The 57,029-nt window shown below is 72.2% G+C and carries 50 protein-coding genes and 4 pseudogenes (1 of these 54 running past the window's edge); 12 read left to right on the top strand and 42 right to left on the bottom strand.

The annotated features are described in order from the left end of the window. From JOC24_RS27290 to JOC24_RS27270, 5 genes and pseudogenes are all read right to left on the bottom strand, one after another. Positions 1–1,299: pseudogene (locus JOC24_RS27290) on the bottom strand (NtaA/DmoA family FMN-dependent monooxygenase); it reaches 30 nt to the left of the window's first position. Next, positions 1,296–2,361 (bottom strand): annotated as a pseudogene (locus JOC24_RS27285) (LLM class flavin-dependent oxidoreductase). The pseudogenes JOC24_RS27290 and JOC24_RS27285 overlap by 4 nt, the downstream one beginning before the upstream one ends. Before the next feature lie 85 nt (positions 2,362–2,446). Beyond that, positions 2,447–4,288, bottom strand: coding sequence for an FAD/NAD(P)-binding protein (locus JOC24_RS27280; protein ID WP_205023062.1), 1,842 nt, complete (start codon positions 4,286–4,288; stop codon positions 2,447–2,449). Then, positions 4,285–5,151, bottom strand: coding sequence for an amino acid ABC transporter permease (locus tag JOC24_RS27275; RefSeq protein ID WP_205023061.1), 867 nt, complete (start codon positions 5,149–5,151; stop codon positions 4,285–4,287). The genes JOC24_RS27280 and JOC24_RS27275 overlap by 4 nt, the downstream gene beginning before the upstream one ends. 781 nt (positions 5,152–5,932) lie before the next feature. Further along, positions 5,933–7,159 (bottom strand): DUF5685 family protein, encoded by a 1,227-nt coding sequence (locus JOC24_RS27270; protein ID WP_205023060.1) that lies wholly within the window; start codon positions 7,157–7,159, stop codon positions 5,933–5,935. Positions 7,160–7,469: 310 nt separating this feature from the next. On the opposite strand from JOC24_RS27270, the gene JOC24_RS27265 reads away from it, so the two are divergent. Further along, positions 7,470–7,910: a cell division protein SepF gene (locus tag JOC24_RS27265; protein ID WP_205023059.1), complete on the top strand. Its 441-nt coding sequence runs from the start codon at positions 7,470–7,472 to the stop codon at positions 7,908–7,910. Positions 7,911–7,931: 21 nt separating this feature from the next. Here the strand turns inward: JOC24_RS27265 and JOC24_RS27260 are convergent, their stop codons facing one another. Continuing rightward, positions 7,932–9,164 (bottom strand): acyl-CoA dehydrogenase family protein, encoded by a 1,233-nt coding sequence (locus tag JOC24_RS27260; RefSeq protein WP_205023058.1) that lies wholly within the window; start codon positions 9,162–9,164, stop codon positions 7,932–7,934. A gap of 89 nt (positions 9,165–9,253) precedes the next feature. Continuing rightward, positions 9,254–10,987: an MFS transporter gene (locus JOC24_RS27255; RefSeq protein WP_205023057.1), complete on the bottom strand. Its 1,734-nt coding sequence runs from the start codon at positions 10,985–10,987 to the stop codon at positions 9,254–9,256. A 492-nt stretch (positions 10,988–11,479) separates the two neighbouring features. Between JOC24_RS27255 and JOC24_RS27250 the strand changes: the two genes are divergently transcribed. Continuing rightward, positions 11,480–12,517: a phosphatase PAP2 family protein gene (locus tag JOC24_RS27250; RefSeq protein WP_205023056.1), complete on the top strand. Its 1,038-nt coding sequence runs from the start codon at positions 11,480–11,482 to the stop codon at positions 12,515–12,517. An 85-nt stretch (positions 12,518–12,602) separates the two neighbouring features. Here the strand turns inward: JOC24_RS27250 and JOC24_RS27245 are convergent, their stop codons facing one another. Continuing rightward, complete coding sequence (locus JOC24_RS27245) at positions 12,603–12,818, bottom strand: I78 family peptidase inhibitor (RefSeq protein WP_205023055.1); 216 nt, start codon at positions 12,816–12,818, stop codon at positions 12,603–12,605. Between the two features lie 429 nt (positions 12,819–13,247). Continuing rightward, positions 13,248–14,528 carry a glycosyltransferase family 4 protein gene (locus JOC24_RS27240; protein ID WP_205023054.1) on the bottom strand — a complete coding sequence of 427 codons (1,281 nt, stop codon included), beginning with the start codon at positions 14,526–14,528 and terminating at the stop codon, positions 13,248–13,250. 300 nt (positions 14,529–14,828) lie between these two features. On the opposite strand from JOC24_RS27240, the gene JOC24_RS27235 reads away from it, so the two are divergent. Both JOC24_RS27235 and JOC24_RS27230 read left to right on the top strand, forming a co-directional pair. After that, positions 14,829–15,611 (top strand): hypothetical protein, encoded by a 783-nt coding sequence (locus JOC24_RS27235; RefSeq protein ID WP_205023053.1) that lies wholly within the window; start codon positions 14,829–14,831, stop codon positions 15,609–15,611. A gap of 137 nt (positions 15,612–15,748) precedes the next feature. Next, positions 15,749–16,054, top strand: a complete 306-nt coding sequence (locus JOC24_RS27230; RefSeq protein ID WP_205023052.1) for a hypothetical protein — start codon at positions 15,749–15,751, stop codon at positions 16,052–16,054. Between the two features lie 67 nt (positions 16,055–16,121). On the opposite strand, the gene der is transcribed toward JOC24_RS27230, so the two are convergent. From der to JOC24_RS27195, 7 genes are all read right to left on the bottom strand, one after another. Further along, positions 16,122–17,591: a ribosome biogenesis GTPase Der gene (der, locus tag JOC24_RS27225; RefSeq protein ID WP_205023051.1), complete on the bottom strand. Its 1,470-nt coding sequence runs from the start codon at positions 17,589–17,591 to the stop codon at positions 16,122–16,124. Positions 17,592–17,654: 63 nt separating this feature from the next. Beyond that, on the bottom strand, positions 17,655–18,314 hold the full coding sequence (locus tag JOC24_RS27220; protein WP_205023050.1) for a lysophospholipid acyltransferase family protein: 660 nt from the start codon (positions 18,312–18,314) through the stop codon (positions 17,655–17,657). Beyond that, entirely contained in the window at positions 18,311–19,027 is a 717-nt protein-coding gene (cmk, locus tag JOC24_RS27215; RefSeq protein WP_205023049.1) for a (d)CMP kinase, read from the bottom strand. The genes JOC24_RS27220 and cmk overlap by 4 nt, the downstream gene beginning before the upstream one ends. A gap of 114 nt (positions 19,028–19,141) precedes the next feature. Continuing rightward, positions 19,142–20,227, bottom strand: coding sequence for a prephenate dehydrogenase (locus tag JOC24_RS27210; protein WP_205023048.1), 1,086 nt, complete (start codon positions 20,225–20,227; stop codon positions 19,142–19,144). Then, the gene (gene aroH, locus JOC24_RS27205; RefSeq protein WP_205023047.1) at positions 20,224–20,586 is read right to left on the bottom strand and encodes a chorismate mutase; all 363 of its coding nucleotides are present in this window, start codon (positions 20,584–20,586) and stop codon (positions 20,224–20,226) included. The genes JOC24_RS27210 and aroH overlap by 4 nt, the downstream gene beginning before the upstream one ends. A 35-nt stretch (positions 20,587–20,621) precedes the next feature. Then, positions 20,622–21,251: a TetR/AcrR family transcriptional regulator gene (locus JOC24_RS27200; RefSeq protein WP_205023046.1), complete on the bottom strand. Its 630-nt coding sequence runs from the start codon at positions 21,249–21,251 to the stop codon at positions 20,622–20,624. A 5-nt stretch (positions 21,252–21,256) separates the two neighbouring features. Continuing rightward, positions 21,257–21,619, bottom strand: coding sequence for a DUF1304 domain-containing protein (locus JOC24_RS27195; RefSeq protein ID WP_205023045.1), 363 nt, complete (start codon positions 21,617–21,619; stop codon positions 21,257–21,259). A 178-nt stretch (positions 21,620–21,797) separates the two neighbouring features. Here JOC24_RS27195 and JOC24_RS27190 point away from each other — a divergent pair, with 178 nt between their 5' ends. Then, positions 21,798–22,208 carry a Rieske (2Fe-2S) protein gene (locus JOC24_RS27190; protein WP_205023044.1) on the top strand — a complete coding sequence of 137 codons (411 nt, stop codon included), beginning with the start codon at positions 21,798–21,800 and terminating at the stop codon, positions 22,206–22,208. Positions 22,209–22,227: 19 nt separating this feature from the next. Further along, on the top strand, positions 22,228–22,932 hold the full coding sequence (locus JOC24_RS27185) for a nucleotidyltransferase domain-containing protein (protein ID WP_205023043.1): 705 nt from the start codon (positions 22,228–22,230) through the stop codon (positions 22,930–22,932). Positions 22,933–22,969: 37 nt separating this feature from the next. On the opposite strand, the gene JOC24_RS27180 is transcribed toward JOC24_RS27185, so the two are convergent. The 16 genes and pseudogenes from JOC24_RS27180 to JOC24_RS27110 form a co-directional block, all read right to left on the bottom strand. Further along, entirely contained in the window at positions 22,970–23,653 is a 684-nt protein-coding gene (locus JOC24_RS27180) for a maltokinase N-terminal cap-like domain-containing protein (protein ID WP_205023042.1), read from the bottom strand. Between the two features lie 13 nt (positions 23,654–23,666). Then, a pseudogene (locus tag JOC24_RS27175) lies at positions 23,667–23,993 on the bottom strand (nucleotidyltransferase domain-containing protein); the annotation flags it as partial. Next, the gene (locus tag JOC24_RS33875) at positions 23,954–24,088 is read right to left on the bottom strand and encodes a hypothetical protein (RefSeq protein WP_275588613.1); all 135 of its coding nucleotides are present in this window, start codon (positions 24,086–24,088) and stop codon (positions 23,954–23,956) included. The gene JOC24_RS33875 and the pseudogene JOC24_RS27175, both read right to left, overlap by 40 nt. Positions 24,089–24,091: 3 nt before the next feature. After that, positions 24,092–25,114 carry an ADP-ribosylglycohydrolase family protein gene (locus tag JOC24_RS27170; RefSeq protein WP_205023041.1) on the bottom strand — a complete coding sequence of 341 codons (1,023 nt, stop codon included), beginning with the start codon at positions 25,112–25,114 and terminating at the stop codon, positions 24,092–24,094. After that, on the bottom strand, positions 25,111–25,854 hold the full coding sequence (locus JOC24_RS27165; protein WP_205023040.1) for an NUDIX hydrolase: 744 nt from the start codon (positions 25,852–25,854) through the stop codon (positions 25,111–25,113). The genes JOC24_RS27170 and JOC24_RS27165 overlap by 4 nt, the downstream gene beginning before the upstream one ends. Further along, positions 25,851–26,930, bottom strand: a complete 1,080-nt coding sequence (locus JOC24_RS27160; RefSeq protein WP_205023039.1) for an AAA family ATPase — start codon at positions 26,928–26,930, stop codon at positions 25,851–25,853. The genes JOC24_RS27165 and JOC24_RS27160 overlap by 4 nt, the downstream gene beginning before the upstream one ends. Then, a complete protein-coding gene (gene pnuC / locus JOC24_RS27155) occupies positions 26,927–27,580 on the bottom strand; it encodes a nicotinamide riboside transporter PnuC (protein ID WP_205023038.1) in 654 nt (217 codons plus the stop codon). The genes JOC24_RS27160 and pnuC overlap by 4 nt, the downstream gene beginning before the upstream one ends. Positions 27,581–27,709: 129 nt before the next feature. Beyond that, positions 27,710–28,888, bottom strand: a complete 1,179-nt coding sequence (locus JOC24_RS27150) for a pseudouridine synthase (protein ID WP_205023037.1) — start codon at positions 28,886–28,888, stop codon at positions 27,710–27,712. After that, a complete protein-coding gene (scpB, locus tag JOC24_RS27145) occupies positions 28,888–29,538 on the bottom strand; it encodes an SMC-Scp complex subunit ScpB (RefSeq protein ID WP_205023036.1) in 651 nt (216 codons plus the stop codon). The genes JOC24_RS27150 and scpB overlap by 1 nt, the downstream gene beginning before the upstream one ends. Beyond that, the gene (locus JOC24_RS27140) at positions 29,535–30,647 is read right to left on the bottom strand and encodes a segregation and condensation protein A (RefSeq protein WP_205023035.1); all 1,113 of its coding nucleotides are present in this window, start codon (positions 30,645–30,647) and stop codon (positions 29,535–29,537) included. Before JOC24_RS27140 ends, scpB begins: the two co-directional genes overlap by 4 nt. Positions 30,648–30,747: 100 nt before the next feature. Further along, positions 30,748–31,347, bottom strand: coding sequence for a hypothetical protein (locus JOC24_RS27135; protein ID WP_307792763.1), 600 nt, complete (start codon positions 31,345–31,347; stop codon positions 30,748–30,750). Then, on the bottom strand, positions 31,332–32,450 hold the full coding sequence (locus JOC24_RS27130) for a ParA family protein (protein ID WP_205023034.1): 1,119 nt from the start codon (positions 32,448–32,450) through the stop codon (positions 31,332–31,334). Before JOC24_RS27130 ends, JOC24_RS27135 begins: the two co-directional genes overlap by 16 nt. A 358-nt stretch (positions 32,451–32,808) precedes the next feature. After that, entirely contained in the window at positions 32,809–33,924 is a 1,116-nt protein-coding gene (ald, locus tag JOC24_RS27125) for an alanine dehydrogenase (protein ID WP_205023156.1), read from the bottom strand. Between the two features lie 163 nt (positions 33,925–34,087). After that, positions 34,088–36,163 carry a tetratricopeptide repeat protein gene (locus JOC24_RS27120; RefSeq protein WP_205023033.1) on the bottom strand — a complete coding sequence of 692 codons (2,076 nt, stop codon included), beginning with the start codon at positions 36,161–36,163 and terminating at the stop codon, positions 34,088–34,090. 216 nt (positions 36,164–36,379) lie between these two features. Next, complete coding sequence (locus JOC24_RS27115) at positions 36,380–37,006, bottom strand: NUDIX domain-containing protein (protein ID WP_205023032.1); 627 nt, start codon at positions 37,004–37,006, stop codon at positions 36,380–36,382. 77 nt (positions 37,007–37,083) lie between these two features. Further along, positions 37,084–38,754, bottom strand: a complete 1,671-nt coding sequence (locus tag JOC24_RS27110) for a CTP synthase (RefSeq protein ID WP_205023031.1) — start codon at positions 38,752–38,754, stop codon at positions 37,084–37,086. 439 nt (positions 38,755–39,193) lie between these two features. On the opposite strand from JOC24_RS27110, the gene JOC24_RS27105 reads away from it, so the two are divergent. The 3 genes from JOC24_RS27105 to JOC24_RS27095 all read left to right on the top strand — a co-directional run bounded on the left by JOC24_RS27105 (position 39,194) and on the right by JOC24_RS27095 (position 44,219). After that, positions 39,194–40,996, top strand: a complete 1,803-nt coding sequence (locus JOC24_RS27105) for a glycoside hydrolase family 15 protein (RefSeq protein ID WP_205023155.1) — start codon at positions 39,194–39,196, stop codon at positions 40,994–40,996. A 96-nt stretch (positions 40,997–41,092) separates the two neighbouring features. Continuing rightward, positions 41,093–42,490, top strand: a complete 1,398-nt coding sequence (locus tag JOC24_RS27100) for an FAD-binding oxidoreductase (protein ID WP_205023030.1) — start codon at positions 41,093–41,095, stop codon at positions 42,488–42,490. 100 nt (positions 42,491–42,590) lie between these two features. Beyond that, complete coding sequence (locus tag JOC24_RS27095; RefSeq protein ID WP_205023029.1) at positions 42,591–44,219, top strand: PucR family transcriptional regulator; 1,629 nt, start codon at positions 42,591–42,593, stop codon at positions 44,217–44,219. A gap of 4 nt (positions 44,220–44,223) precedes the next feature. Here JOC24_RS27095 and JOC24_RS27090 read toward each other — a convergent pair whose 3' ends face one another. From JOC24_RS27090 to JOC24_RS27070, 5 genes are all read right to left on the bottom strand, one after another. Next, positions 44,224–45,303 carry a glycosyltransferase family 4 protein gene (locus tag JOC24_RS27090; protein WP_205023028.1) on the bottom strand — a complete coding sequence of 360 codons (1,080 nt, stop codon included), beginning with the start codon at positions 45,301–45,303 and terminating at the stop codon, positions 44,224–44,226. Positions 45,304–45,477: 174 nt separating this feature from the next. After that, the gene (recN, locus tag JOC24_RS27085) at positions 45,478–47,223 is read right to left on the bottom strand and encodes a DNA repair protein RecN (protein ID WP_205023027.1); all 1,746 of its coding nucleotides are present in this window, start codon (positions 47,221–47,223) and stop codon (positions 45,478–45,480) included. 83 nt (positions 47,224–47,306) lie between these two features. Then, positions 47,307–48,230 carry an NAD kinase gene (locus tag JOC24_RS27080; RefSeq protein WP_205023026.1) on the bottom strand — a complete coding sequence of 308 codons (924 nt, stop codon included), beginning with the start codon at positions 48,228–48,230 and terminating at the stop codon, positions 47,307–47,309. Next, positions 48,227–49,042 (bottom strand): TlyA family RNA methyltransferase, encoded by an 816-nt coding sequence (locus tag JOC24_RS27075; RefSeq protein WP_205023025.1) that lies wholly within the window; start codon positions 49,040–49,042, stop codon positions 48,227–48,229. Before JOC24_RS27075 ends, JOC24_RS27080 begins: the two co-directional genes overlap by 4 nt. Positions 49,043–49,049: 7 nt before the next feature. Then, entirely contained in the window at positions 49,050–49,364 is a 315-nt protein-coding gene (locus tag JOC24_RS27070) for a hypothetical protein (protein WP_205023024.1), read from the bottom strand. A 42-nt stretch (positions 49,365–49,406) separates the two neighbouring features. On the opposite strand from JOC24_RS27070, the gene JOC24_RS27065 reads away from it, so the two are divergent. After that, positions 49,407–49,754, top strand: coding sequence for an SCP2 sterol-binding domain-containing protein (locus tag JOC24_RS27065; protein ID WP_205023023.1), 348 nt, complete (start codon positions 49,407–49,409; stop codon positions 49,752–49,754). On the opposite strand, the gene JOC24_RS27060 is transcribed toward JOC24_RS27065, so the two are convergent. From JOC24_RS27060 to JOC24_RS27045, 4 genes are all read right to left on the bottom strand, one after another. Then, positions 49,738–50,571: an ABC transporter ATP-binding protein gene (locus tag JOC24_RS27060; RefSeq protein WP_205023022.1), complete on the bottom strand. Its 834-nt coding sequence runs from the start codon at positions 50,569–50,571 to the stop codon at positions 49,738–49,740. The two genes, JOC24_RS27065 and JOC24_RS27060, sit on opposite strands and share 17 nt — an antisense overlap. Positions 50,572–50,627: 56 nt before the next feature. Further along, positions 50,628–51,686, bottom strand: coding sequence for a FecCD family ABC transporter permease (locus tag JOC24_RS27055; RefSeq protein WP_205023021.1), 1,059 nt, complete (start codon positions 51,684–51,686; stop codon positions 50,628–50,630). After that, positions 51,683–52,744 carry a FecCD family ABC transporter permease gene (locus JOC24_RS27050; protein WP_374104529.1) on the bottom strand — a complete coding sequence of 354 codons (1,062 nt, stop codon included), beginning with the start codon at positions 52,742–52,744 and terminating at the stop codon, positions 51,683–51,685. Before JOC24_RS27050 ends, JOC24_RS27055 begins: the two co-directional genes overlap by 4 nt. Positions 52,745–52,839: 95 nt before the next feature. After that, the gene (locus JOC24_RS27045) at positions 52,840–53,868 is read right to left on the bottom strand and encodes an HAD hydrolase-like protein (protein WP_205023020.1); all 1,029 of its coding nucleotides are present in this window, start codon (positions 53,866–53,868) and stop codon (positions 52,840–52,842) included. Between the two features lie 72 nt (positions 53,869–53,940). Between JOC24_RS27045 and JOC24_RS27040 the strand changes: the two genes are divergently transcribed. Then, complete coding sequence (locus JOC24_RS27040) at positions 53,941–55,221, top strand: DUF1015 family protein (RefSeq protein ID WP_205023019.1); 1,281 nt, start codon at positions 53,941–53,943, stop codon at positions 55,219–55,221. A gap of 137 nt (positions 55,222–55,358) precedes the next feature. Here the strand turns inward: JOC24_RS27040 and JOC24_RS27035 are convergent, their stop codons facing one another. After that, complete coding sequence (locus JOC24_RS27035; RefSeq protein WP_205023018.1) at positions 55,359–56,120, bottom strand: tetratricopeptide repeat protein; 762 nt, start codon at positions 56,118–56,120, stop codon at positions 55,359–55,361. 30 nt (positions 56,121–56,150) lie between these two features. Here JOC24_RS27035 and JOC24_RS34060 point away from each other — a divergent pair. After that, positions 56,151–57,029, top strand: a pseudogene (locus JOC24_RS34060) (hypothetical protein); the annotation flags it as partial.

Here is a 57,029-nt window from a genome sequence, read left to right as displayed (position 1 = left end):
GAGGTGCGACCTCAGCGTGGAGCCGGTGTATTCCGAGCGGAAGGATCCGCGTTCCTGGAGGAGCGGGACGACCCGGTCGACGAAGTCGTCCAGTCCGCCCGGGGTGAGATGCGGTACGAGGATGAAGCCGTCGGCCGCGTCCTCGGCGACGAACTTCTCCAGTTCCGCGGCGACCGTCCCGGGGGAGCCGATGAAGGACTGCCGTGCCGTCGACTCGATGACCGTCTGGCGGATGGACAGCCCCTTGGCCTCGGAGAGCTCCCGCCACCTCGCGGCCACGGCCAGCGGGTCCGCGACCCGGACCCGGCCCTGCACCAGGCTCGATCCGGGGTCGGGGTCGACGGACGGCAGCGGCCCGTCGGGGTCGTACGAGGAGAGGTCGCGTCCCCAGACCTGTTCGAGGGCGAGGATCGCGTTCTGCGGGGAGACCTGCTGCCGGCGGATCCCGGCGGCGGTCTGCTGTGCCTCCTCGTCCGTCCCGCCCAGGACGACGGTGACCCCGGGCATGATCTTCAGGTCCCCCGGTTGCCTGCCGTACTTCGTGAGGCGCGCCTTGACGTCGGCGTAGAAGGTCCGGCCCGCCTCCAGGGTGCCGTGCCGGGTGAAGATGACGTCGGCGGTGGACGCCGCGAACTCGCGGCCCTCGTCGGCGTCCCCTGCCTGGATGACGACGGGGTGGCCCTGGGGCGAGCGGGGGACGGTGAACTACCCGGAGATCTCGAAGTGCTGCCCGGAGTGCGCGAACGGACGGGAGGTGCCGTCGGGCGTCCAGGAGTCCCACAGCTCACGTGCCGTGGAGACGAACTCGGCGGCGCGGGTGTAGGGGGTTCCCCCGGGTCGAGCGGAGCCGAGAGCTCGGGGGAGGTCGGCACGGTCGAGGTAGCCGCCGCGGCGGAAGTTCTCGCCGGTGAAGGCGTCCGACGAGGTCACCACGTTCCACGCGGCGCGGCCCTCGCTGAGGTGGTCGAGCGTGGCGAGGCGGCGGGCGAGCTCGTACGGCTCGTTGAAGGTCGCGTTGACCGTAGCGGCGAGCCCGAGGCGTTCGGTGACGGCTGCCAGCGCGTTGAGGACGGTGAGGGATTCGGGGCGGCCCACCACGTCGAGGTCGTGGATGCGGCCGTTGTGCTCGCGCAGCCGCAGCCCTTCCGCGAGGAAGAAGAAGTCGAACTTGCCCCGCTCGGCGGTCCTGGCCAGGTGTTCGAAGGAGCTGAAGTCGATCTGGCTCCGCGAGCGGGGATCGGCCCACACGGTGGTGCTGTTGACGCCCGGGAAGTGGGCGGCGAGGTGCATCTGCTTCATGACGTCGCCCCTGAGGTGCCCGCGAGCGTGTAGCGGTTGGCGGGGCGGCCGAGGCCGAGGTGCTCCCGGAGCGTGCCGCCCGGGTGGAAGGTGCGGAACAGACTGCGGTGCTGGAGCAGCGCCACGGTCCCGTTGACGATCCTCTCCAGATCGCGCTCCGGTGTGATGGGGGTGAGGTGGAAACCGTCCACGGCCCCGCCCCGGTGCCACTGTGTGATGACCTCGGCGAGGTCCACCGGGCCGCCCCGGAAGTAGGTCCCCCGCCCGGCGAGTTGCGGGCCGCTCCCGAGTCCGGGTTCCGGGGTGGTCTCGGCGTCCCCGAGGTCGACGGTGAGGGCGGCCAGGACCCGCAGGCCGTCGGGGTCGCGGCCGTGGGCCGCGGCGGAGCGGCGCAGCTCGCCGCGGAGCGCGGCGGCCTGTTCGGGTGACGTGGCCCGTATGTAGGCGACGTCGGCGTGCCGTGCGGCGGGCTCGCGGGCCGGGACGCTCGTGGCGTCGATGACGGTGACGGGCCGGCCCTGCGGCGGCCTCGGCACGATGGCCGGGCCGCGGACGGCCCTCGAAGTCGACGTAGTGGAGCTTGTCGCGGTCGACGAAGCGGCCGGTGGCCACGTCCCGGATCTCCGCGCCGTCCTCCCAGCTGTCCCACAGCCGCGCTCCGACGTCGGCGGCCTCCCCCGCCTCCTGCCACAGCGCGGTGGCGGGGGCGGCGGGGCGTCGGCCGAACAGCCGGGCCTCGGCCTCGGTCGTCGACACGTCGGCCTGCCAGCCGGCCCGGCCCTTGCTGACCCAGTCGAGGGTGGCGACGGCGGAGGAGACGTGGAAGGGCTCGGTGTGGGTGGTGGTGACGGTCGGCACGAGCCCGATCCGGTTGGTGGCGGGGGCGACGCGCGCGAGCACGGCGAGCGCGTCGGGGCCGGGGCGTGCGAAGGAGTCGTTCAGGGTGACGAAGTCGAGCGCTCCTCCTTCGGCGAGCCGGGCCAGCGCGATGTGGGAGGCGGCGTCGTAGCGTGGCGGGCCGCCGATCTCGGCGGCGAGGTGAAGTGGCCTGGTGGCGGACATGCGGGACCTCTCGGGGTCAGTTGGATCGCTGGTCAGCGACACGGTGGAGGTTCCTTCTGCGACAGGGGGCGGACAGGGGCCGTGCTCACGCGGTGAGGCGGTCCCGACAGGAGAGGTCGCGCAGGAAGGCGAGCGCCGTACGGGCGGTGGCGTCGTTCTGCCGGAAGGCCGGACCGCCGGTGCGCGGCCGGGTGAAGGCGCCGCTGGAGCGTGCGGTGGTGTAGGGGCCGAGGGCGAAGCGCCGCGGGTGGGGGCGGCCCTCACGGTCCAGGATCCGGCCGTCGGCGGGATCGACCGAGAGCAGACCCGCGTCGGTGCCGGCCGCACCGTCCTCGTACAGTCCGCTCAGCAGCGGGCTGCGGGACCTGCGCAGTGAGGGGGCGGGCAGCCTGGCCTCGACCAGGACGCGGGCTTCGGTGTACGTGCCGGGCACGGTGGCACTGCGGCCGCGGAAGACGCCCTGCTCCTCGTCGGCCTCGACGGTCATGTCTGCGCCGAGGAAGCGGACGACGCCGGCCTGCGAGAGGGCGAGGAGCTGGCGCAGTCTGGGGCCGGGCGGGCCGGAGGCGAGATGGCTGAAGAAGCCGTGCCACCCCTCGCCGATGTCACCCGAGCCCGTCAACTGTCCGTAGACGGAGAGCAGTCCGAGGAAGACGGCGAGGTCGGGGCTGTGCCGGGGGTCGTGCCGGCGTTCGAGGTCGGCGGTGATGTACGCGCGCAGTCCGTCCTGCAGGGCGTCGTACGAGGCATGGCGCACCCCGTCGAGCGGATGGTCGAGGGCGTCGAGGTCCAGCCGGTCGGCCGGGTCGGGGACCGCCGAGGCGACGAGGGCCGCGAGCTCGGGGCTGCCGGGTTCGGCCGCCGCGTACTTCTCCGCGAAGTCTCCCCGGTCCATGGCGGTGCGCCCGGGATGGGCGGTGAAGAGCCGGTGGTAGTGGGCGTGGCCCAGCTCCTTGGCGACCAGCGGCCACAGGTCGCGCCGGAAGTCCACGGGGCCGGGGATGCCGAGAACGTCGGCCACCTGGTCGGGGCCGAAGTGGTGGGGCAGGGGCGGCCGTTCGCCCTGCCAGGTGTAGCCGATCTTCGAGTGGTACGGGACGCCTCGCCGCGACCCGACGTGCAGGACGGGCTCCTTGCCGGAGGGGACGTAGGCCCCGTTCTCGTAGCGCCCGCCGCGCCCCTCGGTGAGCAGCACCATCAGGTCGATGAAGGCGAGGCCGAAGCCGCGCACGAGGACGGGTTCCCCCGCGGGCAGGACCGTCAGGTCGGTGTCGGCGGTGAAGTCGGGTGGCAGGTGGACCAGTTGGTGGCGCGTGGCGAAGGCGGTCAGCTCCTGCAGTTCCTCGTCCGGCCGGGCGTCGAGGTGGCCGACGGTCAGTACGACGAGATCGGCGACGAGCGGCTCGGGCCGTCCCTGGATCCGGACACGCTGCCGGCCGCCACGGGGTCCGGAGATACGCAGCGCGTAGCCGGTGTGTTCGTGGACGGTGATGCCGGGCGGGAGCGCGGCGAGCGTCTGTTCGTACACCCAGCGCAGATAGGCGCCCTGCAGCCTCCGGCTGGGGAAGTCGTGCTCGCCGAGGCGGTGTATCTCGCCCAGGACCGCGGGGTCGGCGGCGACGGCGGTCCGCCCTTCGCGGACGTCCGCGGCCCAGGTGTGCAGGGCGGGGCCCGGCCGGACCGGGCCGTCCAGCTGGACCGTGTCGTCGGTGAACATGGTGACGTCCTCGGCCATGGAGTTCATCCGGAGCAGCGGGGACTGCTCCTGCCGCCAGATGCGGCCGCCGCCGGGCGGGTACGGGTCGACGAGGTGGATGTCCAGGGGCCGGTCGCCGTACAGCTCGGCGGCGTTGGCGGCTATGCGTTCGACGACTCCGGTGCCGCGCGGTCCGCCTCCGATGACGACGAGCACGGGTGCGCCGGTCACCGTGCGCCCGCCGAGCCGCGTGCGTAGTGGCGTTCGACGTAGTACTGACCGATGGACAGGAGCGAGGTGACGGCCACGTACCAGAGGGTGGCGACCAGCAGCAGCGTGATGACCTCGTAGGTGCGGTGGTAGACGAGCTGCACGGAGTACAACAGGTCCTGCACGGCGATGACGCTGACGATCGAGGTGCCCTTCAGCGTCCCGATCAGCATGTTGCCGGCGGGTGGGACGATGGAACGCATGGCCTGCGGCAGCACGATCCGCCGGAGCCGGCGCCACGGTCCGAGGCCGAGGGACTGCGCTGCCTCCAGCTGTCCGCGCTCGACGGAGAGGATGCCGCCGCGGACCACTTCGGCGGCGTACGCGGCGTCGTGGAGCGTGAGCCCGATGACGGCGACGGCGACCGGACCGAGGAGGTTGACGGTGCTGACGCCGAGGATCTGCGGGTACAGGGCGCCGATGTTGAACCAGAAGAGCAGCTGGACCAGGATCGGTGTCGACCTGAACAGCCAGATGTAGCCCCAGCTCACCGCCTGGAGTACGCGGTTGCCGGAGAGCCTGAACACCGCGAGCAGGGTGCCGAGGGCGAAGCCGAGCACCATGACGAGGCCGGTGAGCCACAGGGTGAGGCCCAGGCCTCGCAGTACCGGGCCGGTCGTGAGGTGGTCACCGACGACGCCCCACTGGAAGGCGCCGTTGCGGACGACGGAGACCAGGGCCCCCGCGAGCAGGAGCAGGACGACAACGGCCGCGGCCCACTGGCCTGTCCGACGTACGGGGACGATGCGCGGGGCGGTGTTCTCGGCGCGTTCGCCCGGTGGGGCGGCAGGTGACGGGGCATGGATTTCTGTCTGCGCGGACATGCGAAGGCTCCGTGGATGCAGAGATCGAACACGGGGCGTGCCTTCGGTGCGTGACACAACGTGGACCGGGCCCCTCAGCGCCGGTCCGCTTCAGAGAAAAGCGCCACCCGACGCTGTTGTCAAGCGCGTCCACAGTGTGAGCCGTACGTCTCGCCTCGGTTGACGCGCAACCGGATGCCTGTTCCACTTGGGCCATGTATTCGCAGCTGTGGCTGGTCACCCGCTCCCACATCGACTTCGGTCGTGTGTGGTCCTGTTCCTGTTGAGCTGACCCCCCTGCGTCCTCGTTCTTCCCGCTCGCGCCCCTGTCGGTGTGCGAGTGGATGCCCTCGCGTCCCTTCGCGCACACAACACCGCTCGGCCCTCCCCTCGTCTCGCTGATCTCCCGCCGCGACGTCCCGTGCTGCCCAGGCACCGGGGTGCGGTCGACGAACCCGGAGAAACTCCGTCATGCCCTTCAAGTAGGGGACCCCGCTGGCGCCTGCCTTCCAGGCCGCGGTCAACAGCCTCGAGGCCGACGGGACATACGACCGCATCCTGAAGAAGTGGGCCCCGGACCCGGCAGACCGCTGCCTTCGCACTCATCACCGCGGCCACCCTCTCGCTCACCGTCTGCGGATCGGGTGACCCCGCACCTCCGAATCGGCGAACCGGACCTCGCAGATCTCCCCGCCGGAGATCAGGTGAGACCCGGGATCAGATGACACCCGGGATCAGGGACCGGTACTGACGTGAGACCCGGGGCCACGTCGGTATCCAGGTGCGACCGGCTGACGTACCTTCAGCAGTCGCAGCCGCAGTCGCAGCCGTCGCAGCAGCTGCAGCAGTTGCCGCAGCAGTTGCAGCCCTCCCCGCAGCCCTCGCACCAGTCGCAGCAGTCGTTCTTGTGGCAGAGCCCTTCGCGCTCCTGACCGCTCCAGGGGTCGTGGAAGCTGTTGGCGCAGCACAGCTGGCAGGTGCAGGCGAGCCCGGCCCAGACCAGACAGCCGGCGATGAGTCCACGCCGGTTGCGGGGCGGCTCGGGCGGAAGGGGCGGGCCCGCAGGGCCGCCGGGGGTCGGGGCGTACGGGTTGCCGGGGGTCGGGGCGTACGGGTTGCCGGGCGGCGGACCGAACGCCCCCGAGGGCTCTCCCTCCGGCTGGTGCGAGCACGCCGCGGAGCCGAAGGCCCGGTCCACGGAACGCCGCAGCTCGTGCACCAGGAGGACATGCGCCAGCGTGCTGTCGGTGAATTCCGCGTCCCGCATTGCGAGACGCACTCCGTGCAGGGCGTCATCGCACAGGCGGCGGGCCTCGACGAGCGGTGTACCGGTCGCGGTGAGCGGGTTCCACGCCCCCGACGCCGCGTCAGTTTCGCGGTCCTCCACGGCGTCCAGCAGATGGGCGAGCCGCCCGAAGAGCCGCCCGGCCTCGGCGAGCGGCGCGGCGTTCTGCGGCTTGCCCGCGAGGACGGCGGTGTGCGCGAAGGCCGCGGCCGTCGCCGTCTCGGTGGGTTCCGTGACCGTCAGCAGCGGGGTGCCGGGCCCCGCGAGGGACTCGATCCCGGTCTGCCGGTCGACGGCGTCGACCAGGAGCGCCGTGTCGAAGCCGAGCTCCGCCCCGGTGCGCGCCCCCGCCCTGTCCCAGCCCGCCGCGACCCGGCGCGCGGCGGCGGCCACCGGACGCCGCTTCAACAGCCCGTCACGGTCGGCCACATGGTCGCGCACCTTCGCGGACGCCAGCACGAGTGATACGGCGGCTGCCAGCCTGGCCCCCTCGCCGCGGGCGACCGGCGCCGTCCGCATCGAGCGCAGCGGGCAGGGCCCCGCGGTACGCCGCTGCTCCGCGGAGCGTTCGGCCTGAGCCTCCGTCAGGACCGAGACGATGAGGCCGTCGTAGTTCGTGACGACGCGTGCGAACTGGCCATGGTCCGCCCGAAGAGCGAGGCACAGCCCGCAGAGATGAGCCATCCACTCCGTCTTGAGCCCTTCGGTGAGCCGATGGGTACATGGCCTCACGATTCCGAACACAACGATCCCCCGGGAGCCGTTCGTCTGACGAGTAGCGCTCATGCGCCTGCGCGGCGTGCATCGTATCGAGCGATCCGTTCACCCGTACGCCCCCCATATCACCCGTACGGGCGGGCAGGATCATATTTTCGTTCCGCAACCCCCTAGATGCGGTAGGTACCCTGACGAATCGCCACATGTTCTGCACCAGTAGCGTTACGAATCGCCTGCGCGGCGGCTATCCCCTTGGCGCTGTATCCGCATCATGGACGACCATGGGGATAGGAAAGAGATACGGAACACCAACGAACCGCGGTGAGAGGAGGCGTCCATGGGATCGGTGCGCAAGGCGAGCGCCTGGCTGGGCCTCGTGGAGGACAACGACGAGCGGTACTACGATGACGAGTACTCCGAGGATGCGGAGACCGGCACGAATCAGCCATGGGTGACCGACCCGCGGGTCCAGGTCGCTTCCGAGAAGGCCGAGGACACGGGCCGCCGGATCGCCAGCGTCACCCCGGACAGCTTCCGGGACGCGCGCGCCATCGGTGAGCTCTTCCGGGACGGTGTGCCGGTGATCGTGAACCTCACCGCCATGGACCCGGGCGACGCCAAGCGCGTCGTGGACTTCGCCGCGGGGCTGATCTTCGGGCTGCACGGCTCGATCGAACGCGTGGCGACCCGGGTCTTCCTGCTGTCCCCGGCCCACACCCAGGTGGTCAACGGCGAAGCCGCCGGCCGGCCGGCCGACGGCTTCTTCAACCAGAGCTGAGCAGGGCGCTCGCCCGGAGGCCTACCGGAAGGCGTCCAGGCCGGTGAGCGCCTTGCCCAGCACCAGCTGGTGCATCTCCACGGTTCCCTCGTAGGTGAGCACCGACTCCAGATTCGTCGCGTGACGCATCACCGGGTATTCCAGCGAGATCCCGTTGGCGCCGAGAATCGTCCGCGAGGTGCGGCAGATCTCGATCGCCTCCCGCACGTTGTTGAGCTTTCCGAAGCTGACCTGTTCCGGGCGGATCGTGCCCGCGTCCATCCGGCGGCCCAGGTGGTGGGCGAGCAGGATGCCCTTGTGCAGCTCGAGCGCCATGTCCGCCAGCTTGGCCTGGGTGAGCTGGAATCCGCCGATGGGCCTGCCGAACTGCTCCCGGGACCTGGCGTAGTCCAGAGCGGCGTCGAAGCTCGCCCGAGCCGCGCCCATGGCCCCCCAGACGATCCCGTAGCGGGCGTGGCTGAGGCAGCTGAGCGGGCCGCGAAGCCCGGTGGCCCCGGGCAGGACCGCGTCGGCGGGCAGCCGTACGCCGTCGAGGACCAGCTCGCTGGTGACGGAGGCGCGCAGCGACCACTTGTGCCTGATCTCGGGTGCGGAGAAGCCAGGACTGTCCGTCGGCACGACGAAGCCGCGGATTCCCGAGCCGCCGCCCTCCTCGTCTGTCTGCGCCCACACGACGGCGACCCCGGCCACCGACCCGTTGGTGATCCACATCTTGCGGCCGGTGAGGATCCAGTCCTCGCCGTCCCTCCTGGCGTGGGTCCGCATCCCCGCCGGGTCGGAGCCGTGATCCGGCTCGGTGAGGCCGAAGCAGCCGATGGTCTCGCCGGCCGCCATGCCGGGCAGCCAACGCTCCTTCTGCTCCTCGGAACCGAAGCGGTGGATCGCGTACATGGCCAGGGAGCCCTGGACCGAGACCAGGGAGCGGATGCCGGAGTCCGCGGCCTCCAGCTCCAGACAGGCCAGGCCGTACTGGACGGCGCTCGCTCCCGCGCAGCCGTATCCCTCCAGGGACATGCCCAGCGCGCCGAGCGAGCCCAGTTCGCGGGCCAGCTCGCGGATGCCGGGCAGCTCGCCGTTCTCGTACCACTCGGCGATGTGCGGCAGGACCCGGTCGGTGGCCCACGTACGGACGGTGTCGCGGATCGCGAGGTCCTCGGGGTCGAGGAGGTCGTCGATGCCGAGGGGGTCACCCGGGTCGAACGGCTGCCGCCTCGACGGCTCCGACGGCCTGGACGGGTTCGCGGTGGTGGACATGGGTGCCTCCGGCGGCTCGCACGGTACAGAAACGCGCCACGGTACTAAAACTAGCAGTGGTAGTTACGGCGCCGTGCCGACGTTACGGCTCAGCGTGCCGCCCGTCCAGAGCCCGTGGCCTCGGCGGGTTCGCGCCGGCCGGGAAGGGAAACCCCGCGTCCCTGGGCGTCCGGCGCCGGGGCCGGGCGGGCCTCCCGGTGGGGCGGGGAGCCGGCGGTTTCGCGCCCCGTGGCCTGTTCCGGCACGGTGGCCGCGGGCTCCCGGCAGGCGTCCTCGACGTCGGGACAGTCCATGACGCGCGGCAGGCGCAGCGCCGCCAGCGCCCCGAGCAGCAGCAGCCCCGCACTGACCAGCAGCGTGATGTGAAGACCGTCGACGAAGGCGTGCCGGGCCGTGTTCCGCAGCAGGTCCCCCATGGGGCCGCCCAGCCGGCCGGCCACCTGGTAGGCCTCGCCCAGCGAACGCGACGCGGCCGATCCCGCGGCGGCGGGCACGCCCTCCTCGTGGAGCCGGGAGAGCCCGGGGGCGTAGGCCGCGTTCATGACGCTGCCGAGCAGTGCGATCCCCAGGCCCGCGCCCAGCTGGTAGGAGGTCTCACCGATCGCGGCGGCGCCTCCCGCCCGCTCGGCGGGGACCTCGCTCAGCATCGATTCGTACGCCCCGAAGAGGGTGGACTGCAGCCCGAAGCCCAGCAGCACGAAGCCGACGGTGAGCAGCACGGGCCGGTCGTGCTGGCCCATCAGGGTCAGCAGGAGCACCGAGGCCGCCGTGAGCACGAAGCCCCAGCCGACCATCCGGCGGGGACCGACACGGCTCAGGGTGTACGAACCCGTGGCGCCGGCCGCCATGGCGGCGAAGGTCAGCGGCAGCAGCCGCAGACCGGTCTCCAGGGGACTCAGGTCCAGGACCAGCTGGAGGTACTGGACCGCGATCAGCTCCAGGCCGACCAGGGCCAGCATGGCGAGCACGATGCAGCCGACCGCGGTGGTGAAGGCGGGCCGGGAGAACATCGCCATGTCGATCAGCGGGTGCCTGCGCCGCTTCTGCCTGCGGACGAAGAGGACGAGCAGCGCGGCCCCGGCGAGCAGCGGGGCGAGGGTGGCGGGGTTCAGCAGCCCCTCTCCGCCACCGATCCGCTTGATGCCGAGGACGACTCCGAGCACGCCTGCCGCGGCCATCAGGGCGCCGAGCACGTCCCAGGGGCCTTCGCTGTCGCCGCGGGACTCGGGCAGCAGCCATCTCCCGGCCGGGAGTATCAGCGCCATGAGCGGGACGTTGATGAGGAAGACGGAACCCCACCAGTAGTGCTCGACGAGGAAGCCGCCGACGACCGGCCCTGCCGCGGCGCCGACCGCGGCGACCGCGGTCCACATGCCGATGGCCAGGGCGCGCTCCCGGCGGTCGGGGAAGACCTGGCGGAGTATCGACAGCGTGGCCGGCATGATCATCGCGCCGCCCACACCGAGCAGGGCACGCGCCACGATCAGCACACCGGGCGAATCGGCCGTCGCGGCGAGTGCGGAGGCGGCCCCGAAGAGCGCGTAACCGAAGAGGAGGACGCGCCGTCGGCCGATCCGGTCACCGAGCGTGCCGAAGAGGATCAGCAGGGAGGCGCAGACCAACGGGTAGGCGTCCACGATCCACAGCAAGCCGACGGCGCTGGGCCTGAGGTCCTCGGTGACGGCGGGGACGGCGACGTGCAGCACGGTCGCGTCGAGCGCCACGAGCAGGAGACTGAGGCAGAGGACGATCAGGACGACCCAGCGGTTGGCACCGTCGGCTGCTCCGCGCAGCCTGCTCACGGCCGTGGACGTCCCGGTCATGTACGTACCTCCCACACTGAGTCCCTCGCGCTCGGCAGACCTCCGGGGATCCGGCTCACGGCGCGCCCCCGGGCCCGGCATCGACGGGCGAGTGAGCCGTCAGCGTACGCGAGTTCCAGGTGGTCACGCGTGGCGCAGCTCATACGTTCACGAGCCACCGGGTGTGGCGTACACCACTTCACCGTCCACGTGCGGTCCGCACGCGTGGTGACCCCCGGACCGCCGCACGGGCGCCACGGCGACGCGCCCGCCGACGGCCGACGGCCCCCCTCCGAATGGCCTCACCACTTCGCGGCGCCGCCACAGTGCGTCATTTCATCGAGCCTCAAACATTTCTACGAATAGCGACCGGAACGAATATCCGATCGATCGCATCCATTCCCCGGGACACGGGGAATGGATGCGCGTCTGAGACAAAGTCCACATCACATCGTCATCACAAAGACGCGGGATCGGCCGGATCACACACTCACTCGCTGTAACGTCCATTGCGTGCGTACCGACATCTTTGCCCGTCTGGACCGGGAGCCGGAACCGCCGAAGATAGAGACCCCGCGGATGAGCCGTCACCGCATCGCTCTCTTCGGCGGGACTTTGGCGTTCTATCTCGCCATCGTCCTTGCCGTGCTGGTCTCGTCCTGGCTGGTGGCCCTCGACTGGAAGGTCATGCTGTTCCGCCCGTACCAGCAGTGGCCGGAACTCCACGCCTTCCTCGACTACTACGTCGTGCTCGGCCAGCGTGGCCCCACCGCCGTGATGGTCGCCGCCTGGCTCGGCTGGCGCTCGTGGCGCCAGCACACGCTGCGCCCGCTGCTCACGCTGGGCGCCTCCCTGCTGCTGCTCAACCTCTCGGTGGGCGCGGTCAAGCTCGGCCTGGGGCGGCTCGGCCCGCACTACGCCACCGAGATCGGCTCCGCGGAGCTCTTCGCCGGCGGCGATATATTTCCTTCGGGACACACCGCCAACGCCGTGGTGACCTGGGGAATCCTCGCCTATCTGGCCACCACCCCACGCGCCAGGCGCTATCTCTCGGCCCTGTCCGCGTTCGTCTCCCTGGGCGTGGGGCTCACCACCGTCTACATCGGCACCCACTGGCTCAGCGACGTCCTGCTGGGCTGGGCGGCCGGCCTGCTGATCCTGCTGGCACTGCCCTGGTTCGAGCCGCTGATCACACGTACCGAGGTCCTCGTCCTCTCGGTGCGCGAGCAGTGGCGGGCCCGCCGCCGGCTCAGGAAGTCCGCTCCCGCGGCTCCTGAGGCTCCTGCGGCGCCGGAGCCGGTCATGCTGCACCAGGCGCTGGGGGCGGGCGCGGAGGGCCCCCGGAGTGCCGCGGACCGAGGACCGGCGCCCGGGACGGCGGGACCGGCGGGTCATCCGGGTACGGCTGCCAGGACCCGGGCGCACCCCGTCCGGGCGGAGCGGCCGCCGCTGACGCCGGGCGGCTCGCGCCGACCGCCGCACGCCGACCGCTCACCGCGGAACAGCGCGGGCCCGCCCCGCCCGGTGGCGGGCGGTCCGGTCGCCCCCTGACCTGCGGGAACGGACAACACCGTCCATCCCCCCACGAGCGAAGGCCCCGACTCCCGTCGGGGCCTTCGCTCGTGGGGGGCCGGGTTCAGCCGACCCAGCAGCGGGTCACGGTCGAGGCGTCCACCTCGAAGTTGATGCGTCCGCCACGGAACTCCATGGTGATGACGGTGCCGGGCGGGAGAGCCCGGACCGTGCTCCAGCCACGCGCTCTGGCCTGCCGTTCGGCGGTCTCGGCGTCGAGGCCGACGTAGGACTCGGGGGCGTCGTCCGGCTGGGCGGAAGGGGTCGGTACAGATGCCATACCTCTCACCGTAGGCCGCCCGGCGCCGTGGCGGAAGCGGTCGTGCCCGCGGGTCCGGTGCATCTGCGTGTACCTCGGCGGTCACGCTTGTGTCACAGGATCCCCACGGGCGTATACGCCCGACGACTTCACCCGAACGGCGGTCCGGCGGCACGCGAGCCGAATTCCGTGGCACCCGCCCGATATCCCCCGCGGGGTCCCCGGAGGGAATTACGGAAGAGTGGCGACTGCGCGCCATCCGCTTTTCCGTGCTTCCCGCGAAGGGGAATCCACGGGCGCGCCACCTGGAATTAACCTGCTCTTATGCGGGCCTTACTTTCCGGAACCCCGCGCCCGCAGGTCCCCGTCGGAGAGGCCCCGGACCGTCACGCCATCCGGAATACAGCGGTCCGGGATACGGTGCCCGGACCTCGGTCCGGGCACCCCGCGTCAGGCCCGGCCCCGGCGGATCACCCCCGCCGCCTTGTCACGCACCGCGTACGCGCCGTCCAGGACACCGCCCCTGGAACGGTGGAACGCGGTGCGCAGCACACCCCTCGATCCCTTTCCCGCACTGCGGGCGGCGAGCTCGGTGAAGAGCTTCTCGTGCCGCTCGGCGATCGGCGCCGGATCGAACCGTGCGGCGGAGGCCAGGGCGGCCCGGCCCATCCGGTGCCGCAGGGCGTCGTCGTCGATCAGGCCGAGCAGGGCCTTCGCGAAGGCACCGGTGTCCCCCAGCGGCACCAGCCGCCCGTCCGTACCGTCGTCGATGATCTCGGCGGGTCCGTGCGGGCAGTCGGTCGCCACGACCGGCACCCCGCAGCGCATCGCCTCCACGATGGTCATGCCGAACGACTCCCGCTCGGAGGTGACTGCCGCGATTGAGTGCTTGGGCCACTCCGCCTCCATCGGGGCGACCGATCCCATGAGGAGCACCCGCTCCCGGAGCCCCAGCTCGTCGACGAGCGCACGCAGGGCCTGCTGCTCGTTGCCTGACGCGTCCCCGGCGCCGTAGATCCTCAGCCGCCACTCGGGACGCACCGCCGCGATCCGGGCGAAGGCCCGGATCAGTACGTCGTACCGCTTGACCCGGTGCAGCCGGCCCGCCGCCACGATCCACTTGGCGTCGCCGTCGGCGGGCGGGCCGGCGGGCTCCGGCACGCTGTTCGGGATGGCCTCGATCCGCACCCCGGGCAGCCGCAGCCTGGCGCGGTAGTCCCGGGCGTCGGCCTCGGTGACGGTCGTGACGGCGTCGAGCAGGCCGTACCGGTGGCTTATCTCCCGGCGCAGCCGGTAGCCGTGGCTCTCCAGGGTCAGGTGCTCCTGGCCGACACGGACCGGTCCGCGCCGCGCCTGCCGGCTGATGTGGACGTTGAGACCGGGACGCGTACCGACGACGACGTCGGCCTCCAGCGCGCCCAGACAGGCCTCGATGCGGCTGTCGGTGAGCCTGCTGTACTGGCGGTGCCTGCTGTCGCCGCGCGGGAACACGGACGCGGGCCTGGCGTGGTCGGCCGCCGCCCCGTCGTATCCCGGGCTCGACTTGCGCAGGTCGAGGAGGTGGCTCATCCGTACGCCGGCGGGTGCCCCCAGCTTCGGGTCGTCACGGTGCCGGAAGACGGAGACGATCTCGACGTCGTGCTGCTCGGCCAGGGTCCCGGCGAGCGTGAAGGTGGTACGGATCGTTCCCCCGATGCCGTACGCGTTGTGGAGCAGAAATGAAATGTGCATTACGTAGTCGTTTCCCCTGTTCGACTGGTCTGCAACGGACCTTACGCGGCGTCAGGAGACGGCACAGCATTCGAACAGGAGTCGCACAAACCCGTGACATTTCGAACGGCCGACCGTGCATCAGGGGCCCTTACGCGGAATGTTCGGCTCCGAATCACCTGCGCGTTCTTCAGGTCCGCAGGCCCGCCGACTCCGGCGCTTAATCTCCCGTTTCGCGCGTGACCCCGGCGCCGGGTCTTCCGTTGTCTCTTCATGAGCCGGGAACCGCCCGGCCCACGCACCGAGTTCGAGGAGCCACCCGTGCCGCGCATGCTCGACGTCAGCGAGGACGTACGCGCCGAGATCGGCGATGCCGAAGCCGACCGGCTGCTCGTCGGCGACAGTGCCCCAGGCAGTTACGACTGCACCTCGTGCCGCACCCCCGGCGACTCCGGCCAGGAGCGCACCAGCACGGTGCTCTTCGTCGGCGACGAGACCGCCGTGCTCGCCTTCGCCCATGCGACCTGCATCCCCTCGCAGGTCGTACAGGTCGCGGAGGACCAGCTCCAGGGCGCCGTGCGGTCCATCACCGGCAGCGAGCCGGAGAATCCGGAGGGCCTCATGCCCGAACAGGCCGTCCTCGGCATCACCAGCGGTCTCGTCCTGATCGAGGACGACCTCCGTCCGGCCCTGGTCGTCGAGCCCACCGGGCCGATCGCCCGGCCCGGCACCGACGGCAGCGGCGGCGACCAGTTCCTCCAACTCCTGCTGGAACAGGGTTTCCTGCCCACGCCGCATCTGAACCGGCTGCCGGGTGTCCTCCCCGGCTGGTCGGTCCTCCTGGCCATGGGCCAGCTGCACGCCGTGCTGCAGCCGGGCGCCGGCGGCGGCAGCCCGGTCGCCTGGTGGCAGGCCCACCAGCCGCTCCAGGTCACCGAGGGCTGGCGGACGGCCGCCAACAAGTCGCACAGCGTGCTGGTCTTCGCCGCGCCGGCCGGTTCCATCGGTCAGCAGCCGCGCGAGGACCTGCTCCGTGACGCGCTGGACAAGGCCGCGGTCAACGGCCTCCTGGTCGCCGCGACGATGCCGCTCGCCGGTACCTGACCGTGCCGGTCCTGCCCTCCCCCGCACGCCGAACAGCGTTTTCTCCGCCCGGCCCGCATCCGACGGGCGGTGAGGTCGTTGGCACCTACGTGCACTCATACGACCCTCCTCGCCAGCAGCAGACCCCGATTCCGGCCATGCGCCCGTCGCAGGACCCCTCGGGCGGCAAGTCCCCGACCCCGATCTACGACGCCCTGTACTCCGAGTACAGGCGATCGTTCCGGGCGCTTCCCGGGGATCGCACCGGTGAGGAGAATCTCGGCTTCAGGACCTTCGGCATCGGGATGTTCGGCAGCCGTGCACCGCTGAACAGACGTTCGGCGGCGAACGCTCAGGGAAGCCAGGGCGCGGGCGGCGGGAACCCCGGTTCCTGGCAGCGGGTCGGCCGGCATGCCGGCCCCGCCCGGCCCGCGGCGTTGCCCCCCGGGTCCACGGACGCCTGAACGGCACGGCGAAGCCCCGGGCCCCCCGCTCCGCGCGGGTGGTCCGGGGCTTCGCCGTGCCGTACTCCTACTTCTTGCGGCCGCGCTTCTCGCGCACCCGCACCGAGATGTGCAGCGGAGTGCCCTCGAAGCCGAACTCCTCGCGCAGACGGCGTTCGACGAAGCGGCGGTAGCCGTGCTCCAGGAAGCCGGACGAGAAGAGGACGAACCGCGGCGGCTTGGTGCCCGCCTGGGTGCCGAAGAGGATGCGGGGCTGCTTCCCGCCTCGGACCGGGTGCGGGTGGGAGGCGACGATCTCACCGAGGAAGGCGTTCAGCCTGCCGGTCGGGACGCGGGTCTCCCAGCCCTCGATCGCGGTCTCGATCGCCGGTACCAGCTTCTCCATGTGCCGGCCGGTGACGGCCGAGACGTTGACGCGCGGGGCCCAGGCGACCTGCGCGAGCTCCGTGTCGATCTCGCGCTCGAGGTAGTAGCGGCGCTCCTCGTCGAGGGTGTCCCACTTGTTGAAGGCGATCACGATGGCACGGCCCGCCTCCACGGCCATGGTGACGATCCGCTGGTCCTGCACGCTGATGGACTCGCTCGAGTCGATCAGGATGACGGCGACCTCCGCCTTCTCCACCGCGGCCGCGGTGCGCAGCGAGGCGTAGTAGTCCGCGCCCTCCTGGAGGTGGACCTTACGGCGGATGCCGGCCGTGTCGATGAACTTCCAGGTGATGCCGCCGAGCTTGATCAGCTCGTCGACCGGGTCGCGGGTGGTCCCGGCCAGGGCGTTGACGACGACGCGGTCCTCGCCGGCGACCTTGTTCAGCAGGGAGGACTTGCCGACGTTGGGGCGGCCGATGAGCGCGATGCGGCGCGGGCCGCCCAGCGCGGTGCCGAAGGTCTGGGCCGGGGCCTCGGGCAGCGCCTCCAGGACGGCGTCCAGCATGTCGCCGGTGCCGCGGCCGTGCAGGGAGGAGACCGGGTGCGGCTCACCGAGGCCGAGCGACCAGAGCGCGGTGGCGTCGGCCTCCCCGCTCTGCCCGTCGACCTTGTTGGCGCAGAGGACCACGGGCTTGCCCGCGCGGCGCAGCAGCTTGACGACGGCCTCGTCGGTGTCGGTGGCGCCGACGGTGGCGTCGACCACGAAGACGACCGCGTCGGCCGTCTCGATGGCGTATTCGGCCTGAGCGGCGACGGAGGCGTCGAGGCCCAGCACGTCCTGCTCCCAGCCGCCGGTGTCGACGACCTTGAAGCGGCGGCCGGCCCACTCGGCCTCGTAGCTGACACGGTCACGGGTGACGCCGGGCTTGTCCTGGACGACGGCTTCGCGGCGGCCGATGATCCGGTTCACCAGGGTCGACTTGCCGACGTTGGGGCGGCCGACGACGGCGAGCACGGGAAGCGGTCCGTGACCGGCCTCACCGATCGCGCCCTCCACCTCCTCGGGGTCGAACCCCTCCTGCGCGGCGAGCTCCATGAACTCCGCGTACTCGGCATCGCCAAGTGCTCCGTGCTCGTGGTCCGAGCCGCCGGAGTGAATCTGGTCGTTCATGAAGTCCGTTCCTCTTTGCATCATCATCGATGGGCCACGATGGCGCGGCCCACTACTCAAGTGTCACAGGCGTCCGGTGAGACGCCTGGCGTTCGCCAGGTGGGCGGTCAGCTCGCCCTGGATGCGCAGCGTCGCCTCGTCCAGCGCCTTCCTGGTGCGCCGCCCGCTGCCGTCACCGGCCTGGAAGGCGTCGCCGAAGACGACGTCGACCCGGCTGCGCAGCGGAGGGAGGGCCGAGACCAGCCGTCCACGGCGCTCGGTACTCCCCAGGACCGCGACGGGGACGATCGGCGCCCCGCCGCGCACCGCGAAGTACGCGAGCCCGGCGCGGAGGGAGGCGAAGTCTCCCTCACCCCTGGTGCCCTCGGGGAAGATCCCGAGGACCCCGCCGTCGCCCAGCACGCCCAGTGCCTGCGTGATGGCGTTGCGGTCGACGGTCGTACGGTCCACCTTCAGCTGCCCGATTCCTCGCAGGAACGGGTCGAGGGGGCCGACGAACGCCTCCTTCTTGATCAGGAAGTGGACGGGCCTGGGCGCCGTACCCATCAGCATCGGCCCGTCGAGGTTGTGCGCGTGGTTCACCGCGAGTATGACGGGTCCGGTGGTGGGGACGCGCCACGCGCCGAGCACACGAGGTCTGAACAGCCCGTACATGAGCCCGATGCCGATCCCGCGCCCGACGGCCGCTCCGCGCAGCGTCGGCGCGGCGGTGGCTTCGGTCACTTCGCGGCCTGCTTCTCCCCGACGAGGGTGACGACGCACTCGATGACCTGCGCGAGGGTCAGGTCGGTGGTGTCCACCTCGACGGCGTCACCGGCCTTGGCCAGCGGCGAGGTCTTGCGGCCCGAGTCGGCGGCGTCCCGCTTGATCAGCGCCTCCCTGGTGGCGGCCAGGTCGGAGCCCTTGACCTCACCGCTGCGGCGTGCGGCGCGCGCCTCCGGGGACGCGGTCAGGAAGATCTTGATGTCGGCGTCGGGCAGCACCGTGGTGCCGATGTCGCGGCCCTCGACGACGATGCCCCGCCCGGCCTCCCTGGCGATGGTGCGCTGCAGCTCGGTGATCAGGGCGCGCACCTCGGGCACCGCGCTGACGGCGCTGACCTTGGAGGTGACCTCCTGGGTACGGATCGGGCCGGAGGCGTCCTCGCCGTCGACGGTGATCGTCGGGGCGGTGGGGTCCGTGCCGGAGACGATGACCGGCTTGGCGGCGGCGGTGGCGATCTCGGCGGCGTTCGCCACGTCGATGCCGTTGTCCAGCATCCACCACGTGATCGCCCGGTACTGGGCGCCGGTGTCCAGGTAGCTCAGGCCGAGCTGGGCGGCGACGGCCTTGGAGGTGCTCGACTTGCCTGTGCCGGAGGGGCCGTCGATGGCGACGATCACTGGGGCCGGGGCGGTCCGGGCGGCGGCGCTTACGGTTTCCACGGTGGTGGACACCTTCCTGGTACACGGGGGCGGGCGGAGCGGGGCCACGGGACGGCCTCCCCCAAGGTTACCGAGTGCGCGAAGCGTCTTTGCACCCCTGTCGCCGGGGCCCGCCCCGGCGGCCCGTCACGGGCGGATCGACCAGCCCCGGTCGCTGAGGGCCGCGCTCAGTGCGGGTGCGGCACTCGGCTCGACCATCAACTGGACCAGACCGGCCTGCTGCCCGGTGGCGTGCTCGATGCGCACGTCCTCGATGTTGACCCCCGCCCGCCCCGCGTCGGCGAAGATCGCCGCGAGCTCGCCGGGCCGGTCGCTGATGAGTACGGCGACCATCTCGTACGCCGCCGGGGCGGCACCGTGCTTGCCGGGGACCCTGACACGGCCGGCGTTCCCGCGGCGCAGGACGTCCTCGATGCCCTCGGTGCCCGTACGGCGCTCGTCCTCGTCGGCGGACTGCAGGCCGCGCAGCGCCCGGACCGTCTCGTCCAGGTCGGCGGCGACGCCCGCCAGCACGTCGGCGACGGGGCCGGGGTTGGCGGAGAGGATCTCCACCCACATCCGGGGGTCGGAGGCCGCGATGCGGGTGACGTCCCTGATTCCCTGCCCGCACAGGCGCACCGCGGTCTCGTCGGCCTCCTCCAGACGGGCCGCGACCATCGAGGAGATCAGCTGCGGGGTGTGGGAGACCAGGGCGACGGCGCGGTCGTGGGCGTCGGCGTCCATGACGACCGGGACGGCCCTGCAGAGCGCGACCAGCTCCAGGGCCAGGTTGAGGACCTCGGTGTCGGTGTCCCGGGTCGGCGTCAGCACCCAGGGACGGCCCTCGAAGAGGTCGGCGGTGGCCGCGAGCGGGCCGGAGCGTTCCTTCCCTGCCATCGGGTGCGTGCCGATGTACGGCGCGAGGTCGACGCCGAGCGCCTCCAGCTCACGGCGCGGGCCGCCCTTGACGCTGGCGACGTCGAGGTAGGCGCGGGCCACCCCGTCACGCATGACCGCGGCGAGCACGGACGCGGTGTGGGCGGGCGGGACGGCGACGACCGCGAGGTCGACGGGCCCTTCGGGAGCCTCGTCCGTACCCGCGCCCAGTGCGGCGGCGGTGTGGGCCGAGGACGGGTCACGGTCGACGAGGTGCACCTGCACGCCACGCCCCGCGAGGGCGAGGGCGGCGGAGGTGCCGACCAGGCCGGTTCCGATGACGAGGGCGGTTCTCACTGGGCGATGTCCTTGCGGAGGGCGCCGGTGGCGCCGAGGTAGACGTGGCTGATCTCTGCCTTCGAGAGACAGGTCTCCACATGGGCCATTATGCGGACCACCCGGGGCATGGCCCCGGCGATGTCGAGTTCCTGGGCGCAGATCAGCGGTACGTCGACGATGCCGAGGCCCCGGGCGGCGGCCGCGGGGAAGTCGCTGTGCAGGTCGGGGGTGGCCGTGAACCACACGCTGATCAGGTCGTCCGCGACGATCTGGTTGCGCTCCAGGAGAGCGGTGAGCAGTTCGCTCACCCGCTCGCCCATGTGACCGGCTTCGTCCCGCTCCAGCTGGACGGCTCCACGAACTGCCCGTACCGCCACGTCGTACCCCTCGTTCCCTCGTTCCGCGTGCTCGTTCAGCCTAGAGGTGCGGAGGGGCCGGTGGTCACCGTGCCCTGTCCGTGAGACGCGGCGGCGGCGTGCACGGCGAGGAGCGTGCGCCAGATCCGCCCGGCGAGCTGCTCCGGGGTAGCGTCGGTACGGTCGTGGACCCAGTCGGCGAGCATCCCGGTGAAGAGCCCCGCGACGGCGCTCGCGGTCAGGTCGTGACCGCTCCCGGCCGGCCTGCGCCGGCGCAGCTCCTCAAGGCTGTACTGCCGGAGCTCCTGGTGCAGCAGTTCCCCGAGGGGGCCGCCGCCGGGCCCGAGCAGGCTCCGGTAGACCTCGGCCCGGCCGCGGATCCCACGGAGCAGGGCGGCGAGCTCCTCCGGCGGTGCGTCCGGGCCGGGCGGTGTGCGGCCCCAGGCGTGCAGGGCCTCGACGGCCTCCCGTACGACGTCGGCGCAGGCGTCCACGGCCAGGGCGCGCAGATCGTCGTAGTGCAGGTACAGGGTGGCGCGCCCGACACCGGCCCGGCGCGCCACGTCCGCCACGCCGATCCGGTCCAGCGGCCGCTCCGCGCAGGCCTCCAGCAGCGCCTCGCGGAGCCTGCCGCGGGTGCGCGCGGTGCGCGGGTCGCCGCTGCCGTCCGTCACCGCGGGCGTCATGCGGCTCAGCCCGCCGACAGGACGAGTGCGAGGGCCACGGCGGCCGGCGCCGCCTGGACGTACAGGATCTTGCGGCTGACGGTGGCCGCCCCGTACACCCCGGCGACGATCAGGCAGCTCAGGAAGAAGATCTGCGCCTGGTGGGAGACGGGGTCGCCCGCGATCAGACTCCAGACCAGCCCGGCGGCCATGAACCCGTTGTACAGCCCCTGGTTGGCGGCCAGGGTGGCGCTGGCCCCGGAGAACTCCTCGGTGGTGCCGAAGGCCTTACGGCCGCGCGGGGTGTCCCAGAGGAACATCTCCAGGACGAGGAAGTAGGCGTGGATCAGCGCGACGAGCGCTACCAGTGCCTGGGCGGCGGTCTGCATGGCGTGCGGCCTCCTGGGAATCGACTTCCTGGACAACCGTCCAGGAACACTTCCTGGACAACCGTACAGGAAACCTCGATGCCGCCACCCGCCCGGGCGCATCCGCCGCCCGGTTGCTTCGTCCGGGCGGCACGCGGCGCCACGATGCCTCTCAATCGGCCACCACGCGAGGAGAGCCATGAACACACGGCGAAGGACGGTTCTCGCGGCGGGCGCCGCCGCACTGGGGACCGGCTGTGGCTCGTCCGGCGACGGGAACGGGAGCACCGCCCCGAAGACCCCGCAGCCTTCGGGGACCTCCGACGGGGAGCTGGCCCGGACCTCCGACGTCCCGGCCGGCGGTGGGATGATCCTCAGGGACCGCAAGGTCGTGGTCACCCAGCCGACCGCCGGCGAGTTCAGGGCCTTCTCCGCGGTGTGCACCCACGCGGGCTGCGTCGTCGCCGCGGTCACCGACGGCACGATCGACTGCGCGTGCCACGGCAGCCGGTTCAGCATCGAGGACGGCGCGGTGGAGAACGGCCCGGCGACGCGTCCGCTGCCCGCCGAGCGCATCACCGTCGAGGGCGACAGCATCCGGCTCGGGTAGAGCGCGTACCCTCGCGCGCATGATCACCCCTGACGGCGCGCTGCTCGTGCGGGACCACACCGTCTACTCCTGTGTGATGGGCTCCCGCGCCTTCGGGCTGGCCACGGACAGCAGCGACACGGACCGGCGCGGGGTGTTCCTGGCACCGACCCCGCTGTTCTGGGGCTTCACGAAACCGCCGGCCCACGTGGAGGGGCCGGCGGACGAGCAGTTCTCCTGGGAGTTGGAACGCTTCTGCGAGCTGGCTCTGCGCGCGAACCCCAATGTGCTGGAGTGCCTGCACTCGCCGCTGGTGGAACGGGTCGACGCCACGGGCCGTGAGCTCCTCGGCCTGCGCGGGGCCTTCCTGTCCCAGCGGGCCCACGGAACGTTCGTACGGTACGCGCTGGGCCAGCGGCGGAAGCTGGAGGCCGACGTCCGTGTGCACGGCGCCCCGCGCTGGAAGCACGCCATGCACCTGCTGCGTCTGCTGACGTCCGGCCGGGACCTGCTGAGGACGGGCGAGCTGCGGATCGAGGTCGGGGACGCGCGCGAGGATCTGCTGGCGGTGAAGCGCGGCGAGGTCCCGTGGGCCGAGGTGGAGCGCCGCATGACGCGCCTGGCCGAGGAGAACGACGAGGCGGCCTCGCGCACCCCGCTGCCGCCGGGGCCGGACCGGGAACGCGTGGAGGCCTTCCTGGTGCGGACCCGGCGGGCGTCGGCGGCGGGCGGGACGAGCAGCTGAACCGCCGCCGCGACGGCGGCGGTCCCGGGGAACCGGTTCAGCGTGGTCCGCGGGCCAGGACGGCGAACCGGCTGCGGATCTCCTCCCCTTCCGGCGGACTCCACCCGGCGGTGACGTGTCCCAGCACATCCGCGTCGTCGCCGTCGGCCCCGGAGTCCTCCGCCCGCAGGACGCGTCGCACCGCGAGGGTCAGCGGCGCCTGGCCCCCCTCACCCGCCGCCGTGTCCAGCACGATGTCGGTGCCGTGCTTCCCGTCCAGGGCGGTGGCGGACGCGGCCACCGCCACGAGTCCGGCCGGGACCCGACCGACGCCGACGGACGGATCGGGGGTGTCGCTCAGGCTCTGGGCCTGCGGCACGGCCTGCCCGTGGAGCAGCGCGAGCAACTGGGCGACCAGGACAGGGTCGTGCGCACCGTCGTACACCCAGCGCCGCCCGAGCACCCCGTGTTCGGACGTCCCGACGAGCGCCTCCTCGGCTCCCTCGAGCGGTGCCCCCCGGTAGGTGACCGGGACGTGGTAGGCGACGGGGGCGTCGCCGGAGGTGTCGGTGACGACCATGAACTCCATCCCGACCTCGCCCTCGGGGTCGTCGAGCCTGAACCCCCCGGCACGCGCCAGCTCCGGTGCACCCGGCCCCGCGTACCAGGGCCGGGTGGGGAGCCAGGCGGCGAGGAGCTGCAACTTGCCCGGTTCCATGGTGGTTCTGTGGATGACAGCCATGACGGGTGAACTCCTACGCGCCCGGGCCTGTTCCCCGCCGGCCGTCGGACCGGGCCCGGACGACGAGGTCGTGCAGCGCGTCGAACCCTGAGGGCGTCTCGGGCAGCCGGGAGCTCGCCTGCGCGTCGTCGAGGACATCGTGCAGCGCCTGCACGTCCCGCGCCGCCACGGCATGGTCCACCGTGTCCGCCGCTCCGTGCTCCGCCTCGGCCTTCACCTCGATCAGCGCGGGCAGGAAGGACGGTCCGGTCACCTCCCCCAGCAGCGTCGGCAGATGAGCGGTGAGCGGTCCGCCGCGCATCAGGCGGATGCCGGTGAGCAGGGCACGGAACGTGTAGAGGCGAACAGGAGCGGGCAGGGCTCCTCGGCGAGTATCGGGGTCAGGTCGGTGACCGGCAGTCCGGCCCGGCGCAGGAGCGCCGTGTCGCTGTGCATGGGTCAAGCGTCCCAGAGCGCGGCGAGCGACAGCAGGTCGCTGCGATACTCGATGCGCTCCGACCATTCCTTCGGCCAGGCGCCCGTGCCCAGGTGCGCTCCCGCCAGGGCGCCCGTGAGGCAGGCCAGCGAGTCGGAGTCGCCCCGTGTGCAGGCTGCCCGGCGCAGGGCGGTGACCGGTTCCCCGGGGAAGAGCAGGAAGCAGTGCAGGGCAGTGGCGAGGGCCTCCTCGGCGACCCAGCCGTCGCCCGTGCGCTCGCACGGGTCGGTCTCCGGAGAGGGGCTGCGCAAGGCGTCCTGGACGTTCTCCAGTGCGGCCAGGCACTCGTCCCAGCCGCGCCGGATGAACGCCTCCGGCGAGGCGTCGCCGGCGTACCGCCAGAGGTCACCGAGCCAGCGCACCGGGTAGCGGTCGGCGTTCTCGTAGGCGTAGCTGCGCAGTTGACCGACCAGGCCCATCGGTTCGGCCCCCTGCGCCAGCAGGAACACGGCGCGGGCCATCAGGTCGGAGGCGGCCAGTGCGGTGGGGTGGCCGTGGGTCAGCGCGGCCTGGAGCTGGGAGGCGCCGGAACGCTGTTCCTCGCTCAGGCCCGGTACGAGACCGACGGGTGCGACCCGCATGTTGGCGCCGCAGCCCTTGGAGCCGGTCTGGCTGGCCTCCTGCCAGGGCCGCTCCTCCTCGAGCATGCGGCACGCGGTCATACAGGTGCGGCCGGGCGCACGGTTGTTGTCCGGGGAGCGGTACCACCGGACGAACTCCTCCCGGACCGGGCCCACCAGGCGCTCCGGGGTGAGCAGGCCCCGGTCCATGGCGGTGCGGATGCCCTGGCCCAGCGCGAGCGTCATCTGGGTGTCGTCGGTGACGAAGGCGGGCTTCGGCAGTCGCATCTGACGCCAGGGCCCGCACTTCGCGAGGATCGCGGGGACGTTGTTGAACTCGGTGGGGAAGCCCAGCGCGTCGCCGAGCGCGAGCCCGGTCAGCGTGCCTGTGGCCGCCTGCTTGGTGAGAATCCTTGTCGGAATCATGGTGTCCGTCCTTCAGGGCGTCCTTCCGGGCGCAGCAATGGCGGGTGCAGGGCGGTAGCGGCACCCGCCCGGTAGAGAGCGGCCGGTTTCCCCCGGCCGCCGGTGCGGCGCGGGGGTCCGTCCACGGCCTTGACGAAGCCGGGCGTGGTGAGGACCTTGCGCCGGAAGTTGGGCCGGTCCAGCTCTACGCCCCAGACGGTCTCGTAGACCTGCTGGAGCTCTCCGAGGGTGAACTCGGCGGGACAGAACGCGGTGGCCAGGCAGGAGTACTCGAGCCTCGCGCCGATCCGGTCGTGCGCGTCGGCCAGGATGCGGTCGTGGTCGAAGGCGAGCGGCCCGGTGGCGCCCGCGTCCCACCACTGCGCGTGGGCGGCGTCCCCGCCGCCCCGGGGTTCGGGGAGGTCGGGCACGAGCGCGGCGTACGCGACGGAGACGACCCGCATCCTGGGGTCGCGGTCCGGATCGGTGTAGGTGCGCAACTGTTCGAGGTGGAAGGCGCGCACGGACGTCCTCGTGAGGCCGGTCTCCTCGGCGAGCTCACGGCGGGCCGCCTCCTCGGCGGATTCCCGGGGCAGGACGAAACCTCCGGGCAGCGCCCAGCTCCCCTTGTAGGGGGCCTGGCCGCGTTCCACCAGCAGGACGTGGAGCCGTGCCTCTCGGACGGTGAAGACGGCGAGGTCGACGGTGACGGCGAAGGGGACGAAGGCGTGGGGGTCGTACCCCTCGGGGGCGGTGCTCATCGTCGCTCCGGAAGGGGCGCGGTGAAGTGCCAGCCCTTGGCCACGACTTCGTCCACAGCAGCGACGGCCTTGGTCAGGCGCTCACCCCGGGAGCCGGTGACCTCGATGAACTGACGCCCCGTACGGGTGAGTTCGGCTCGGAAGCGTTCCGTCATCCAGGGCCGCAGCTCCTCGCCATCACGCAGCCCGTCGTCCTCGAAGGCGACTCCCTCGTGGTCGGTGAGCAGCCAGAGGTGGTGGGTGGCCCGGCCCGCGGCCTCCTCGACGAGCGGATTGCGCCCTCCGATGTAGCGCTCGTGCCAGACGGTGGTGGCGAAGGAGTCGGTGTCGCAGAAGAGCACCGGGGATCCGGCCCGCGCCGCGGCCTCCTCCCTGGCGTTCTGGGTCTCCGCGATGAGGGGGAAGTCGTCGGTGGTGAAGGTGACGTCCTCCCACTGGGCCCCGGGCCACCGGCCGCGCAGGGCGGCGAGCTTCGCTTCGCTGAACTCCCGCCCGTACTCGGCGACGTACTGTGTCCGCGCCCATACGCCGCCGCGCCCGCGGTAGTGGTCGGCCAGGGCGCGGGCCAGTGTCGTGGTGCCGGTGGACTCGGCTCCGAGGACGACGATCCGCCTGGCGAACGCGGCACGGACGGGCGGCTCCAGGAAATCCCAGCAGCCGGCGGGGTCGGCGCGGACCGCGGTGCCGGAGACGGGGAAGAGGGTGCGGCCGGGGTCCACGAGGACGGATCGGGCACCGAAGCGGCGGGCCAGTTCCTCTCCGTAGGACTCCGAGGTGAAGACGGCGTCGACCCGTTCCGGCACGGCGGCGGTGAAGACCTCCATGTGCGCGTCCCAGACCGCGGCGTCGTTCAGGTCCATGGGGATGTCGTCGACGGCGCCCACGACCCTGACGTCGGGGTGGGCCTCCCTCATCCAGGCGACCCGGTCGGCGAGCGGGACGGATTCCACGGAGGCGGCGCAGACCAGGACGGTGAGCTTCTCGCAGCGGTCCCGCGCGGTGCGGACGAGGTGGTGGTGTCCGGCGTGCGGCGGATAGAACTTGCCGAGGACCAGTCCGTGGCCGTGGCGCCTCATGCCGGCATCACCGCCTCCTCGCGCCGGGCCGGGGCGAGGTCCCGGTTCCAGCTGCGCAGTCCGACGATGCAGAGCATGAGGAACCCGGCGTACAGCAGGGAGGTCAGATAGAGCTCCTTGTACGCGTACAGCGGGATGTACACGATGTCGGCGGCGATCCACAGCCACCAGGACTCGACGCGCTTGCGGCACTGGCCGTACGTCGCCATGAGCGACAGCGAGGTGGTCAGGGCGTCCCAGAACGGCACGGTCGAATCCGTGGCCCGGGACAGGAGCAGCGTGAGGCCGAGGGTCCCCACCGCCCCCGCCGCGAGCAGCCAGGCCCATTCGGTGCGGGTGGTGCTCCGCACCGGCAGGACGGATGTCCCTGGTCCACCCCCGTGGGTCCAGGTCCACCAGCCGTACGCGGCGAGGGAGATGAAGACGATCTGCAGGCCGGCGTCGGCGTACAGACCGGACTGGGCGAACAGCAGGATGAAGAACAGGTTGTTGGCGATGCCGATCGGCCAGTTGGCGAGGTGCTGGCGGGCCACGAGCCAGACGCACAGTGCGCCGCTGCCGAAGCCCAGCACCTCGGTCCAGCTGACCGGGGTGTCCAGGACCGTCACCAGTGGCTGCTGCAGGGGATCGAGTATGTCCGCGAGCGTCACGCCGCCCTCTCCTTCTTAATGGTCACTATGACTATAAAGAAGAATCGGCGGATGCAAAAGGCCCGCGGCCGGTTCCTGTTCGAAAAGATGAACCAGGAACCGGCCGCGGGCCGTTCGGTGCGGGGGCGGCTACAGACCGACCTCGCGCATCAGCATGCCGACCTCGGTGTTGGTCAGGCGGCGCAGCCAGCCCGACTTCTGGTCGCCCAGCGGGATCGGCCCGAAGGACGTCCGCACGAGGCGCTCCACCGGGAAGCCCGCCTCGGCCAGCATCCGGCGGACGATGTGCTTGCGGCCCTCGTGGAGCGTGACCTCGACCAGGTAGTTCTTGCCGGTGTTCTCGACGACCCGGAAGTGGTCGGCACGGGCGTACCCGTCCTCCAGCTGGATACCGTCCTTGAGCCGCTTGCCGAGGTCGCGCGGCAGCGGTCCCTGGATGGCTGCCAGGTAGGTCTTCTTCACGCCGTACTTGGGGTGCGTCAGGCGGTGGGCCAGCTCACCGTGGTTGGTGAGGAGGATGATCCCCTCGGTCTCGGTGTCGAGCCGCCCGACGTGGAACAGCCGCGTCTCGCGGTTGTTCACGTAGTCACCGAGGTTCTGGCGGCCGTCCGGGTCGCCCATGGTGGAGACGACGCCGGCCGGCTTGTTCAGCGCGAAGAAGAGGTGCGACTGGGTCGCGACGGTCAGGCCGTCGACCTTGATCTCGTCCTTGTGCGGGTCGACGCGCCTGCCCTGCTCCAGGACGATCTCGCCGTTGACCTCGACCCTGGCCTGCTCGATGAGCTCCTCGCACGCCCGCCGCGAGCCCATGCCGGCCCGGGCGAGGATCTTCTGCAGCCGCTCGCCCTCCTGCTCGGCACCCGGGTGGGTCTTGGGCGTCCTGATCTCGGGCTTGTCGGCGTACCGGTCGCGGTTGCGCTGCTCGATCTTGGCGTCGAGCTCCCGCGGACGGGCGGGCGCGCCCTGGCGACGGCCGCCCTTGCTCACGTTCTGTGCGGGCTTGGGGCCACCCTTGGCCCCGCCGCGTGCGGCCGCGCCGCGACCCTTGCGGGGACCGCCGTCGCCGCCCGGCTTGTCGGAGCCGACGTCGTAGCGGCGCTCCTCGGGGCGGGGCCGACGGGGGCGCTGCTCCTGCTGGTCGTCACGCCCGGAGCCGGAGACCCGGGGGTTCGGGTTGCTGTTCCTGCCGGTGCCGGTGTTGTTCCTGTTGCCGCTCCAGGAGCCGCCGCCGCTCTTCCCGCCGCCGCTCCTGCCGCCGCCGCTGTTGCCGCCGCTGCCGCTTCCGCTGTTCCTGCCACTGCTTCGCATCAAAAATCCGTCTTGTCGTCTGCGTGAGTATCCGGGGTGTCCGGTGCGTCCGGATCGAACGACGGCACACCCTCTAGCGTCTCAGCCTCGATCGCGTCCGCCTCCGGGAGGAAGGGCGCGAGCTCCGGGAGCTCGTCCAGGCCTCGCAGGCCCATGCGCTCCAGAAAGTAGTTCGTCGTCCTGTACAGGATCGCACCTGTTTCGGGTTCCGCGCCCGCCTCCCCTACCAGACCCCTCTGGAGCAGGGTCCGCATGACGCCGTCGCAGTTCACTCCGCGTACCGCCGAGACCCTCGACCGGCTGACCGGCTGGCGGTACGCGACCACCGCGAGGGTCTCCAGCGCCGCCTGCGTGAGCCGGGCGGGCTGGCCGTCCAGGACGAAGCCCTCGACCGCGTCCGCGTACTCCGGACGGGTGTAGAAGCGCCAGCCCCCGGCGACCGGCCTCAGGTCGAATCCACGGCGCTGGAGGGTGTACTCGTCGGCCAGTTCCCGCAGGGCGTCCGCCACGGCCCTGCGGGGCCGCTGGAGGACCTTGGCGAGGTGTTCCTCGGTGGCGGGCTCGTCGACGACCATGAGGACCGCCTCCAGCGCGGGCTTGAGGTCGAGCCCGGCAACCCGGGCGCCGCGTCCTTCGTCGTCCGTGCTCATGCCTGTACGTCCTCCTGTGGCTCGCGCACCTCTTGGTCGAACTCGTCGGTGACCACCGGTTCGGCCCCCTCGCCCCCGGCCCAGCGCACCAGGAGGTCACCGAGCGCCTCCTCCTGGTCGAGCGCGACCGCCTTCTCCCGGTAGAGCTCCAGGAGCGCCAGGAAGCGGGCCACGACCGTGAGGGTGTCCCGCGCGTCCTGCGTGAGCGCCCGGAAGCTGATCTCGCCCTCCGCCCGCAGGCGGGCCACCACGATCTCCGCCTGCTCGCGCACGCTGACCAGCGGCGCGTGGATGTGGTCGACGTACACCTGCGGCTCGGGCTTCGGCTGCATCGCCTTCACGGCGAGCCGGGCGAATCCCTCGGGGCCGATGCTGATAACGACCTCGGGCAGCAGCTCGGCGTGCTGCGGCTCCAGCCCCACGGTGCGGGGATGGCGCCGCGACTCGGACTCGAGCCGGTCACTGAAGATCTCCGCGATCCGCTTGTACGCGCGGTACTGCAGGAGTCGCGCGAAGAGCAGGTCCCGCGCCTCCAGGAGGGCCAGGTCCGCCTCGTCCTCCACCTCGGCGGTGGGCAGCAGCCGGGCGGCCTTCAGGTCGAGAAGGGTGGCGGCGACGACGAGGAACTCGGTGGTCTGGTCGAGGTCCCAGTCCGGTCCCATCGCGCGGATGTACGCCATGAACTCGTCGGTGACCTTCGACAGCGCGACCTCGGTCACATCGAGCTTGTGCCGGGAGATCAGCTGGAGCAGCAGGTCGAAGGGGCCCTCGAAGTTCACCAGGCGCACGGTGAACCGCCGCTCGTCGGCGGCCGCCGTGTCGGACGGTCCGGGAACGGTGTCGGGTCCGCCGCCGGCCGCCACCGGCACGGCTCGGGGGGCGGCCTCGCGGGGGGCCTCCGCCCGCGCGGGCGGGACCGTGTCCGCTCCCGCCTCCGTGAGGTCTCCGGCGGGCCCGGCGGGGCCCTGCGGGGCCTCCGTGGCCTCCCGGGGCGCGTACGGAGCCGCAGTGGCGTCCGCGGACGTCGCGGGAGACGCCCCGTGCCGTGCCCCCGGCCCTCGGCCGAGGGCACGGCGGGTCGGGCGGGGCGTGTCGTCGGCAGTCGGCATGTGCTGGGGTCCAGGGGTGCGGCGGGAGGCGGGCCGTGGGCCCCGGGGCGGGGCCTCCGTCCGGCGGCCCTCCCCCGGCAGGCTACCGGCGACGCACCGCTCAGCGGCCCCGCAGCCTGCGTACGAGGATGCTCGCGTCGCCGCGCGACTCCAGGTCGGCCAGCACCACGGCGACCGCTTCCCGGACGATGCGCCCGCGGTCGACGGCCAGTCCGTGCTCACCGCGCAGCACGAGGCGCGCGTGCTCGAGGTCCATCAGTTCCTCGGCCGAGACGTAGACGGTGATCTTCTCGTCGTGGCGTTCCCGGCCGCTGGGCCGGCGGTTCGCTCCCCGCCCTCCCCCGCGACCGCGCTGAGGCTGGGCGGTGGGAGCCGCCTCCTGCGGCGGTGCGGTGCGGGCCCGGGGCGGTGCGGCGGTACCGCGGTCGTCCCCGTCGGTGCGGCTGCGCGAGCCACCGCCGTCGGCGTCCGCCGCGGAGTGCTCCTCGCCTGACGCCGCGGCGGGTGTGTCACCGCCGGACGGTGCGCCGCCCTGGCCGCCCGCGTCCTCCGCCGAATCATTTCCTGCGGCCGGTGCGGGGACCCGCGCCTCGCCGTTCGCCTTGCGTCGCCTCTCGGCGGAGGACGAGGCCTGCAGGCCCATGCCCCCAGTGGTGCGGAACAGCTCGTCGGCCCCCGGCAGACTCACTCGGCGTGACACCGGGCGAGCACCTCCCTGGCGAGCTGGCGATAGGCGGCGGCACCGACCGAGTTCGACGCGTACGTGGTGATGGGCTCGCCGGCGACCGTGGTCTCCGGGAAACGCACGGTACGGCCGATGACCGTGTGGTAGACGTGGTCGTCGAACGCCTCGACGACACGTGCGAGCACCTCACGGCTGTGCACCGTGCGGGAGTCGTACATGGTGGCGAGGATCCCGTCCAGTTCCAGCTCGGGGTTGAGCCTCTCCTGGACCTTCTCGATGGTCTCGGTGAGCAGCGCCACGCCCCGCAGCGCGAAGAACTCGCACTCGAGCGGGACTATCACCTTGTGAGCCGCCGTCAGGGCGTTCACGGTGAGCAGCCCGAGCGAGGGCTGACAGTCGATCACGATGTAGTCGTAGTCGGCCATCAGCGGCTTGAGTGCGCGCTGCAGCGTCGACTCCCGGGCCACCTCGCTCACCAGCTGCACCTCGGCGGCCGAGAGGTCGATGTTGCTGGGGAGCAGGTCCATGTTGGGCACGGCCGTCTTCAGCAGGACCTCGTCGGCCGCCATGCCCCGCTCCATGAGCAGGTTGTAGACGGTGAGGTCGAGCTCCATCGGGTTGACCCCGAGGCCGACGGACAGGGCTCCCTGCGGGTCGAAGTCGACGAGCAGGACGCGCCGGCCGTACTCCGCGAGTGCGGCGCCCAGGTTGATGGTCGACGTGGTCTTGCCGACGCCGCCCTTCTGGTTGCACATCGCGATGATCTTCGCGGGGCCGTGTTCGGTCAGCGGACCGGGGATCGGGAAGTACGGCAGCGGCCGGCCGGTCGGGCCGATCCGCTCGCGGCGCTGGCGGGCGGCGTCGGGCGCGAGCGTGGCCGCGTACTCCGGATCGGGCTCGTATTCGGCATCGGGGTCGTAGAAGTGCCCTTCGGGCACCTCGGCGAAGTCGGCGAAGTGGGCGGTATCTCGGCCACTTTCGTTGCCGGCCATGGCGTTCACGTGTAGGCCGTCCATCATCTGGGGGGCTGTCGTCATGTGCTGTTGGGTGGCGAAGGTGCGGACCGCGACGGAGCCGACAGCTTCGAGCCCGATCGGGCTCAGACCCCGTGCAGGCATCCCCGGTTGACCACCCCCGGGAGTAAATGTCGACTCATTCACAAGTCGTCTTACCTCCTTGGATGTGACCAGGAAACTTATCGATAGGTCAGCGTGGCACCATGCCGACGATTGGCGACTCTATGGCGTGTCACCGGTTCGCAGCAACACAATCCGCCGGACCCGGCCCGTTGTGTCGGCAATCGAACGCCCCTCTGTCAAGAGCACGGAGCGCCCGGGGCGCACCTTTCGCGGGGGTGCAAAACGGGTCGAGGGTCACGTCTCCGGCGAGTCGAACCGAAGCCTCTCATGCGTGCGGCCGGACCTTGCTGGGCAAGGTCCGGCCGCACGCATGGGGTTGACGGAGAGGGTTGACCACTCAGCCGAGAAGCGTGGTCAGTTCGACGTGGTCGAGACCGTGCGCCTCGGCCACCCCGCGGTAAACCACCTGGCCGTCATGGGTGTTGAGCCCCTTGGCGAGCGCGGCGTCGCGGCGCAGGGCATCGGCCCAGCCACGGTTCGCGAGCTCCAGGATGTAGGGCAGCGTGGCGTTGGTGAGCGCGTAGGTGGAGGTGTTCGGCACGGCGCCCGGCATGTTCGCGACGCAGTAGAAGACCGAGTTGTGCACCGTGAAGGTCGGCTCGGCGTGCGTCGTCGGATACGAGTCCTCGAAGCAGCCTCCCTGGTCGATCGCAATGTCGACAAGAACACTCCCGGGCTTCATCCGGGCGACGAGCTCGTTGGTGACCAGCTTCGGCGCCTTCGCGCCCGGGATCAGCACGGCGCCCACGACGAGGTCGGCCTCGACGACGGCCTTCTCGAGCTCGAGGGCGTTGGAGACGACCGTCCGCACCTTCGTGCCGAAGACCTTGTCGGCCTCACGCAGCTTGTTGATGTCCTTGTCGAGCAGCGTGACGTGGAAGCCGAGCCCGACGGCGATCTGCGTGGCGTTCCAGCCGGAGACCCCGCCGCCGATGACGACGGCCCTGGCCGACCCCGTGCCGGGGACACCGCCGGGGAGCACACCGCGCCCGCCGACCGAGCGCATCAGGTGGTAGGCGCCGACCTGCGGGGCGAGGCGGCCCGCGACCTCGGACATCGGGGCGAGCAGCGGCAGGGCGCGGGTCGCGGTCTCGACGGTCTCGTACGCGATGGCGGTCGTGCCGGACTCGAGCAGGGCGTCCGTGCACTCACGGGAGGCGGCGAGGTGCAGGTAGGTGAAGAGCGTCTGGCCCTTGCGGAGGCGGTGGTACTCCTCGGCGACCGGCTCCTTGACCTTGAGCAGCAGGTCGGCGGCGGCCCAGACCTCGTCCGCGGTCGGCAGGATCAGCGCGCCGGCGGCGACGTACTCCGCGTCCGGGATGGAGGAGCCCTCGCCGGCGTGCTGCTCGACGAGGACCTGGTGGCCGTGACGGACCAGCTCATGCACTCCGGCAGGGGTGATCGCCACCCGGAACTCGTTGTTCTTGACTTCGCGGGGGATGCCGACCTTCACGTCGATCACGGTCCTTGACTTGGAGAGTCGCTCGGGCATAACGGGTGATACCCGCATGTACCAAGCATAAAGGGAGACACCGCGGGGATGTGCGGCAGAGCCATCATTAATGAAGGACTTCTCACTGTCCAGCCTTACAAAGCATTAAGTTTTCGTCGAAGCACTACGGATTTCGCAGGTCTGACTCTTCCTGTTCGCTGGCCTGCGCCTCTTCGCCCAGCAGCCTGTCGGCCGCCGCCCTGTGGAGCCGGGCGGCGGCGGGGTCCCCCAGCCGGTCCAGGGTGTCGGCGAGCCTGAGCTCCAGTGCGGCCTGGAGACGCAGGTCACCCGCCCTGCGCGCCAGGTCCACCGCCTCGCGGCAGGTGTACAGCGACTCCTGCGGCCGGCCCGCGTACTCCTGCACCCGCGCCGCCTCACTGAGCGCACGCGCCTGGGCCGGGACGTCCCCGAGCCTGCGGTGGCCCGCCGCCGCCGCCCGCCAGTTGCGCAGGGCCTCGCCGTATCGTCCGGCATAGGTGTGGACGGCGCCCAGCCGGCCGTACAGCCGCGCCTCGTCGGCCCGCTCCCTCTGGCCGAGCCGCTGCGCGAGCGCGCGGCCGTACCAGTCCGAGGCCCGGCTGAAGTCCCCCAGTTCGGCGTACGCGCCGCCCGCGGACTCCATCGCCCTGCCGGTCGCGTAGAGGTCGTTCGCCGCGCGTCCGGCGTCCAGCGCTGCCCGGTAGCGGGCCAGTGCCTCCCGCGTGCGGCCGGTCCTGGCGTCCAGATCTGCGAGGTTGAGCAGGGCGGCGGCCTTCTCCCGGGGCAGATCGCGGCGCTCCGCGACATCGAGGACCAGCCCGTGCAGCCCGTAGAGCACGGGAGCGGCCTCCTCCGTACCCCGGTGCACGGCGAGGGCACGGACGAGCGCGGCCACCAGCCGACGGGCGAGGGTGTCCAGGTCACCGTCGCGCACCGCGACAGCGGCGGAGGCCAGCAGCGCCGGCTCGTGGGCGCGGAGCCACTCGGCGGCGGACTCGGGATCGGGGAAACGCAGCGAGCTGGGCAGCCCGGCGAGCCTGCGGCGGGCCGGTGAGTCCTCGGGGTCGGTGACCGCGCGGCAGGCCTGGAGCCGGCGCACGGTCCGCTCCAGCATCCTGGCCCGGGCCAGCTGGATCTCGGCGGGCCGCTCCCGCTCCTCCAGCAGGGCGCGCACCAGCGGTGCGAGGCAGCCGGGCACCTCGTACTGCGGCAGCTCGGCGCCGTTCGTCCTGAGCAGCCCGAAGCGGACGAAGTCGTCCAGGGTCGTCCGGGCGGCCGAGACCGAGCATCCGGCCAGCGCGGAGGCGGTGTGGGCGTCGGCCAGACCGGCGGGGGCGAGCGCGAGCAGCCGCAGTATCCCGGCGGCGGCCGGTGGGAGCGACTCGTGGACCAGCCGGAAGGCGCGGGCCAACGACCTGTCGCCGGACGGTAGTTCGGGGTCGTCGGACTGGTCACGCAGCTGCTTGGTGACGTCGGCGACCGAAGTGCCGGGCCGGGCGGCGAGCCAGCCCGCGACCAGGGTCAGTGCGGCGGGCTGCCCCCCGCACTCCTCCGTGAGGGACTCGGCGGTCCGTGGATCGACCGTGATCCGGACCTGGCCGATGGTGCGGGCGAGCAGCTCCACGGCGGAGCCCGCGTCGAGCCCGCCGATGGTGCACGGGCGGACGCCGGGGATTCCGGTGAGAGGTCCGGTGGCGGTGGCGACGACGAGGCAGTCCGGGTTGTCGGGCAGCAGCGGGTCGACCTGTTCGGCGTCCACCGCGTCGTCGAGCAGGATCAGGGCGCGGCGTACGGCGAACGCCTCGCGGACCATCTCGGACAGCTGGTCCTCGTCGGCGCCGGGCGGGGCGGTGACGGACAGCAGGTCCAGGAGGGCGCGCGCGGTGCGCTCGCCCGGGACGCGGGCGCCTCCGGGTTCCGTGAGCGAGACCCGGAAGACGCCGTCGGGGTAGTCGCCGGGTTCCCGGAGCCGCCGGGCGAGTTCGGCGGCGAGCGCGGTGCGTCCGGATCCGGGCCGTCCGGCGATCAGGAGGACCCGGGCGCGGGCTGCTTTGCGGCCGGCCAGGGTGTCCAGGCCCGCTCGCTCGATGTCCTCCTTGAGGGCCCTCAACTCGCGTTCGCGGCCGAAGAACTGAGGTGGAGTCACATCCGGCGGTCCCTCGGCTCCCGCCGTCCCCGCCACTCCGGCCGGGCCTTTGGTGTCCACCGCCTGATCGGTCACGGGCCACGCTCCACTTCGCTGCACGCGGTTGCCCGCCGGAAGTCCGGTCGGGGCCTTTCGAGCGTAGTTCAGTGGTGTGGACGATCACGGCCGAGCGCGGCGGAGACATCCCCCGATCGGATCAGCTTTTCGTACGATCGGCGTCCTTACATACCGGTACCGGCCCGTCCCGTCGGTACCGGTGCCGGGACGTCGGGGCCGGACCGGCCGGAGGGATCAGGCCTCGAACGGGCGGGCCGGCCACGGCGCCCCGGCCGGGCGCAGCGAGTCCACGCCGTCGCCCGCGAGCACCGCGGTGAGTGACAGGACGCCCACGACCAGGCAGTTGTTGTGCAGATCGCCGGCGAGCACGCCCCGTACGAGCTCCTCCAGGGGGACCCGCGCCTGCTCCATGTCGGCCTCCTCCTCGGCCACGGCGAAGCGCTCGCCCTCGGCCTCGGAGAGGTCCCGGGCGAGGAAGACGCGCACGGCTTCGTCGCAGCCGCCGGGCGAGGTGTAGACGTCCGTCAGCACCCGCCAGTCCTCGGCCTTGACGTGGGCCTCCTCGTAGAGCTCCCGCTGGGCCGCGTGCAGCGGGTTCTCGCCGGGGATGTCGAGCAGCCCCGCCGGGATCTCCCACAGCTTGTGGCGCACCGGGTGCCGGTACTGCCGCAGGACGAGGACACGGCCGTCCGAGTCGAGCGCGAGCACGGCCACCGAACCGGGGTGCACCTGGTAGTCGCGGCCGTGGACGCTGCCGTCGGGCATCACGACGTCGTCGGTGCGGACGCTGGTCTTGTTACCGGTGAAGGGGGTCACCGTCGCGGTGACCTGCCACTCCTCGGGCGTGTCCTGGAAACCCATGTACGTCCTCCCACGAACAAACAGAAACCGGGGCACGCATCCCGTCAAGGATCCGTACCCCGGTCAACCGTATCGCCTTACGCGTCGGCGCCCGTCCCGTGCGCCGCGACCTTGCGCTCCACCGCGGCCTTCACCAGGCCGGCGAAGAGCGGGTGCGGGCGGGTCGGACGGGAGCGCAGTTCCGGGTGCGCCTGGGTGGCGACCAGGTAGGGGTGGGCCTCACGCGGGTACTCGACGTACTCGACGAGCTTGTTGTCCGGGGAGGTGCCGGAGAAGACCAGTCCGGCCTTCTTCTCCAGCTCCGCGCGGTAGCCGTTGTTGACCTCGTAGCGGTGGCGGTGGCGCTCCTCGACGTACGGCTCGCCCGCGTAGGCCTCGCGGACCAGGGAGCCCTCGGCGAGCTTCGCCGGGTACAGGCCGAGCCGCATGGTGCCGCCCAGGTCACCGGCGCCCTCGACGTACGCGAGCTGCTCCTCCATCGTCGAGATGACGGGGTGGCCCGTGGCGGCGTCGAACTCGGTGGAGTTCGCGTCGGGGATGCCGGCCAGGTTGCGCGCGGCCTCGATGACGATGCACTGCAGGCCGAGGCAGAGGCCGAGCAGCGGCACCTTGTTCTCGCGGGCGTACTGGATGGCGCCGACCTTGCCGATCACACCGCGCTCGCCGAAGCCGCCGGGGATGCAGACGGCGTCGACGTCACCGAGCTGCCTCTGCGCGCCGGCCGGGGTCTTGCAGTCGTCGGAGGCGACCCACTTGACCTTGACGCGGGCCTTGTTGGCGAAGCCGCCGGCGCGGATGGCCTCGGTGACCGAGAGGTAGGCGTCGGGCAGGTCGATGTACTTGCCGACCAGGGCGACGGTGACCTCGTGGTCGGGGTTGTGGACCCGGTCCAGCAGGTCGTCCCAGGTCGTCCAGTCGACGTCGCGGAACGGCAGGTCGAGCTTGCGGACGACGTAGGCGTCCAGGCCCTCGGTGTGCAGCACCTTGGGGATGTCGTAGATCGACCGGGCGTCCTTGCAGGCCACCACGGCGGTCTCGTCGACGTCGCACATCAGCGAGATCTTGCGCTTGATGGCGGTCGGGACGTCGCGGTCGGCGCGCAGCACGATGGCGTCCGGCTGGATGCCGATGTTGCGAAGGGCGGCGACCGAGTGCTGGGTGGGCTTGGTCTTCAGCTCGCCGGAGGGGCCGATGTAGGGCAGCAGCGAGATGTGCACGACGAAGACGTTGTCGCGGCCGACCTCGTGGCGGACCTGGCGGACCGTCTCCAGGAAGGGGAGCGACTCGATGTCGCCGACCGTGCCGCCGACCTCGGTGATGACCACGTCGACGTCGTCGGTCGCCATGCGGCGGATGCGGTGCTTGATCTCGTTGGTGATGTGCGGGATGACCTGGACGGTGTCGCCGAGGTACTCGCCGCGGCGCTCCTTGGCGATCACCGTGTTGTAGACCTGGCCGGTCGTGACGTTGGCCGAACCGTCGAGGTCGACGTCGAGGAAGCGCTCGTAGTGGCCGATGTCCAGGTCGGTCTCGGCGCCGTCGTTGGTGACGAACACCTCACCGTGCTGGAAGGGGTTCATCGTGCCGGGGTCGACGTTCAGATAGGGGTCGAGCTTCTGCATCGTGACCCGCAGGCCACGTGCCTTGAGCAGGGCACCCAGGCTGGAGGCAGTCAGACCCTTGCCGAGGGAGGAGGCGACACCCCCGGTGACGAAGATGTGCTTGGTCGTCGTGGATGTGGGCTGCATAGCCAAAGGGGGCTCCCGTGGTCGCGATCATGAGGTGCGTACCGGCATGCCGTGCGGAGGAATCCAGCAGGCGCCGTCGCTGCGGTTCGGGGGCCTCGTCCACTGTGGGGACGACCACCGGTCCACGGGCTACCAGGGTAACAGCGACCTGGGGAGGCCGCTTCCGGCCATGACTCCTCCGCTCTCACCACAAGATCATCACGTCCGTTTCAGCTCCCACCCATTCGCTGATGACAGGCTGAGGACAACCGGTGGACAGTCGCGCGGATCTTCCAGGTGCGTCGTATCCTGCTCGGACACTCGCTGCCGAGTTGGCCGGCCCAGCGGCTCCACCCCAGCCCGCTCACCCGCGCAAGAGCTCGTCGGTTCTACTACAACGACCCCTTGACCAGCAGTAAGCGCCCTGCGGGGCGACATGGCCGTTCGACTGGAGACGCACGTGGCCGGGCGCATCGAGGATTACGCACTCATCGGAGACATGCAGACCGCAGCCCTGGTCTGCCGGGACGGCACAGCGGACTGGCTGTGCCTCCCACGCTTCGATTCCCACGCGATTTTCGCCGGACTTCTCGGGACCGAGGAGAACGGTTTCTGGCGGCTGGGACCCGCCCGTCCCGAGGGGGCCGAGCCCCCGTCGGCGGACCGGCGCCGCTACCGCGGCGACTCGCTCGTCCTGGAATCGGAGTGGGACACCGCCCGGGGCACGGTCCGTGTGACCGATTTCATGCCGCCGCGTGACGGTGCCCCCCAGCTCATCCGCATCGTGGAGGGCGTGAGCGGGCGGGTCCCGATGCGCTCCGAACTCCGGATGCGTTTCAGCTACGGACGGGTCACTCCCTGGGTGCACAAGGTCGACGGCCGTACGGTCGCGGTCGCGGGCCCCGACTCGGTGTGGCTGGACACGGAGGCGGAGACGTACGGCCAGAACCTGACCACGTACTCCGACTTCACCGTGTCCCCCGGCGACCGGATCGCGTTCACCATCAGCTGGCAGCCCTCGCACCACGAGCCGCCCGGTGTGCCGGAACCCGAGTCGTCCCTGGAGGCGACCGAGAACTTCTGGCGCGAGTGGGTCGACCAGTGCACGTACCACGGCCCCTACCGGGAGGCCGTCGTCCGCTCGCTGATCACGCTGAAGGCGCTCACCTACGCGCCGACCGGCGGCATCGTGGCGGCCCCGACCACCTCCCTGCCCGAGGACATCGGCGGCTCGCGGAACTGGGACTACCGCTACACCTGGCTGCGGGACGCGGCGATCACGCTCTCCTCCCTGCTGCGCACCGGGTACCGCGAGGAGGCCCGCGCCTGGCGCGAGTGGCTGCTGCGGGCCGTCGCGGGCGACCCGGAGAACCTGCAGATCATGTACGGCATCGCGGGAGAGCGGGAGCTCGGCGAGGCGGAGCTGGACTGGCTGCCCGGCTACGAGAACTCGAGCCCCGTCCGGGTCGGCAACGGCGCGGCGAACCAGCTCCAGCTCGACGTGTACGGCGAGGTCACCGAGGCGCTGCACCTCGCGCACATGACGGGCCTCACCCGCAACGACTACGCGATGGGCCTCCAGCTCAAGCTGATCGAGTACCTGGAGAAGCACTGGGAGGAGCCGGACGAGGGCATCTGGGAGGTACGCGGGCCGCGCCGGCACTTCGTGCACTCCAAGGTGATGGCCTGGGTCGCGGTGGACCGCACCATCAAGCTGATCGAGTCGGGCGACGCGGAGGGCCCTCTGGAGCGCTGGTACCAGCTCCGGGACGACATCCACCGTGACGTCTGCGAGCGGGGCTACGACCCGGAGCGCAACACCTTCACCCAGTCCTACGGGTCGAAGGAACTGGACGCGTCCCTGCTGCTGATCCCGCAGATGGGCTTCCTGCCGCCCGACGACAAGCGCGTCATCGGCACGATCGAGGCGATCCAGCGGGAGCTGTCCACGGAGGACGGGTTCGTCCTGCGCTATCCCACCGAGGGCGACGACGCGGGCGTCGACGGCCTGGAGGGTGACGAGGGCGCATTCCTGGCCTGCTCGTTCTGGCTGGCGGACGACCTGGCGATGATCGGCCGGGTCGACGAGGCCCGTCGGCTCTTCGAGAAGCTGCTGTCCCTCCGCAACGACCTCGGTCTGCTGGCCGAGGAGTGGGACTCGAGGCTCCAGCGCCAGGTGGGTAACTTCCCGCAGGCGTTCAGCCACGTGCCGCTGATCGACACGGCACTGCGGCTGACGGCCAGCGGGGCGTACGCAGGCTGATCCGTGAGGACGTGACAGGGCTCTGCGGAACGGCCGATGTCCACGGCCGGACCTACGATGGAAGAGTCCTGTCACGCCCTGCGAAGGGGGCACAGCATGACGCCCCGAACGTCTCTCCCGGATGCCGCTCTGACCGGCCTCCGCTCCGATTTCGCCGGTGAGGTCCACGCTCCCGGCGACCCGGGCTACGACGAGGCCCGTACCGTCTTCAACGGCATGATCGACCGCAGACCCGCGGTGGTGGCGCAGTGCGCCACCCGGGCGGACGTCGCGCGGGCGCTCGCCCTCGCCCGTGACCGGGAACTGGAGGTCGCGGTGCGCGGGGGCGGTCACAGCGTCGCGGGCATGGCCCTGAGCGAGGGGGGCCTGGTGATCGACCTGCGCAGGATGAGCGGGGTGGACGTCGACCGGGACGCCCGGTCGGTCCGCGTCGGCGGCGGTGCCGTGATGAGCGACCTGGACCGGGCGACCCAGCCGCATTCCCTGGCCACCACGGGCGGGCGGGTCTCCACCACCGGTGTCGGAGGCTTCACCCTGGGCGGCGGCTCGGGGTGGCTGGAGCGCAAGTTCGGGCTGGCCTGCGACAATCTGCTGGCCGCCGACGTGGTGACCGCGGACGGCGGCACCGTGCGTGCGAGCGCCGACGAGAACCCCGAGCTCTTCTGGGCCCTGCACGGCGGCGGCGGCAATTTCGGCGTGGTCACCTCGCTGACGCTGCGGCTCCACGACCTGCCGGCGATGAGCATGGTGATGCTGCTCTTCCGCCCGGAGGACGGCCCCGAAGTGGTCGGGACGTACCGCGATGTGATGGAGCGCGCCCCCGACGAGGCGGGCGGCGCCTGCATCTACATCACCGGGCCGCCCGAGGAGTGGGTGCCCGAGGCGCTGGTGGGCCACCTCGTGTGCGCGGCCCTGATCACCTTCGCCGGCACGGAGGCGCAGGCCCGTGACGTGGCGGCGCCTCTGCTGGCGCTGAAGTCCGAGGCGGAGGTCGTCGACACGATTCCCTACGCGGACCTGCAGTGCCTGCTCGACGACCCGCCGGGCATGCGGAACCACTGGTCGGCCGAGTACCTGAACGGTTTCCCCGACGAGGCGGTGGCGGCCTTCTGCGGGAGCGCCGGCACTCTGCCCGTGCCCACGAACACACAGCATGTGCTGTTCCCCATGGGCGGCGCGGTGGCGCGGGGGCCGGCCGACTATCCGCTGCCCTGGCGCTCCTCCCCCTGGGCCGTGCACCCCTTCGGCGTCTGGGAGAGCGAGGCGGACGACGAACGGGTCAGGCAGTGGGTGCGCGGGGTGCGCTCCGCGATGATGCCGTGGGCGAACGGCGCCGTGTACCTCAACTTCATCGGCCGGGAAGGGCAGGAGCGGGTCATGGCAGGGTTCGGCGAGGACGCCTACGAGCGACTGTCGCGCGTGAAGGCCCGGTTCGACCCGGACAACGTGTTCCACCTCAATCACAACGTCAAGCCGGCGGTGGCCATGGTGTGACGGGGTCCGGCGGGCCGGGTAGCTTCCTGACCGGGGCCGTTCGCGCCCCTCGACGGGACGGGCGCGCGGGCGCACGAGTGGAAGCACGAGGCGGGATCCGGTGGAGACAGAGGGCGGGATCACCGTGCGGCGGGCGTTGGAGCTGCCGGGGCTGCGCGGCGGGCTCCCCGAGGTGCTGACCTGCGCGGAACGCCTGGACCGTACGGTGCGCTGGGTGCACGCGGGTGAGGCCCCGAACCTCCCCGCCCTCCTCAAGGGCGGGGAACTGCTGCTCACGACGGGGCTCGGCCTCGGGTCACGCCCCGCCGACCAGCGCGCCTTCGTCCGCAGGCTGGCGGACCGCGACATCGCCGCCCTGGTCGTGGAGCTCGGCCCGCGCTTCAGCCGGCTGCCGGCGGCGATCGTGGACGCGGCGCGGACGGCGGGGCTGCCGCTCGTCCAGCTGCACCGCGAGGTGCCGTTCGTGGCGGTGACCGAGGAGATCCACACCGAGATCGTCAACGGCCACTACGCCCTGCTGCGGCGGGCGGAGGAGGTGCACCGGCGGTGCACTCAGGCGGTACTGGGCGGCGGCGGGGTGCCGCAGGTCCTGGGGATCCTGGCGGACTTCGCCGCGAACCCGGTCTTCCTGGAGACTCCCGACGGCCGGCTGCTGTTCGCCGCGGGCAGCGGGACCGCGCCGGCCGGCGCCGATCCGCTTCAGGTCTGGGAGGGCCTGCGTGCGGCACGCGCGGCACGCGCGGCTCCCCCGGCCGACGCCGTCCTGGTGGAGGTTCCGGGAGGCGGGCACGGGACCGGTTCCGTGCGGGCCCGGCTGGTCCTGCTCGCGGTGTCGGGCCCGCTGGTGACGGTCCACCGGATGGCGGCCGAGCGGGCGGCGGGCATCCTCGCGGTCGTGCTGATGCAGGCCCGCCAGGAGGAGGAGGTCGCGGCGCGGGGACGCGGTGACTTCCTCACGGATCTCGCCGAGGGCCGGATCGCTCCCGGGGACGCCCCCGCGCAGGCCGGGGTGCTCGGGTTCAGGCCGGGCGGCGATCCGCTGCTGCCGGTGGTGATGCGGCTCGCCCCCGGGTCTGCGCCCTCGGGCAGCTGGGCGCTGCTGGCACGGGCCGTGGTGGAGGAACTCGCGGCGGTCGGCGCCCCGGTGCTCGTGGGGGTACGGCCGGTGGAGGGACGGGTTCCGCTGTTGCTGGCGCTGCGCCCGGGGACCACGCGCGCGGCCCTCGCGGACCGGGTGGCGGGGGCACTTCGGGCCGGGGCCGCGCGTGCGGGCCTGGAGGGGCCCGGGGACCGTACGCCGGCCGTCGTGGTGGTCGGGGCCGCGGGCGGCTGGACGGCGGCGGGCGCTGGGCTGCGGCACGCGGCGGAGGCGGCGACGGCCGCGCAGGGGCTCGGGGAACGCCCCTGGTACGACGCGCGCCGCCTGGACATCGACCTGCTGCTGTGGCGGCTGCGGGACCATCCGGACCTGGCGTCCTTCGTGGATCGGGCGATCGGACCGCTGCTCGAACACGACCGGACCTCGCGCCCCGCGCTGCTGCCGACCCTGGAGGCGTACGTCGCGCACGCGGGCCGCAAGGCGGAGGCGGCGCGTGAGCTGCACCTGAACCGGCAGACGCTCTACAACCGGCTGGCGCGCATCGGCGAGCTGCTCGGCACCGATCCGGACGACCCGCAGTCGGTGCTCGCCCTGAGCCTGGCCCTGCGGGCCCGCCGTCACACCCGCTGAGGACTCACGTCCGGCCGGCCGCCAGGGGCTGCGCCAACTCGTCGTAGACGGACAGCACGTGGGCGATCGTCTCGTCCTCGGTGGGCCAGCTCGCGGCCTGTGCGCGCCCGGAGTCCGCCAGCCGCTCCCGCCGCCCGGGGTCGCCGAGGAGCCGTACGACGGCGCCGGCCAGCGCATCGGCGTCCCCGTACGGAACGAACTCGGCCGCGTCGCCCGCGAGTTCGGGGAGCCCGTCGGCGCGGGCGGCGACCAGCGGGACACCGAGGCGGAGGGCCTCCCGGGCCAACAGCGGCCCGCCCTCCCCGCAGCCGGACAGTACGGCGATGTCGGCAGCGGCGAGGAGGTCACCGATGTCGTCCGGACCGCCGGCGAGGACGACGGGCAGGCCCTCCTCCGCGATCCGGCGCCGCAGGTCACCGGACCGGGGCCCCTCCCCCACGACGGCCAGCAGCGGCACCGGGTCGAGCGTGCCCCACTGACGCGCCGCGTCCAGCAGCGCGTCGTGACCGTGCTGAGCCACCGACACCAGCAACGGCCTTCCGACGGCTCCCAGTTCGGCGCGCGCCTTGCCGTCGTCGGGTGCGCCGGGGAAGCGCCCCGCGGGAATCGCGGCCGGTGCGAGCCGGGCGTCCCGGGCACCCCGGCGGCGGGCCCGGTCGACCAGCTCCCAGGAGGTTCCCAGCACCACCGCGGCCGCACGGGCGGCCCGCCGCTCCAGCAGACGCAGGAACCGGCCGCGGGCGCCGCCGGCGTGGGCGCGGGTGTGCCAGGTGACGACCAGCGGAATGCCCCGCCCGCTGAGCGCGATGCCCGCCCGTACGGCGGCGTGCAGCCCGTGGGCGTGGACGATGTCGGCCCCGGTGCAGGCGGTACGCAGGGCCGCGACGGCCGCGGGGTCGCTGCGCCGGGGCACCGCGACGAAGCGGGCACCCGTCGCGGGCAGGCCGTGGGCGCGGCAGGAACCCGCCGGGGCGCAGACGGTGACCTGCACGCCTCTGGCGACCAGACCTGCGGCGAGCGAGCTGACACGGGCGCTGCTTCCGGCTCCGCCGCCCAGGACTTGGACCGTACGCAGCTGTGACACGTTGATTGGCTCCCGGGGCTCCCGAGTCGGCGGTATGTACAGCGCCAAGGATGCCAGTCCGTACGCCTGTTCCGGGACTGACGAAACGTTGTTCCCGTCCTCGCACCGACAGCGGGACGGCCCGCCCCACCCGTACGAGTGAGACGGGCGGCGCGAAACTGACGCCAGCGGCCGCTATCCGTCGGCGCGCGCGGCCTCCAGCAGCTCCTCGGCGTGGGCCCGGGCGGTCTCCGAGTCCTCCTGCCCGGCGAGCATCCGGGAGAGTTCGCGCACCCGGTCCTCGCCCTCCAGGACCGTGACGCCGCTCCTGGTCACGGATCCGTCGACGGTCTTCTCGACCAGCAGCTGCCGGTCGGCGAAGGCCGCCACCTGCGGCAGGTGGGTGACCACGACGACCTGCGCGGACCTGGCGAGCTTCGCCAGCCGCCGGCCGACCTCGACGGCCGCCTTGCCGCCGACACCGGCGTCGACCTCGTCGAAGAGGTATGTCGGCACGGGGTCGGAGCCCGCGAAGACCACTTCGACGGCGAGCATCACCCGGGACAGCTCACCGCCCGAGGCGCCCTTGGCGATCGGCCTGGGCTGGGCACCGGGGTGCGGCGCCAGGAGGAGCTCCACCTCGTCGGCGCCGGACGGCCCGTAGACCACGCTCCGGCCCCCGATGTCGATGCCGGACGCCTCGTCCGGCGCCTCGGTCTGCCCGATGGCGAAGGAGACCCGGGCGTGCGGCATCGCGAGCGACGCCAGCTCCTGGGTGACGGCCGCCGCGAAGCGCGCCGCCGCCTCCGTCCGCGCGTCGGTCAGCTCCTGGCCGAGGACCGAGAGCTCGGCGCGCAGCGCGTCGCGTTCCGCCGTCAGTTCGCCGATGCGGTCGTCGTCCCCCTCCAGCTCCGTCAGCCGGGAGGCGCCGTCCCCGGCCCAGGCGAGCACGGCGGTGATGTCCTCGCCGTACTTGCGGGTGAGCGCGGTGAGCGCGGCCCGCCGCTCCTCCACGGCGGCGAGCCGCAGCGGGTCGGCGTCCAGCTGGTCGGCGTATCCGGCGAGTTCCCCGGCGACGTCGGCGAGCAGGATCGAGATCTCACCGATCCGGTCGGCGAGCGTGGCCAGCGCCGGGTCGTGTGCCCGCACGGCATCCAGGGACCGTCCGGCGGCGGCGACCACCGTGGTGGCGTCCACGCCCTCCTGGTCCTCCGGGTCGCCCGCGAGCGCCGTGTGTGCGAGGGCCGCGGCGGAGGCGAGCGCCTCGGCGTGCCCGAGCCGCTCGGCCTCCGCGGCGAGTTCGGTGTCCTCGCCCGGCAGCGGGTCCACGGCGGCGACCTCGTCGAGGCCGAAGCGCAGCAGGTCCGCCTCCTGGGCGCGCTCCCTGGCCCGGGTGGTCAGCTCGTCGAGCTCCGTGACGACCGCGCGCAGCCGCCGGTAGGCCGCCGCGTACTTGGTGTGCGGGCCCTCCACACCGCCGCCGGCGTACCGGTCGAGGGCCTGACGCTGCCGTGCGGGCTTGAGCAGTCCCTGCTGGTCGGTCTGGCCGTGCACGGCGACGAGTTCGTCGGCGAGCTCGGCGAGCACTCCCACGGGCACCGATCTCCCCCCGAGATGCGCGCGGGAGCGCCCCTCGGCCGAGACGGTACGGCTGATGAGCAGCGCCCCGTCCTCGATCTCGCCCCCGGCCTCCTCGGCGCGCACCGCCGCCGCGTCGCCCCGGGACACCGTGATCCGCCCCTCGACGACCGCGGCCTTGGCACCGACCCGCACCAGGGCGGGGTCGGCGCGCCCGCCGAGCAGCAGCCCGAGGCTCGTGACGACCATGGTCTTGCCCGCGCCGGTCTCACCCGTCACCGCGGTGAAACCGGGTGACAGCTCCACCACCGCGTCGTCGATGACTCCGAGCGACCGTATCCGCATCTCCTCCAACACGGACATGACCTTACGAGGTCCGGCGCCCGCCGCGCGACGGACCCCGGTGACCGGTTCACCCACGCGGGTGTGAGCAGCGGTCCGGGGAATCAGTGCGGAGCGCCCCGCCAGCCCTGTACGGGCAGCGCGAACTTGGCCACCAGACGGTCGGTGAACGACGCCTGGTGCAGTCGTGCCAGCCGTACGGGCACCGCTCCGCGCCGCACCTCCACCCTGGCTCCAGCGGGCAGCTCGACGTTCCGGCGCCCGTCGCACCACAGCACTCCGTGCGGGGTGTGCGGCTGGACCTCCACGGCCAGCACCGAGTCGGGAGAGGTCACCAGCGGCTTCGCGAACAGCGCGTGTGCGCTGATCGGCACCATGAGCAGCGCCTCGACCTCCGGCCAGACGACGGGGCCGCCCGCCGAGAAGGCGTACGCGGTGGATCCGGTCGGGGTGGCGCAGACGATCCCGTCGCAGCCGAAGCCGGTCACGGGGCGGCCGTCGATCTCCAGGACGACCTCGAGCATCCGCTCGGGCGAGACCTTCTGGACCGCGGCCTCGTTGAGCGCCCAGTCCGTGTGCACGACGTCGCCGTTGCTGTGTACGAGGACGTCGAGCGTCATGCGCTCCTCGACCTGGTAGGCGCGGGTGACGACCCGGTCGACGACCCGGTCCAGGTCGTCACGCTCCGCCTCCGCGAGGAAGCCCACCCGTCCGAGGTTGACGCCGAGCATCGGTACGCCCGACGCGCGGGAGATCTCGGCGCCGCGCAGCAGCGTCCCGTCCCCGCCGAGCACGATCAGCAGCTCGCAACCGTCCACGGCCGCGGGCGTCGCGTCGGTGACCGTCTCGACGGACGGCGGCAGCGGCAGGTCCGCTGCCTCCACGGCCAGCACCCGGACGCCCAGGCCGCTTTTCAGCAGGCCCTGGACGACGAGCTCGGCGCTGCGGATCGCGGCCGGGCGGCCGGTGTGCGCGAGCAGGAAGACGGTGCGTTCCGCGTTCCCTGGTTGTGCCGTATGCGTCGTCAACGGGGCCCCTCCGCCACTGCACGGTCGACATCCGCGGGATCCAGCTCAGGTGCGCCGGCCCGCAACCACAGAAAATACTCGACGTTTCCCGACGGGCCCGGCAGCGGGCTCGCCGTGACACCCTGGACGCCGAGGCCCAGCAGCCCGGCCCGGCGCGCCACCTCCCGTACCGCTTCGGCCCGCAGTTCGGGGCTGCGGACCACACCGCCGCTGCCGAGGCGCTCCTTGCCCACCTCGAACTGAGGCTTGACCATGAGCACCAGGTCGGCGTCGACGGCGGCGCAGCGCGCGAGGGCGGGCAGCACCAGGCCGAGCGGGATGAACGACAGGTCGCCCACCACCAGGTCCACCGTCCGACCGTCGATCTGCTCCACCGTCAGCTCCCGTACGTTGGTACGGTCCTTGACGGTGACGCGCTCATCGGACTGCAGGGACCAGGCGAGCTGCCCGTAGCCGACGTCCACGGCGACGACATGGCCCGCGCCGGCCCGCAGCAGCACGTCGGTGAAGCCACCGGTCGAGGCGCCCGCGTCCAGGGCCCGTCGGCCCTCGATCTTCAGCCCGAGGGGCACGAAGGAGGCGAGGGCGCCCGCGAGTTTGTGCCCGCCGCGCGAGACGTACTCGGGGTCGCTGTCGTCCTTGACGACGACGACGGCGGCGCTGGTCTCGACCTGGGTGGCGGGCTTGGTCGCGGTGTTCCCGCCGACGGTCACCCGCCCCGCGGCGATCAGCTGGCTCGCGTGCTCGCGCGAGCGGGCGAGCTTGCGGCGTACCAGCTCGGCGTCGAGGCGGCGACGTGCCACTCCTGCCACTTCTCGTTCAGCTCCTGTTGTCGTGCGCGGGCGTCGGTGCGGGTGCGGGCCGGGCGTCCAGCGCGGTCAGCTCGTCGCGCAGCCCGCGGTGTACATCCTCGTACACCTCGGTGTGGCCGTCGGCGGCGAGGTGGTCCGCGTCGGCCAGCCGCTGCAGCCGCGCGTCCACACCGGCGTGCCCGGTGGTCGTGCGTGCCACACCGAGGGGCGCGGGCGGGGCGGGGTCGAAGGAGGGCGCGGGAGGTACGGCGGGCGCCGGCGCGGCCGCTTCGCCCGCCTCACCCCGCTGTGCCGTGTCCGGCCCCGGCATCCAGTCGCTCATGCGGGAACGCTACCCCGAAGCGCCGGTGTACCGTCGGTGACGATGGCGACCATGGCGGAGTGCCGCAGCGCACTCGACACACTTTCCGACAATCTGGCGGGGGCCGGCGGCGACGTACGCCGTGCCGCCGATCTCGACCGCTCGTTGAGCTGCCACATCAGGGACCTCGACGCGACGTTCACCGGACGGCTGGCGGACGGCCGTATCAAGGTGCTGGACACGCACGACGGGCCGCCCCGCGAGAAGGCCGAGATCCGGCTCGCGATGACCGGGGACGATCTGGTGGCCATGGTCGGCGGCGAGCTGAACTTCGCGAAGGCCTGGGGGTCGGGCCGGGTACGGCTGGAGGCGGGCTTCCGCGATCTGCTGAAGCTCAGGTCCCTGCTCTGAGCCCGGACAGGCCCCGGACGGAGGCCTGGGCGCGCTTGCTGCGGGCTGCCGGCACCACCAGCGGTGTCCCCGTCTCGGGGTCGTCGATGACCTGGCACGGCATCCCGAAGACCTCTTCCACGAGCTGTGCGGTGACGATGTCGCCGGGCGCGCCCTCGGCGACGACCGTGCCCCCGCGCATGGCGATCAGGTGGGTGGCGTACCGGGCTGCGTGATTGAGGTCGTGCAGGACGGCGACGAGCGTGCGGCCCCGCGTCTCGTGCAGTTCGGCGCAGAGGTCGAGTACGTCGATCTGGTGCTGGATGTCGAGATACGTCGTCGGCTCGTCGAGCAGCAGCAGCGGTGTCTCCTGGGCGAGGGCCATGGCGATCCAGACCCGCTGGCGCTGGCCGCCGGACAGCTCGTCGACGTAGCGGTCGGCGAGCTCACCGACGCCGGTCGACTCCATGGACTCCTCGACGATCCGCTCGTCCTCGGGCGACCACTGGCGGAGCAGCCCCTGGTGGGGGTAGCGGCCGCGCGATACGAGGTCGGCGACGGTGATCCCGTCCGGGGCGATGGAGGACTGCGGCAGCAGGCCCAGCGTCCTGGCGACCGTCTTGGCGGGCATCCGGTGGATGGACCGCCCGTCCAGGAGGACGTCTCCGGCGTTCGGCTTCAGCATCCGGGAGAGGGCGCGGAGCAGGGTCGACTTGCCGCAGGCGTTGGGGCCGACGACGACCGTGAAGGAGTTGTCGGGTATCTCGACCGAGAGGTTCTCGGCGATGATCCGCTGGTCGTAGCCGAGGGTCACCGAGTCCGCGGTGAGGCGCTGCATGGTCGTACTCCCGAGGTCTGTGGGTGTGGGCTGCGAGGTGTCCGGTGCGCTCTGCTTCATATGCGTCCCGCCCTGCGTTCGGACACGAGCAGCCACAGCAGGTAGCAGCCGCCGAGTACGCCGGTGACGACGCCGACGGGGAGCTGACGGTCCCCGAAGACGTTCATGGCGGTCCAGTCGGCGACCAGCAGCAGGGCCGCCCCCGTGGCCGCCGCGGCCGCCAGGTTGGGGCCGGAGGCGCGGGTGAGACGGCGGGCGACCTGCGGGGCGCTGAGCGAGACGAAGACGATGGGCCCGGCGGCGGCGGTCGCGACGGCGACGAGCAGCACCGCGCAGCTCAGGAGGACGAGCCGGGTGCGTTCCACCCGTACGCCCAGGGCGTGGGCGGCGTCGTCACCCATCTCGATCATGCGCAGCGCCCGCCCGTGGCCGAGGACCAGGGGGATCAGGACGCAGCAGACCGCGAGCAGCGGCCAGACCTGGGCCCAGTCCCTGCCGTCCAGCGAGCCGGTCATCCAGACCACGGCGCGGGTGGCGTCGACGAGGTCGGCCTTGGTGATCAGGTAGTGGGTGGCGGCGGTGAGCATCGCGGCGGCCCCGATGCCGACGAGGACGAGCCGGTAGCCGTGTACCCCGCGTTTCCAGGCCAGCAGATAGACGGCGGCGCCCGTGAGCAGGCCGCCGACGACGGCACCCGCCGCGACCTCGGTGGGCCCACCGTGGAAGAGCACGATCACGATGAGGGCGCCGACCGCGGAGCCCTGGCCGAAGCCCAGGACGTCGGGGCTTCCGAGCGGGTTGCGGGACACGCTCTGGAAGACGGCGCCTCCGACACCGAGCGCGGCGCCGACGAGCAGTCCGACCAGGACCCTGGGCAGCCGCAGTTCGGTGACGATGAACTCCTGCTGGAAGGTTCCGCCGCCGAACAGGGTGCTGACCACCTGACCGGGTGACATGGCGTAGTCACCGCTCCCGATCAGTACCACGGCGGCGAAGAGCGCCGCCGTGACGAGCAGCGCGATCACGACGAACGCCCGCGCGTCCACGCGGAACGAGAGCCCGCCGTCCGTCCGCACGGCGTGGATCGTCTTCGTGGTGTCCTGCGCAGCCTTCACAGCTGGGCCATCCTCTTGCGGCGTACGAGATGGATGAAGACGGGCCCGCCCAGCAGCGCGGTGACGATGCCCACCTGCAGCTCCGAGGGGCGTGCGACGACCCTGCCCGCCACGTCGGCGCCGAGCAGCAGCACGGGCGCGAGCACGGCCGCGTAGGGCAAAATCCACCGCATGTCCGGGCCCGTGATGGTGCGGACCAAGTGCGGGATCATCAGCCCGATGAAGACGATCGGCCCGCAGGCTGCGGTCGCCGCCCCGCACAGCAGGGTGACGGCCACCATCGCGAGGACGCGGGTACGGGTCAGGTGCGCGCCGAGCGCCCTGGCCGTGTCGTCGCCCATCTCCAGCGCGTTGAGCGGCCGGGCGATGAGCAGGGACAGAAGCACGCCGAGCGCGATGAACGGCCACACCTTGCCGACGGTCTCCGTGTTGGCGGAGGCCAGGGAGCCGACGGTCCAAAACCTCAGCCGGTCCAGCGCGGCCGCGTCGAGCAGCTGCACGGCGTTGACGTAGCCGAAGAGCGCCGCGGTGACCGCCGTGCCGGCGAGCGCCAGCCGTACGGGGTTCGCGGACCGGCTGCCGCCGAGCAGATAGACGGCCACGGACACGATCGCGGCGCCGCCGAACGCGAACCAGACGTACCCGGTCAGCGAGGTGACGCCGAGGAAGCTGATGGCCGAGACGACGGCCGCCGCGGCGCCCGCGTTGACGCCCAGCAGGCCGGGCTCGGCGAGCGGGTTGCGGGTCAGCGCCTGCATCACCGCGCCGGCCAGTCCCAGGGCCGCTCCGACGATCAGCCCCAGGACGGTGCGGGGGACCCGCACGTCCCGTACGAGTACGTCGCCGCCGGTGCCCGAGTAGTGGAACAGACCGTGCCACACCTCGGAGAGCGGCAGGGCCTTCGCACCGATCGCGATACTCGCGAGGCACACCAGCACCAGCACGGCCGCGGAGACCAGCAGACCCGCGGCCCGTACCGCGTGGCGTCCGGCGCGTCGGCCCGTGTCCGGCGCGGCCGGGTGACCGGGATTCGATTCTGGGGGACTCTCTACCAACACCCGGTTAGGTTAGCCTATCCTGTCATTGGATCAATGCCCTGTATCCCCTGGGACAAGGGGGTCCCGCCCCGCCCCGCGCCGCTCGGTTTCCCGCTCTACAGGGCGAGACCGGTCACGGCCTTGTCCGCGTCCAGCGCACATGAGCCGTCCCCCGCGTGGGTCCACGCCGCCGCGCACAGCGCCCTCAGCCCGTCGATCCCGTCGCCCTCGCCGTCCAGCACGAGTGCGTCCGCGCGCACCTCGGCCGTCCAGCCTCCGCAACGGAACCGGCCGTCCTCCTCGGACACTTCGGGCTGACCGGTGAGCAGCCCCCGCAGGTCCCTGTCCACATAGGTCGGGCGGTGCTCGGGGCCGGCCGCGATCAGCTGCGCCGCGTCGGTCACCCCGGTGAGGACGAGCAGCGAGTCCACGCCGCCGTTGAACGCCCCCTCGATGTCCGTGTCCAGCCGGTCCCCTACCACCAGCGGCCGCTCCGCCCCGGTCCGCAGCACGGTCTCGCGGTGCATCGGCGGCAGCGGCTTGCCCGCGACCTGCGGCTCGGCACCGGTCGCGATCCGCACGACCTCCACCGCCGCTCCGTTGCCCGGAGCGATCCCGCGGGCCCCCGGAATCGTCAGGTCCGTGTTGGACGCGAACCACTCGGCCCCGCGTGAGATCGCGTACGCCGCCTCGGCGAACCGGCCCCACGCGAGATCGGGACCGCCGAACCCCTGCGCCACGGCCACCGGATCGTCGTCGGCCGACTCCACCGGTACCAGGCCACGCTCGCGCAACGCGACCCGCAGCCCTTCGCCGCCGACCACGAGGACCCTGGCCCCGGAGGGCAGCTGATCGGCCATCAGCCGGGCCACCGCCTGCGCCGACGTGATCACGTCAGCGGGTTCGGCCGGCACCCCGAGCTCCGTCAGGTGCTCCGCGACCGCGTCCGGTGTCCGCAGCGCGTTGTTCGTCACGTACGCCAGGTGCATGCCGCCCGCGCGTGCGGTGCCCAGCGACTCGACGGCGTGGACGATGGCGTGTCCGCCGGCGTACACCACCCCGTCGAGGTCGAGCAGGGCCGTGTCGTACGCCTCGCTCAGCGCGACGCTGCTCCCGAGGGGCCGGGACCTGTGCTGCTGACTCATATGCCTGTGCTCCTCTTTCCATGCCTCTCCCCCGATCATCGCCCATCACAGGAGCGCACTTACCATGCTCGGATGAACACATCCGGGCCCGCCGCCGGCCAGGGACTGCGGCTGATTCCCTTTCGCGGGCTGCGCTACGTACCCGAACGGGTCGGCAGCCTGGCGGCGGTGACCTCGCCCCCGTACGACGTCGTCGTCCGGCCCGACGGTCTTCACCACCTGGAGTCCGCGGACCCGCACAACATCGTGCGGCTGATCCTTCCGCAGGCCGGAACGGCCGTCGATCGGCACCGGCAGGCCGCCGACACCCTGAAGCGCTGGCTGGCGGAGGGCGTCCTCGCCCCGGACCCGGTGCCCGCGCTCTACGTGTACGAGCAGCGTGCCGGCGAGGTCCTGCAACGCGGTGTCATCGGGGCCCTCGCGCTCTCCCCCGCGCCGGAGGGTGTCGTACTGCCGCACGAGGACGTCATGGCCGACGTGGTGGAGGATCGCGCGGATCTGATGCGCACCGCTGCCGCCCACCTCGAACCCCTGCTCCTCAGCTATGCGGGTGACGGCGGGCCGAACGGAGCTACGGCCGTGATCGAGCGCGTGGTGAAGCGGCTCCCGCTCCTCACCACGACGACCGAGGACGGTTTCAGCCACCGCCTCTGGGCCCTCACCGATCCTGCGGAGCAGGCGGAGATCGAGTCCGACCTGTCCCACCGCCAGGCCCTGATCGCCGACGGCCACCATCGCTGGGCCACCTACCTCCGGCTCCAGGAGGAACAGTCCTCCCCCGGCCCCTGGGACTTCGGCCTCGTCCTGCTCGTCGACACCACCCGTTATCCGCTGCGGGTCCGCGCCATCCACCGGCTGCTGCACCGCCTGCCCGTCGCCGACGCCCTCCGCGGCCTGGACGGCCGCTTCCGCGTACGCCCCGTCGATGTCCCGCTGCCGCGTGCACTCGACGTCCTCGCCAAGGCCGCCGCGGAGGGCAACGCCTTCCTCCTAGCGGGCGACGGCCGTTTCCACCTGATCGACCGGCCGGACGAGCAACTGCTGGCACGCACGGTCCGCACCGACCGCCCGGCGGCCTGGCGCGCGCTCGACGCTACCGTGCTGCACTCCACGCTCCTCGACGACGTGTGGCGGATCCCCGACGCCCCGGAGCACATCGCCTACATCCACGACACGGCGGCGGCGGTCGAACAGGCGGAACGGCACGGCGCCACCGCGGTGCTGATGCATCCGGTGGGCGAGGACGTCGTACGCGATCTCGCCAGGCAGGGCGTCACGATGCCCCGGAAGTCGACCTCGTTCGGACCGAAACCGGCCACGGGTCTGGTCCTGCGGAGTCTCGGCACCGGCTGAGACCGGGGGCAGGCTCAGGGGATCGGTGGTCGGTGGTCCGGTTCGGTCGGACCGGCTTCGACGGACATCCGGGAACGCGGAAAGGGCGGCACCCTCGGAGGGTGCCGCCCTTTCCGTATTCCGTGATTCAGCGGCGGTCAGGCCTTCGTGGGTCCGTCCACGTCGTCGTCATCGTCATCGTCGTCGTCGGCGTCCCGGCCGTCGCCGTCCGAGCCGTCCACGTCGTCGGCTTCGGCCGTCGCGTCGGCGGCGGCCGTCGGGGCGGGCTGCTCGTCGTCATCGCCGAGCGCGTCGACGAAGTCCACACCGTCGAGTTCGGCCAGCCGGTCGGACGCGTCGGTCGCACCGTCCTTGTCGGCCTCCAGGGCCTTCCCGAACCACTCACGGGCCTCGTCCTCGCGGCCGGCCTCCAGAAGTGCGTCGGCGTAGGCGTAACGCAGGCGCGGCGTCCACGAGTGGACGGCGTGGGAAGCGAGCTCGGGACCCTGCAGCGTGACGATGGCGGCGTCGATCTGCCCCATGTCCCTGCGGGCTCCGGCGGCGACCAGGCGCATCTCGACCTGTCCGGCCTTGTCCAGCTTCTGCACCTCGGGCTCGCCGGCCATGGCCATGGCACGCTCGGGACGTCCGAGTCCACGCTCGCAGTCGGCCATGACGGGCCAGAGCTCGACGGACCCGGTCATCCGACGGGACGCCCGGAACTCCGCCAGAGCCTCGGAGTACTTCTGCGTCGCGTACGCCGCGAACCCGGCGGCCTCGCGCACCGCGGCGACGCGCGACGCCAGCCTCAGGGCGATACGGGAGTACGCGTAAGCCTGATCAGGGTCCTCGTCGATCAGACGGGCGACCATGACGAGGTTCCGCGCGACGTCCTCGGCAAGGGTCTTCGGCAGGCTCATCAGCTCCTGGCGGACGTCCTTGTCGATCTCGTGACCCGTGACGTCGTCCGGGATCGGCAGCCTCTTGATGGGCTCACGGTCCCGGTCGTCGCGGCCCTGGTAGCCACCACGGTCGTCGCGGCCGCGGAATCCGCCACGGTCGTCGCGCCGGTCGTTGTCACGACGCGGCGCACGGTCGCGGTCACCGCCACGGCTGTCGTCACGACGCTCGAAACCACCACCGCTGGGACGGCCACCACGGTCATCACGCTGCTGGCCACCGCGGTATCCACCACGGTCATCATCACGACGCGGAGCACGGTCATCACGACGGAAGCTGCTGGGACGGTCGTCGTCCCGGCGCGGGCCTCGGTCGTCGCGTCGGAAGCCGCCGCCACCGGAGCCGCCGCCGCGGTTGTCGTCGCGTCGGAAGCCGCCGCCACCGGAGCCGCCACCACGGCTGTCGTCGCGTCGGAAGCCGCCGCCACCGGAGCCGCCACCACGGCTGTCGTCGCGTCGGAAGCCGCCGCCGGAGCCGCCGCCACGGTTGTCATCACGACGCGGGGCACGGTCGTCGCGACGCTCGAAGCCACCACCGCTGGGACGGCCACCACGGTCATCACGCTGCTGGCCACCGCGGTATCCACCACGGTCATCATCACGACGCGGAGCCCGGTCATCACGACGGAAGCTGCTGGGACGGTCGTCGTCCCGGCGCGGGCCTCGGTCGTCACGACGGAAACCGCCGCCGCCGGAGCCGCCGCCACGGTTGTCGTCACGACGCGGAGCACGGTCATCACGACGCTCGAAGCCACCACCGGCCGGCCGGCCGCCGCGGTTGTCGTCGCGTCGGAAACCGCCACCGGAGCCGCCGCCACGGTTGTCGTCACGACGCGGAGCACGGTCGTCGCGACGCTCGAAGCCACCACC

Origin of the sequence: Streptomyces sp. HB132 (genome assembly GCF_016909575.1) — a bacterium.
GTDB lineage: Bacteria > Actinomycetota > Actinomycetes > Streptomycetales > Streptomycetaceae > Streptomyces.
This window is presented reverse-complemented; position numbering and strand designations above follow the sequence as displayed.

Excerpts from the sequence above, each read along its gene's own strand:
- JOC24_RS27275 (WP_205023061.1), bottom strand. The coding sequence starts at position 5,151 with ATGTCCGCGCAGACAGAAATCCATGCCCCGTCACCTGCCGCCCCACCG.
- JOC24_RS27265 (WP_205023059.1), top strand. The coding sequence starts at position 7,470 with ATGGGATCGGTGCGCAAGGCGAGCGCCTGGCTGGGCCTCGTGGAGGAC.
- JOC24_RS27260 (WP_205023058.1), bottom strand. The coding sequence starts at position 9,164 with ATGTCCACCACCGCGAACCCGTCCAGGCCGTCGGAGCCGTCGAGGCGG.
- JOC24_RS27255 (WP_205023057.1), bottom strand. The coding sequence starts at position 10,987 with ATGACCGGGACGTCCACGGCCGTGAGCAGGCTGCGCGGAGCAGCCGAC.
- JOC24_RS27245 (WP_205023055.1), bottom strand. The coding sequence starts at position 12,818 with ATGGCATCTGTACCGACCCCTTCCGCCCAGCCGGACGACGCCCCCGAG.
- JOC24_RS27240 (WP_205023054.1), bottom strand. The coding sequence starts at position 14,528 with ATGCACATTTCATTTCTGCTCCACAACGCGTACGGCATCGGGGGAACG.
- JOC24_RS27230 (WP_205023052.1), top strand. The coding sequence starts at position 15,749 with ATGCGCCCGTCGCAGGACCCCTCGGGCGGCAAGTCCCCGACCCCGATC.
- der (WP_205023051.1), bottom strand. The coding sequence starts at position 17,591 with ATGAACGACCAGATTCACTCCGGCGGCTCGGACCACGAGCACGGAGCA.
- JOC24_RS27200 (WP_205023046.1), bottom strand. The coding sequence starts at position 21,251 with ATGACGCCCGCGGTGACGGACGGCAGCGGCGACCCGCGCACCGCGCGC.
- JOC24_RS27195 (WP_205023045.1), bottom strand. The coding sequence starts at position 21,619 with ATGCAGACCGCCGCCCAGGCACTGGTAGCGCTCGTCGCGCTGATCCAC.
- JOC24_RS27190 (WP_205023044.1), top strand. The coding sequence starts at position 21,798 with ATGAACACACGGCGAAGGACGGTTCTCGCGGCGGGCGCCGCCGCACTG.
- JOC24_RS27185 (WP_205023043.1), top strand. The coding sequence starts at position 22,228 with ATGATCACCCCTGACGGCGCGCTGCTCGTGCGGGACCACACCGTCTAC.
- JOC24_RS27180 (WP_205023042.1), bottom strand. The coding sequence starts at position 23,653 with ATGGCTGTCATCCACAGAACCACCATGGAACCGGGCAAGTTGCAGCTC.
- JOC24_RS33875 (WP_275588613.1), bottom strand. The coding sequence starts at position 24,088 with ATGCACAGCGACACGGCGCTCCTGCGCCGGGCCGGACTGCCGGTCACC.
- JOC24_RS27170 (WP_205023041.1), bottom strand. The coding sequence starts at position 25,114 with ATGATTCCGACAAGGATTCTCACCAAGCAGGCGGCCACAGGCACGCTG.
- JOC24_RS27165 (WP_205023040.1), bottom strand. The coding sequence starts at position 25,854 with ATGAGCACCGCCCCCGAGGGGTACGACCCCCACGCCTTCGTCCCCTTC.
- JOC24_RS27160 (WP_205023039.1), bottom strand. The coding sequence starts at position 26,930 with ATGAGGCGCCACGGCCACGGACTGGTCCTCGGCAAGTTCTATCCGCCG.
- JOC24_RS27150 (WP_205023037.1), bottom strand. The coding sequence starts at position 28,888 with ATGCGAAGCAGTGGCAGGAACAGCGGAAGCGGCAGCGGCGGCAACAGC.
- scpB (WP_205023036.1), bottom strand. The coding sequence starts at position 29,538 with ATGAGCACGGACGACGAAGGACGCGGCGCCCGGGTTGCCGGGCTCGAC.
- JOC24_RS27140 (WP_205023035.1), bottom strand. The coding sequence starts at position 30,647 with ATGCCGACTGCCGACGACACGCCCCGCCCGACCCGCCGTGCCCTCGGC.
- JOC24_RS27130 (WP_205023034.1), bottom strand. The coding sequence starts at position 32,450 with ATGCCTGCACGGGGTCTGAGCCCGATCGGGCTCGAAGCTGTCGGCTCC.
- JOC24_RS27115 (WP_205023032.1), bottom strand. The coding sequence starts at position 37,006 with ATGGGTTTCCAGGACACGCCCGAGGAGTGGCAGGTCACCGCGACGGTG.
- JOC24_RS27110 (WP_205023031.1), bottom strand. The coding sequence starts at position 38,754 with ATGCAGCCCACATCCACGACGACCAAGCACATCTTCGTCACCGGGGGT.
- JOC24_RS27100 (WP_205023030.1), top strand. The coding sequence starts at position 41,093 with ATGACGCCCCGAACGTCTCTCCCGGATGCCGCTCTGACCGGCCTCCGC.
- recN (WP_205023027.1), bottom strand. The coding sequence starts at position 47,223 with ATGTCCGTGTTGGAGGAGATGCGGATACGGTCGCTCGGAGTCATCGAC.
- JOC24_RS27070 (WP_205023024.1), bottom strand. The coding sequence starts at position 49,364 with ATGAGCGACTGGATGCCGGGGCCGGACACGGCACAGCGGGGTGAGGCG.
- JOC24_RS27065 (WP_205023023.1), top strand. The coding sequence starts at position 49,407 with ATGGCGACCATGGCGGAGTGCCGCAGCGCACTCGACACACTTTCCGAC.
- JOC24_RS27060 (WP_205023022.1), bottom strand. The coding sequence starts at position 50,571 with ATGCAGCGCCTCACCGCGGACTCGGTGACCCTCGGCTACGACCAGCGG.
- JOC24_RS27045 (WP_205023020.1), bottom strand. The coding sequence starts at position 53,868 with ATGAGTCAGCAGCACAGGTCCCGGCCCCTCGGGAGCAGCGTCGCGCTG.
- JOC24_RS27040 (WP_205023019.1), top strand. The coding sequence starts at position 53,941 with ATGAACACATCCGGGCCCGCCGCCGGCCAGGGACTGCGGCTGATTCCC.
- JOC24_RS27035 (WP_205023018.1), bottom strand. The coding sequence starts at position 56,120 with ATGAGCCTGCCGAAGACCCTTGCCGAGGACGTCGCGCGGAACCTCGTC.